This window comes from Streptomyces sp. NPDC033136 (genome assembly GCF_055578235.1).
In genome coordinates this window covers 189,811-247,481 of sequence record NZ_JBVIPD010000010.1, presented here as the reverse complement: position 1 = coordinate 247,481, position 57,671 = coordinate 189,811, and the positions used below count along the sequence as shown (strand labels likewise).

The 57,671-nt window shown below is 71.0% G+C and carries 42 protein-coding genes and 3 pseudogenes (2 of these 45 only partly in view); 19 read left to right on the top strand and 26 right to left on the bottom strand.

Annotated elements, in window-relative coordinates; translation table 11 throughout:
* From ACZ5TL_RS20955 to ACZ5TL_RS20940, 4 genes and pseudogenes are all read right to left on the bottom strand, one after another.
* Window positions 1–3,169, bottom strand: the 5' portion of a protein-coding gene (locus tag ACZ5TL_RS20955) for a family 43 glycosylhydrolase (protein WP_468591520.1). It extends 2,057 nt beyond the left edge of the window; 3,169 of the gene's 5,226 nt are visible here — the first part of the coding sequence; its start codon is at window positions 3,167–3,169; its stop codon lies off the left edge, out of view.
* A 386-nt stretch (window positions 3,170–3,555) separates the two neighbouring features.
* Window positions 3,556–3,860, bottom strand: a pseudogene (locus tag ACZ5TL_RS20950) (potassium-transporting ATPase subunit B); the annotation flags it as partial.
* Window positions 3,861–3,914: 54 nt separating this feature from the next.
* The gene (locus ACZ5TL_RS20945) at window positions 3,915–4,637 is read right to left on the bottom strand and encodes a potassium channel family protein (protein WP_468591519.1); all 723 of its coding nucleotides are present in this window, start codon (window positions 4,635–4,637) and stop codon (window positions 3,915–3,917) included.
* Window positions 4,630–6,003, bottom strand: coding sequence for a TrkH family potassium uptake protein (locus ACZ5TL_RS20940; protein WP_468591518.1), 1,374 nt, complete (start codon window positions 6,001–6,003; stop codon window positions 4,630–4,632). The genes ACZ5TL_RS20945 and ACZ5TL_RS20940 overlap by 8 nt, the downstream gene beginning before the upstream one ends.
* 193 nt (window positions 6,004–6,196) lie before the next feature.
* Here ACZ5TL_RS20940 and ACZ5TL_RS20935 point away from each other — a divergent pair, with 193 nt between their 5' ends.
* From ACZ5TL_RS20935 to mshA, 10 genes and pseudogenes are all read left to right on the top strand, one after another.
* The gene (locus ACZ5TL_RS20935) at window positions 6,197–6,421 is read left to right on the top strand and encodes a hypothetical protein (protein WP_468591517.1); all 225 of its coding nucleotides are present in this window, start codon (window positions 6,197–6,199) and stop codon (window positions 6,419–6,421) included.
* Window positions 6,422–6,758: 337 nt separating this feature from the next.
* Window positions 6,759–7,085 (top strand): ANTAR domain-containing protein, encoded by a 327-nt coding sequence (locus ACZ5TL_RS20930; protein ID WP_468591516.1) that lies wholly within the window; start codon window positions 6,759–6,761, stop codon window positions 7,083–7,085.
* 383 nt (window positions 7,086–7,468) lie between these two features.
* Window positions 7,469–8,575, top strand: a pseudogene (locus ACZ5TL_RS20925) (ABC transporter ATP-binding protein); the annotation flags it as partial.
* A 323-nt stretch (window positions 8,576–8,898) separates the two neighbouring features.
* Window positions 8,899–9,354: a DUF6153 family protein gene (locus tag ACZ5TL_RS20920; RefSeq protein WP_468591515.1), complete on the top strand. Its 456-nt coding sequence runs from the start codon at window positions 8,899–8,901 to the stop codon at window positions 9,352–9,354.
* A 95-nt stretch (window positions 9,355–9,449) separates the two neighbouring features.
* Window positions 9,450–10,097, top strand: a complete 648-nt coding sequence (locus tag ACZ5TL_RS20915) for a DUF305 domain-containing protein (RefSeq protein ID WP_468591513.1) — start codon at window positions 9,450–9,452, stop codon at window positions 10,095–10,097.
* Between the two features lie 153 nt (window positions 10,098–10,250).
* Entirely contained in the window at window positions 10,251–11,129 is an 879-nt protein-coding gene (locus ACZ5TL_RS20910) for a F510_1955 family glycosylhydrolase (RefSeq protein ID WP_468591512.1), read from the top strand.
* Between the two features lie 221 nt (window positions 11,130–11,350).
* Window positions 11,351–11,857 (top strand): DUF6584 family protein, encoded by a 507-nt coding sequence (locus ACZ5TL_RS20905; protein WP_468591511.1) that lies wholly within the window; start codon window positions 11,351–11,353, stop codon window positions 11,855–11,857.
* Between the two features lie 263 nt (window positions 11,858–12,120).
* Complete coding sequence (locus ACZ5TL_RS20900; RefSeq protein ID WP_468591509.1) at window positions 12,121–13,503, top strand: L-serine ammonia-lyase; 1,383 nt, start codon at window positions 12,121–12,123, stop codon at window positions 13,501–13,503.
* A gap of 31 nt (window positions 13,504–13,534) precedes the next feature.
* Entirely contained in the window at window positions 13,535–14,386 is an 852-nt protein-coding gene (fdhD, locus tag ACZ5TL_RS20895; RefSeq protein ID WP_468591508.1) for a formate dehydrogenase accessory sulfurtransferase FdhD, read from the top strand.
* Between the two features lie 26 nt (window positions 14,387–14,412).
* Window positions 14,413–15,654 (top strand): D-inositol-3-phosphate glycosyltransferase, encoded by a 1,242-nt coding sequence (mshA, locus tag ACZ5TL_RS20890; RefSeq protein ID WP_468591578.1) that lies wholly within the window; start codon window positions 14,413–14,415, stop codon window positions 15,652–15,654.
* Between the two features lie 214 nt (window positions 15,655–15,868).
* Here the strand turns inward: mshA and ACZ5TL_RS20885 are convergent, their stop codons facing one another.
* Both ACZ5TL_RS20885 and ACZ5TL_RS20880 read right to left on the bottom strand, forming a co-directional pair.
* Complete coding sequence (locus ACZ5TL_RS20885; RefSeq protein ID WP_468591507.1) at window positions 15,869–18,163, bottom strand: FdhF/YdeP family oxidoreductase; 2,295 nt, start codon at window positions 18,161–18,163, stop codon at window positions 15,869–15,871.
* 3 nt (window positions 18,164–18,166) lie between these two features.
* Window positions 18,167–19,309, bottom strand: coding sequence for an aromatic ring-hydroxylating oxygenase subunit alpha (locus ACZ5TL_RS20880; protein ID WP_468591505.1), 1,143 nt, complete (start codon window positions 19,307–19,309; stop codon window positions 18,167–18,169).
* A 190-nt stretch (window positions 19,310–19,499) separates the two neighbouring features.
* On the opposite strand from ACZ5TL_RS20880, the gene purU reads away from it, so the two are divergent.
* Together purU and ACZ5TL_RS20870 are read left to right on the top strand one after the other, a co-directional pair.
* Window positions 19,500–20,372: a formyltetrahydrofolate deformylase gene (purU, locus tag ACZ5TL_RS20875; RefSeq protein WP_468591503.1), complete on the top strand. Its 873-nt coding sequence runs from the start codon at window positions 19,500–19,502 to the stop codon at window positions 20,370–20,372.
* A gap of 55 nt (window positions 20,373–20,427) precedes the next feature.
* Entirely contained in the window at window positions 20,428–21,219 is a 792-nt protein-coding gene (locus ACZ5TL_RS20870; RefSeq protein WP_468591501.1) for an IclR family transcriptional regulator, read from the top strand.
* Between the two features lie 117 nt (window positions 21,220–21,336).
* Here the strand turns inward: ACZ5TL_RS20870 and ACZ5TL_RS20865 are convergent, their stop codons facing one another.
* The 11 genes from ACZ5TL_RS20865 to betA form a co-directional block, all read right to left on the bottom strand.
* Complete coding sequence (locus tag ACZ5TL_RS20865) at window positions 21,337–21,945, bottom strand: sarcosine oxidase subunit gamma (RefSeq protein WP_468591500.1); 609 nt, start codon at window positions 21,943–21,945, stop codon at window positions 21,337–21,339.
* Window positions 21,938–25,174 (bottom strand): sarcosine oxidase subunit alpha family protein, encoded by a 3,237-nt coding sequence (locus ACZ5TL_RS20860; protein ID WP_468591499.1) that lies wholly within the window; start codon window positions 25,172–25,174, stop codon window positions 21,938–21,940. Before ACZ5TL_RS20860 ends, ACZ5TL_RS20865 begins: the two co-directional genes overlap by 8 nt.
* A gap of 20 nt (window positions 25,175–25,194) precedes the next feature.
* The gene (locus tag ACZ5TL_RS20855; RefSeq protein ID WP_468591498.1) at window positions 25,195–26,427 is read right to left on the bottom strand and encodes a sarcosine oxidase subunit beta family protein; all 1,233 of its coding nucleotides are present in this window, start codon (window positions 26,425–26,427) and stop codon (window positions 25,195–25,197) included.
* Complete coding sequence (gene glyA, locus ACZ5TL_RS20850; protein WP_468591497.1) at window positions 26,424–27,707, bottom strand: serine hydroxymethyltransferase; 1,284 nt, start codon at window positions 27,705–27,707, stop codon at window positions 26,424–26,426. Before glyA ends, ACZ5TL_RS20855 begins: the two co-directional genes overlap by 4 nt.
* Window positions 27,704–28,564, bottom strand: coding sequence for a bifunctional methylenetetrahydrofolate dehydrogenase/methenyltetrahydrofolate cyclohydrolase (locus tag ACZ5TL_RS20845; RefSeq protein ID WP_468591496.1), 861 nt, complete (start codon window positions 28,562–28,564; stop codon window positions 27,704–27,706). Before ACZ5TL_RS20845 ends, glyA begins: the two co-directional genes overlap by 4 nt.
* A 116-nt stretch (window positions 28,565–28,680) precedes the next feature.
* The gene (locus tag ACZ5TL_RS20840; RefSeq protein ID WP_468591495.1) at window positions 28,681–31,119 is read right to left on the bottom strand and encodes a GcvT family protein; all 2,439 of its coding nucleotides are present in this window, start codon (window positions 31,117–31,119) and stop codon (window positions 28,681–28,683) included.
* A 226-nt stretch (window positions 31,120–31,345) separates the two neighbouring features.
* The gene (locus ACZ5TL_RS20835; RefSeq protein ID WP_468591494.1) at window positions 31,346–32,308 is read right to left on the bottom strand and encodes an ABC transporter substrate-binding protein; all 963 of its coding nucleotides are present in this window, start codon (window positions 32,306–32,308) and stop codon (window positions 31,346–31,348) included.
* A 13-nt stretch (window positions 32,309–32,321) separates the two neighbouring features.
* On the bottom strand, window positions 32,322–34,322 hold the full coding sequence (locus ACZ5TL_RS20830; RefSeq protein ID WP_468591493.1) for an ABC transporter permease: 2,001 nt from the start codon (window positions 34,320–34,322) through the stop codon (window positions 32,322–32,324).
* Window positions 34,322–35,410 (bottom strand): quaternary amine ABC transporter ATP-binding protein, encoded by a 1,089-nt coding sequence (locus ACZ5TL_RS20825; protein WP_468591492.1) that lies wholly within the window; start codon window positions 35,408–35,410, stop codon window positions 34,322–34,324. Before ACZ5TL_RS20825 ends, ACZ5TL_RS20830 begins: the two co-directional genes overlap by 1 nt.
* Before the next feature lie 19 nt (window positions 35,411–35,429).
* On the bottom strand, window positions 35,430–36,899 hold the full coding sequence (locus tag ACZ5TL_RS20820) for an aldehyde dehydrogenase family protein (protein ID WP_468591490.1): 1,470 nt from the start codon (window positions 36,897–36,899) through the stop codon (window positions 35,430–35,432).
* Window positions 36,900–37,093: 194 nt separating this feature from the next.
* Entirely contained in the window at window positions 37,094–38,752 is a 1,659-nt protein-coding gene (gene betA, locus ACZ5TL_RS20815; RefSeq protein ID WP_468591489.1) for a choline dehydrogenase, read from the bottom strand.
* A 209-nt stretch (window positions 38,753–38,961) separates the two neighbouring features.
* Here betA and ACZ5TL_RS20810 point away from each other — a divergent pair, with 209 nt between their 5' ends.
* Window positions 38,962–39,708 carry an IclR family transcriptional regulator gene (locus ACZ5TL_RS20810; RefSeq protein WP_468591577.1) on the top strand — a complete coding sequence of 249 codons (747 nt, stop codon included), beginning with the start codon at window positions 38,962–38,964 and terminating at the stop codon, window positions 39,706–39,708.
* A gap of 61 nt (window positions 39,709–39,769) precedes the next feature.
* Here the strand turns inward: ACZ5TL_RS20810 and ACZ5TL_RS20805 are convergent, their stop codons facing one another.
* The 7 genes and pseudogenes from ACZ5TL_RS20805 to ACZ5TL_RS20775 all read right to left on the bottom strand — a co-directional run bounded on the left by ACZ5TL_RS20805 (window position 39,770) and on the right by ACZ5TL_RS20775 (window position 46,700).
* Window positions 39,770–40,900, bottom strand: a complete 1,131-nt coding sequence (locus ACZ5TL_RS20805) for an aromatic ring-hydroxylating oxygenase subunit alpha (protein WP_468591487.1) — start codon at window positions 40,898–40,900, stop codon at window positions 39,770–39,772.
* Between the two features lie 132 nt (window positions 40,901–41,032).
* A complete protein-coding gene (locus ACZ5TL_RS20800) occupies window positions 41,033–42,196 on the bottom strand; it encodes an NAD(P)/FAD-dependent oxidoreductase (RefSeq protein WP_468591486.1) in 1,164 nt (387 codons plus the stop codon).
* Window positions 42,193–42,555 (bottom strand): bifunctional 3-phenylpropionate/cinnamic acid dioxygenase ferredoxin subunit, encoded by a 363-nt coding sequence (locus ACZ5TL_RS20795; protein ID WP_468591484.1) that lies wholly within the window; start codon window positions 42,553–42,555, stop codon window positions 42,193–42,195. The genes ACZ5TL_RS20800 and ACZ5TL_RS20795 overlap by 4 nt, the downstream gene beginning before the upstream one ends.
* 169 nt (window positions 42,556–42,724) lie before the next feature.
* Complete coding sequence (gene folP, locus ACZ5TL_RS20790; protein WP_468591482.1) at window positions 42,725–43,636, bottom strand: dihydropteroate synthase; 912 nt, start codon at window positions 43,634–43,636, stop codon at window positions 42,725–42,727.
* A gap of 123 nt (window positions 43,637–43,759) precedes the next feature.
* Window positions 43,760–44,573: pseudogene (locus tag ACZ5TL_RS20785) on the bottom strand (chorismate-binding protein); the annotation flags it as partial.
* A 406-nt stretch (window positions 44,574–44,979) separates the two neighbouring features.
* Entirely contained in the window at window positions 44,980–45,615 is a 636-nt protein-coding gene (locus ACZ5TL_RS20780) for an MBL fold metallo-hydrolase (RefSeq protein WP_468591481.1), read from the bottom strand.
* Complete coding sequence (locus tag ACZ5TL_RS20775; protein WP_468591480.1) at window positions 45,615–46,700, bottom strand: S-(hydroxymethyl)mycothiol dehydrogenase; 1,086 nt, start codon at window positions 46,698–46,700, stop codon at window positions 45,615–45,617. Before ACZ5TL_RS20775 ends, ACZ5TL_RS20780 begins: the two co-directional genes overlap by 1 nt.
* 443 nt (window positions 46,701–47,143) lie before the next feature.
* Here ACZ5TL_RS20775 and ACZ5TL_RS20770 point away from each other — a divergent pair, with 443 nt between their 5' ends.
* Window positions 47,144–48,247: a winged helix DNA-binding domain-containing protein gene (locus ACZ5TL_RS20770; protein WP_468591479.1), complete on the top strand. Its 1,104-nt coding sequence runs from the start codon at window positions 47,144–47,146 to the stop codon at window positions 48,245–48,247.
* A gap of 271 nt (window positions 48,248–48,518) precedes the next feature.
* Here the strand turns inward: ACZ5TL_RS20770 and ACZ5TL_RS20765 are convergent, their stop codons facing one another.
* Both ACZ5TL_RS20765 and ACZ5TL_RS20760 read right to left on the bottom strand, forming a co-directional pair.
* On the bottom strand, window positions 48,519–49,175 hold the full coding sequence (locus ACZ5TL_RS20765; RefSeq protein WP_468591478.1) for a DUF5701 family protein: 657 nt from the start codon (window positions 49,173–49,175) through the stop codon (window positions 48,519–48,521).
* A gap of 350 nt (window positions 49,176–49,525) precedes the next feature.
* Entirely contained in the window at window positions 49,526–49,978 is a 453-nt protein-coding gene (locus ACZ5TL_RS20760) for an Lrp/AsnC family transcriptional regulator (RefSeq protein WP_468591477.1), read from the bottom strand.
* Window positions 49,979–50,220: 242 nt separating this feature from the next.
* Between ACZ5TL_RS20760 and ACZ5TL_RS20755 the strand changes: the two genes are divergently transcribed.
* The 5 genes from ACZ5TL_RS20755 to ACZ5TL_RS20735 form a co-directional block, all read left to right on the top strand.
* Window positions 50,221–52,629 carry a SpoIIE family protein phosphatase gene (locus ACZ5TL_RS20755; protein ID WP_468591475.1) on the top strand — a complete coding sequence of 803 codons (2,409 nt, stop codon included), beginning with the start codon at window positions 50,221–50,223 and terminating at the stop codon, window positions 52,627–52,629.
* A gap of 245 nt (window positions 52,630–52,874) precedes the next feature.
* The gene (locus ACZ5TL_RS20750; protein ID WP_468591473.1) at window positions 52,875–54,188 is read left to right on the top strand and encodes an ATP-grasp domain-containing protein; all 1,314 of its coding nucleotides are present in this window, start codon (window positions 52,875–52,877) and stop codon (window positions 54,186–54,188) included.
* A gap of 16 nt (window positions 54,189–54,204) precedes the next feature.
* Window positions 54,205–56,244 (top strand): CocE/NonD family hydrolase, encoded by a 2,040-nt coding sequence (locus ACZ5TL_RS20745; RefSeq protein ID WP_468591472.1) that lies wholly within the window; start codon window positions 54,205–54,207, stop codon window positions 56,242–56,244.
* A 465-nt stretch (window positions 56,245–56,709) separates the two neighbouring features.
* Window positions 56,710–57,114 carry a DUF779 domain-containing protein gene (locus tag ACZ5TL_RS20740; protein WP_468591470.1) on the top strand — a complete coding sequence of 135 codons (405 nt, stop codon included), beginning with the start codon at window positions 56,710–56,712 and terminating at the stop codon, window positions 57,112–57,114.
* Window positions 57,115–57,332: 218 nt separating this feature from the next.
* Window positions 57,333–57,671 carry the 5' portion of an SRPBCC domain-containing protein gene (locus tag ACZ5TL_RS20735; RefSeq protein ID WP_468591468.1) on the top strand. The gene runs 135 nt beyond the window's last position, so the window shows 339 of its 474 coding nt (coding positions 1–339); the start codon lies at window positions 57,333–57,335; its stop codon lies beyond the right edge, outside the window.

Below are 57,671 nucleotides of genomic sequence, written 5' to 3'. Positions count from 1 at the left end.
CCTCCGCGGAGGACAGGGCCCGGTCGTAGACGCGGAAGTCGTCGACCTCGCCGCCGAAGTAGGGGTCCGCCCCGTACAGCGACCTGCCGATGTAGCCGCTGTGGTCCTTGTCCGCGTCGTACAGGTCGGACGGCTTGATGCCGACACCGGTCGCGCGGGCCGCCTCGAAGCCTTCGACGTACAGGACCATCGTGCCGGTCGTGCCGTCGAGGGTCACGGTGACGTGCCGCCACTGCCCCGGCGTGAGCTGTGAACCGGCCGTCACCTTGGACTCCGCCTGCCAACTGGCCTTCGTGATCGCCGAGTACAGCTTGGAACCGCCGTTGGACGGAGTGGCGAAGAGGTACTTGTCGCTGTCGGGACCCAGCCCGAACAGCCACTGGAAGGCGTCGCCGCCCTTCCACTTGGCGTACGTCGAAACCGTCACGCTGGCGGCGTCCTTCAGCACGCCGTTCGGGATCTTCACGTACGGAGAGGTGGTGGAGTTGCTGGAACCGCCGGACATCCTGAACGAGCCGCCGTGTACGCCGCTGCCGAAGTCGGGGGTGCGGACGTAGGTGCCGTGGTGGCCGTGCCCGCTCGCGTCACGGGCGATGCTGCCGCCCGTCTCGTCGAAGTCGTAGTGCAGGAGCAGGTCCGCCGGGACGTCGGAGCCCTCCGCCGACACGGTGACCTCGGCCCGGACCGGAATCGCGGCGCCGCTCGGCAGGCTGCCGGTCACGGTGAAGGTGCCCGCCCGTGCGTACGACGACGCCGGCACGTCCGCCCAGTCGACGGAGACCGGACGCCTGACGCCGTCGGCGTACTCGGCGACGACCGTGGCCGGCAGGACCGGGGCTTCGCCGACCCGCGTCTTCACCGACACGTCCTCGACGCTCTTGACCAGCTGGTCGGGCTGGTAGGCGCGCAGCAGCCGGTCGTACTCGGCCTGGGTGACCGGCAGCACGGTGCCGTGCCTGGGCTTGGCGGGCAGGTCGTAGCCGGTGGAGGGGGTCCAGGTGCCGGAGTCGAGGTCGGTCGTCTCGAACGGGATGTAGCCGCGGCCGCCGAACTCGTCGAGGAACGCGTACCACTTCTGCTCGGTGTTGGACTTGAACACCAGTGGTCCCTCGGCGGCGTTCATCGCGCCCTTGCCGATGCCCTCGGCGACCGCGGTCCAGGACGGGTTCCGGATCGAGTCGCTCTTCTCCTGGAAGATGAACTTGCTGTTGGGGGTGGAGGATGAGTTGTTCCGCTCGTCCTTGGACAGGCGGTAGTACGTGCCGTCGTGCCGGATCATCGTGGAGTCGATGACCGAGTAGCCGCGGTCGATCCAGACCTTGGGCTCGCTGAAGGTGTGGAAGTCGCGGGTGGTGGCGTACATCATGCGGTTGTACGTGTTGCCGGAGTGGTCGGCGTTGTCGTAGAGCTTCGACGCCCAGAAGACGACGTACTCGCCGCGCTCGGCGTCGTAGAACGCCTCCGGCGCCCAGGTGTTGCCGGCGCTGTCGGGTGACACCCTGACCAGGCGCTGGTTCGTCCAGTGCACCAGGTCGGTGGACTCCCAGACCATGATGGACTTGCTGCCGGTGCGCTGGGAGGCGTCCCAGTCGCCGTTGCCGTAGATCCTGAGGTCGGTGGCGATCTGGTAGAACTTGTCGCCCTCCGGGGAGCGGATGATGAACGGGTCGCGCAGGCCCTTCTCGCCGAGGGTGGAGGTGAGGACCGGTTTGCCGTCGTTCAGTTCACGCCAGTGCAGCGGGTCGTTGCCCTTGCTGAGGGCTGCGTAGAGCTGTTCGCCGTCCGAGGTGCCCTCGCCGGTGAAGTAGCTGAACATGTAGCCCTTGAGGGCGGCCTCGGCGGGCAGTTCGGGCACCTTGGCCGTCATGACGCGTCTGGCCTCGGCCTCGCCCTTGGTGACGGTGGCGGTCAGCTCGACGGTGGTGGCGCCGTCGCCGTGCGTGGGGCGGTGCACCTCGCCGTCGGCGGATACGACGTCCGGTTTCGCGGAGGACCAGGTCACGGCCGTGCCGAAGGCGCCCCTCCTGGGCAGGGTGAGGTTGCCGCGTGCGTCGTCGAGGTTGTGCACCGTGAGCGCCTCGGCCGCCTGCCGGGTGGCGGCGGCGTCGTCGAGCGCGGGCCGGACCGTGACGTCGAAGGTCCTGGTGCCGGTCACGGTGCCCTTCCTCAGGGTCGCCGTGAGCGTGGCACGGCCGTCCGGTGAGCCGGCCTCGGGGCGGGTCACCTTGCCGCTGTCGGACACCACGGACGGGTTGTCGCTGCTCCAGCTGATGGCGGAGCCACCGGCCGTGCCGGTCCTGGGCAGGTCCAGGTCGGAGGTGATGCCGCTGGTGTCGCCGAGGCTCAGGGCTTCCTCGTCGTCGGCGACACCTTGCGTGGCGACGGGGAGGGAGAGCTGCTCGACCTCCGCACCGTCCAGTGCCCGGTCGTAGACACGGAAGTCGCGTATCCGGCCCTTGAAGAGCTTGTCGCCGTCGTAGACGGACTTGCCGATGTGGTTGGCCTTGGTGGTGCCGGAGCCGATGGCGCCGGGCGTGGTGGTCACCGAGGTGTTGCGGCCGACCTCGACACCGTCCTCGTAGAGGACACCCGTGGAGCCGGTCTGGGCGTAGGTGACCTGCTTCCACACGCCACGGGTCAGATGGTGGGAGTCGGACGGCTTGGTGGTCTGCTCGGTCGACCAGTTGCCCGTCGCGACGGAGGTGCGGAAGGAGTTCCCGGTGGTGAACAGGTAGCCGTTGCCGCTGCCCGCGCTGCTGTTGCCGAAACCGTAGAGGAAGTAGGGCGTGCTCTGAGTGGAGTCGATCATCACGTCCATGGAGACGGTGATCGAGTCCATGCCCTTCATGATGTCGTCCGGCACCTTGATGTAGGTGTCGGATCCGTTGAAGGCGAGCCCCTGACCGGATGCCGACCAGTCGGCGGTGCCGCTGACCGTGCCGTCCCGGCCGTTGCCGGAGGCGTCGGTGACGGTACTGCCGGAGCCTGCGTCGAGCTTGTACCACAGGGCCAGGCCGTCGGTGATGTCCGCGGCCGCCGGTGCCGCCTCTGCCGCCTGTGCGGGAGCGGTGGGTCCGGCGAGGGTGAGCAGCATCGACGCGGCGGTCAGTCCGGCGAGTTGGCCCGCCCGACGTCTCGCGCGGCTGCGAAGTCGTGCGACGTGCGTCATATCGAGGTTCCCTGCTGAGGCATGGTTGATGACGGGCAAGGCGGAACGCAGAACGATGAGCGGCAGAGGCGACGGCAAGTCCCTTCCGTGAACGTGCCGTTACACGCGGGGAATGTGTGTTGCGAGAGTCTCAGTCGACTCCCGGGGCAGCGTCAATAGGTTCCGAACAATGTCCGACAGGTCGAACACTTCTGTCCGACTCGCGGTGATCCACGGCGGCGAGCCGGGCCGTACGTGGTCGGCCCCCTGTCCCTGGAAGGCCATCAGTTCCCGGCCCGGTTCCCTGAGCGCGGACGGTCAGGGCCGTTTCACCCCAGTCACGCGCTTGACCTGGATCCGCGCGTACGCCGGGGAGATGTCCGGGTCAAGGCGGAGGCGGAGCCGGTGACCGCGTTTTTGAGATGGATGACACCCAGGATCCGGGCGCCGTCGGTGACCTCGACGGGCGTCCAGCAGCGGCGTACCGCAGCCTTCGGAGATCCGGTCGCGACGCACTCGGCGTCCTCGGCGGCCGTGCCGCCCTGTTCGCACACCCACGCCACGACCGAACCGGCCGCGCCTTTGCGGACCTTACGGGTGATGCCGCCTTCGGTGAGGTCGGCACCCACATCCGCGTCCGGGCGGTGAAAGTGATCCACTCGGCGTGCGCCGGCTGTCTCCAGTGGCGCTCGCGCAGCCCGTACTGCGGCCGTCCTTGGCGGCTCCCTTTCGGCAGCCCGTACGCCCTTGACGCGCTCCATACGCCTCAGCTGAGCTCGGCGAAGGCCTCCACCGCGTGGGTCTTGCCGGTGACCACGAGGACGTCGCCCTTCTGCACGACCGTTTCGGCGGTGGCGTACGTGAAGTCCTCGCCGGGGCGTTTGATGCCGACGACCGTGATGCCGTATCTGGTGCGGACCTGGCTCCGGGCGAGGGGGACGCCGGTGATGAGGTCCGGGGCGACGGTCTTGACCAGCGCGTAGTCGTCGTCGAACTCGATGAAGTCGAGCATGCGGCCGGTGACCAGGTGGGCGACGCGTTCGCCCATCTCGTGCTCGGGCAGGACGACGTGGTGGATGCCGAGGCGTTCGAGGATCTGGCCGTGCTGGCGGCTGATGGCCTTGGCCCAGATGTTGGGGACCTCGGCCTCCAGCAGGTTGGAGCTGACCAGGATGCTGGCCTCGATATCGGTGCCGATACCGACGACGGCGCTGGTGAACTCGTGGACGCCGAGCTGGTGCAGCACCTCGGGGTCGGTGCAGTCGGCGACCGCCGAGTGGGTCAGGCCGTCGCTGTACTTCTGCACCAGGCGGGGGTCGGTGTCGATGCCGAGCACGTCCCAGCCACGGTGCATCAGCTCGTTGGCCAGCGAGCTGCCGAAGCGGCCGAGGCCGATGACCGCGACCCGCTGGTCTCCGGTGGAGGGGACGTGCTGGTCGGCCGGGCGCTTGCGGCGGCGCCGGCGCAGGGAGTGCAGGAAGTTAACCAATGACGGGTCGCTCCTCGGGCAGTTCGTAGCGGCGTTTGCGCTCACGCAGGGCAAGCGCCGAGACCAGGGTGACCGGGCCCAGCCGCCCGATGAACATCAGCAGGACGAGGATCAGCCGGCCGGCGTCCGGGAAGTCGGCGGTGATGCCGGTGGACAGGCCGACGGTGGCGAAAGCGGAGACGGCCTCGAAGAGCACACCCTCGAAGGGCAGCGTGGTCATGCCCAGCAGGGCGAGTGTGGCGGTCATGACCAGTCCGACGCCGAGCAGCGCGACGGTGAGGGCCTGGCGCAGGACGTGCGGGGCGAGCCTGCGGCCGAGGACCGAGGAGGTGGGTTCGCCCCGTACCTCGGCGATGATCGCGACGGCCAGCACCGCGAACGTGGTGACCTTGATGCCGCCGGCGGTGCCCGCGCTGCCGCCGCCGATGAACATGAGCATGCAGGTCATGAGGAGCGTGGAGGCGTGCATCGCCCCGATGTCGACGGAGTTGAAGCCCGCGGTGCGGGTCATCGTGGAGTGGAAGAACCCGTTCAGTAGCTTCTCGGGCCAGTCGAGGGGGCCCAGGGTGCCGGAGTTGGTCCACTCCAGCAGACAGGTCAGCCCGGTGCCCACGGCGAGCAGGACGACGGTGGTGGCGAGGGTCAGTCTGGTGTGCAGGGTCCAGTTGCGGCGGCCGGTGGTGCGGCGTCGGTGCCGGTGGCGCAGCAGTTCCAGGAGCACCGGGAAGCCGAGGCCGCCGAGGATCACGGCCACGGCGATCGGCAGCGTGACCCACGGGTCCCGGGCGTAGCGGGTGAGGCTGTCGGTGTGCAGGCCGAAACCGGCGTTGTTGAAGGCCGACACGGCGTGGAAGTAGCCCAGGTACGCGGCGTCGCCGATGGAGTAGCCGTAGCCGAAGCGGAACCGCAGGGAGAGGGCCGCGCCGACCGCGAGTTCCACGATCAGGGTGGTGCCGGCCACGCCGAGCAGCACCCGGCGCACGTCGCCGATGCCGAGGCTCTTGGTCTCCGCCTGCGCGGTGAGCTGCATCCGCAGGCCCAGCTTTCCGGAGACCAGCAGGGCGAGCAGGGACGCCATCGTCATGATGCCGAAGCCGCCGACCTGGATCAGCGCGAGGATCACGCCCTCGCCGAATCCGCTCCAGTACGTGCCGGTGTCCACGACCGCCAGGCCCGTCACGCAGACGGCCGAGGTGGCGGTGAACAGCGCGGTGACCAGCCCGGTGGCCGTGCCGTCCTCGGTGGCGGCCGGCAGCGCGAGCAGCCCGGTCGCGAGCACGGTCACGGCGGCGAAGGCCAGCACCACCGTACGGGCCGGGTGCGCCGCGAACAGCGATCGGCGTACCCGCGCGGAACGTCCGGCCACCACTGCCTTCCTCTGTACGTCCAGTCCGTCATGGACTGGTTTGGGCTTCGTACGGAGCCCGTCACACCCCGCGCGGCCGTCACCCTACCCCGCGCCGGCTCACACGGCCGTCCGGCCGCGACACGGTCCCGCCGGCTCTCGGTTCCCGGCAGCTGACTCGCCAAGCGGGCCGGCCCGGGGCACGCTGGGAAGTGTGAGCAGCGCGCCGATCGTCGTACACCCGCTCTCCCCCACAGGTGGCCGGAGCGTCACCGCGCACTCCCGGGGCCGGGACGAGATCCTCGGCACCGCCTACAGCGATCACGATCTGGTGGTGTTCCTCGAGGGCGCGGGCATCCACGATCCCGACAGCATCCTGGACGACGACCAGTGGATCGAGTGGCGCGGCGGCCGCGCGCACCAGTGGAGTGCCGCCTGAGCTGTTCTCCGCGGCCCGGCGCGTGCGGTGCGTGGCCGGCTCGGTGGTCGCGCTCGGCCTTCCCAGGTGGCCGGTTCGCGAGGGCGGTGCCTTCTTCGCCGGCTCCGGGGCGACGCGTGAGGGAGGGGCTGGGCTGACGGCCTCTCGGGCTCGTCGCCGTTCATGGTCGGCGACGAGCACCCTCGGCTGCCGTGTGGTCTTCGCGTCGTGTTGAGGGTGTCTGGCTGTTTCCGTCCGGGGCAGGCGCAGGGAGAGAAGACCTTGCCCCTGCGTACGGAGACTGGTGATGACGACTTCCCGGGTTCCGCGGCCCGCCCCCGACGCCACGAGGAACACCATGGCTCGCCTTGAGCAGGAGAACGCCCAGCTGCAGCGGGCTGTCCATTCGCACGCGAGGGTCGACCAGGCCCTCGGCATCCTCATCGCGACCCACCGGATGCCGCCGGCCGCCGGGTTCGAGGTGCTGCGCGAGGTCTCCCAGCAGACCAACACCAAGCTGCACACGGTCGCGGAGACGGTGATCGACTGGGCACTGGGGCAGCCCCTGCCCGAGTCGGTGGATCAGGAGCTGGAGGCGGCCGTGCGGCGGCGTTTCCACGAGCAGGACGCCCCGGACGTGGAGGCAGGAGGGCCAGAGCCGGAGTGGCTTCGCCGGGGCCGCTGACGGCCGCGCAGGGCGTGCGCGACTCTCCGCAGGCGTTTGAAGCCCTTGGCAAGCCCGTCCTCACGTGAGGTGAGGGGCGGGACGTCTTGGCGGTGTCACTGATCCGGCGGGGCGTCCTGTCGGTGGCCGGTGCAGCGGGCCGTGGTCTCCCATGGTGTTCTCGCTCCCACGGGCCACGGTGTGCACCGTCTCGCGTGCACACAGCCTGCCCAGGGCCGGGACGGTGCGCATCACGACCCGTGCCGCGTGCCTGGCCGGTCTCCGGTCTGCCTGGACGCGTGTTGCTCCGCAGCCGCCCTGACCGCTCGGAGTGCCCCGCGCAGGACTACGCCGATGCCGGGCGAGACGAGCGTCCAGTAACGGGCGAAGCGGGCGGTGGACGCCGGGTCCGTGAGCTCGCCTCGGTCATGAGCCCCGCTGTCGAACTGGCCGTTCAGGGCTCCTTCCTCATCGTCCTGGTCGTCGGTGGTCTGCGCGTCAACGGCCACGCCGGCTCCCTCGGCGACCTCGTCGCCTTCCTGCTGTACGCCTCGTACCTCGTCCTGCCGCTGTCCTCCGTCTTCCACGCCGTTGGTCTCATCCAGCGCGGGATGGGCGCCTACCAGCGCATCGAGGAGGCGCTCCGCCTGCCGGTGGAGCCGACCGCGCCGCTGACGCCGACAGCCCCCGCATCCGCACTCGCACGGCGGCCGGCCGGGCCGTCCACCTCCCCCGGACAACCCGCCCTCGCCCTGCACGACGTCCACTTCGGCTACGACCCGGAACGGCCGGTCCTGCGCGGCGTTTCGTTCACCGTGGCGCACCGGCAGCACGTCGCTCTGGTGGGCCGCTCGGGAGCCGGCAAGAGCACGGCGTTCGCCCTGGTGGCGAGGTTCTACGAGCCGGACGCCGGCTGCGTCCTCTTCGACGGGCGACCCGCCACCGAACTCACCCTTGACGCCTGCCGCCGACGCATCGCCGTGGTCGACCAGAACGCCCACGTCGTCCACGGCACCCTGCGCGACAACATCGCCTACGCCGTGCCCGGCGCCACGGATGCAGAGATCCGGCGCGTCATGGAACTGGCCCGGCTCGAAGAAGTCGTCGACCGTCTGCCCGGTGGCCTTGCCGCCGTGATCGGCGAACGCGGCAGCACCCTCTCCGGTGGCGAACGGCAACGCGTCGCCATCGCCCGCGCGTTGCTGGCCCGCCCCTCGCTGCTCCTGCTGGACGAGCCCACCTCCCACCTCGACGCGATCAACGAATCGGCCCTCACCACCGTCATGAAGGACATCGCCCAGGAGTGCGCCCTGCTGGTCATCGCGCACCGCCTGTCCACCGTGCAGCACGCCGACCACATCGTCGTGCTGCAGGACGGCCGCACCGCCGCCGGCGGACGCCACGAGGAGTTGCTGGCCGGCAGCGCTCTCTACCGCGAGCTGGCCGCGAGCCAGATGCTCCGGCCGGGCCGGGGCCCCGGTATCCCCGGCCGAGCGGGGACATCGGGTTGAAGCCCTGCCCGTGGGCGGGACGTGATCGGAGCCGGGCGCGCGACGACCGGCTCCCCGGCCGCAGGCGGGGACGCACCCGGCGCTCTCACCGTCGGCTCGCCGGTCGGCAGCCCTCGGTCGGGCCCGCTCCCAGGCCAGGGAGGAGAGCGCGGGCCCGGTCGGGGTCGGGTGCGGCGAAGACGCCGTCCGCTGTGACGAGGCGGCGGTGGTGGCCTGCAGTCAGGCGGGTGGAGCAGCGCACATCGCCCCTCTTGCGGCACGGCCCGCGTTCCTTGGGTACTGTCGGAACCGCAGATCAAGAACGGCCAGTGACGGAGTCCGGTGTGAAGGTGAGCCGATACGTACGCGCGGGAGGCGCCCTCGGGCACCTGCTGCTCGTCGTCGTGCTCGCCCTGGGCGTCTTCGCGATGCACAGCATGGGGCACCCCGGCGAGACGGCCCACGCCACCATGAGCACCGCGTCCCACTCGGCCGTGCCGGATGCGGCTGCCTCGGGGCACGACCCGATGAGGGCTTCCGCCGACACGGTCATGGGCGGCCACGCCACCGGTACGCCGGGCTCGTCGTCCTCCCACGAGCCCGCCATGGCCATGGACATGCTGTCGCTGTGTGTGGCCGTTCTGTTCGGCGCATGGGTGCTCGCCGCCCTCGTCAGGTCGGCACTCGCCCGTCACCGGGAGTGGCTGGCGGAGCTGCTCGCCCAAGTCGCCGCCGTCGCGCGGCCCAACCCCCCGCCTCGCGGACCCGATCTCACTCGTTTGTCAGTTCTGCGGCTGTAGGCCGAACCATGCCGTCGGGCGCACTCCCTGTGCGGACCCGCGGCTTCGCCTGCCCCCGAACAGTCAATGAACCAGCAACACGAGGTGAATCGACCATGACTTCCTGCATGCGTGCCCCGCGCCGCAAGCCCCTCCGCCGCGCCGCCGCCGTGGGCGTCGTCGCCGCCGGAGCTCTGCTCCTCTCCGCCTGCGGCGACAACGGCGACGACGACATGGCCGGCATGGACCACGGCGCCGGCAACAGCCCCGCGTCCGCGTCGGCGACCGCCGGCTCCAAGGACTTCAACGACGCGGACGTCGCGTTCGCGCAGATGATGATCCCGCACCACGAGCAGGCCCTGGCGATGGCCGGGCTCGCCGACGGCCGAGCCTCGGACTCCGAGGTCAAGGACATCGCGGCGAAGATCGAGAAAGCCCAGGACCCCGAGATCAGGACGATGAAGGCCTGGCTGAAGTCCTGGAACAAGCCGACCGCCATGGAGTCCATGCCGGGCATGCACCACGGCAGCGGCGACGGCATGATGTCCGACGCGGACATGGGGCACCTCAAGGACATCAAGGGCGCCGAGTTCGACAAGATGTTCGCCGACATGATGATCGAGCACCACAACGGCGCGATCAGCATGGCCGAGGACGAGCAGAAGAACGGCGGGAACGCCGACGCCGTGAAGATGGCGGGCGACATCGTCGAAGGCCAGTCCGCCGAGGTCAAGCAGCTGCAGAGCATCCTCGACCGGCTCTGAGTACCGCGGGCGCGGGCCGGGCGACCGGTCCGCGCCCCCAGCCCGGTTGTCCGGGCTCCCCCGCGTTCGCGGTGGGGGTCCCGGACAGCCGCCGCCCGCTTTCCCGGGCCGCCGCCACCCCAGTGCGCCCGCACGCCTTCTCTCCGAGGAACCATGAACCAGCGCCTTGCCGCCGCGGCAGTCACCGCGGCCGCCCTCAGCCTCACCCTGACCGCCTGCTCCGGCAACAGCGACGGCAATGACACCTCCGCAGCGGACTCCGCGGCAGGCGTCACCGTGAGCCACATCCACGGGCTGGGCCTGGACCCGTCCGACCAGCGCCTGTACGTCGCCACGCACGAGGGTGTCTACACCCCGGACGCCCAGGGACGCCCCTCACTGGTGGGCGGCAACCGGGACGACTTCATGGGCTTCACCGTGGCGGGGAACAAGACCTTCCTCGCCAGTGGGCATCCCGGCGCGGGCAGCGGCGGTCCCCACAACAAAGGGCTGATCAAGAGCACGGACGCAGGCCGCAGCTGGGAGTCACTGTCTCTCTCCGGCCAGTCCGACTTCCACGCCCTCGAGTATGTACACGACACCGTCTACGGGTACGACGCCACCAACGGGCTCCTGCGCACCAGCGAGGACGGCACCGTCTGGAAGGACGGCGCGGAGCTCGAGGCACTCGACATCGCGGTCAGCCCCGAGGACCCCGGCCTCGTCCTCGCCACCACGGCCGGCGGAGTGGCCCGCAGCACCGACGGCGGCAAGACCTTCGCAGCGGGCGAGCAGCCCATGATGGCCTTCCTCTCCTGGCCGGCGCCGGAAGCGCTCTACGGCATCGACTCCACGGGCGCGCTGCACCGCAGCGCCGACGGCGGGGCAGCGTGGAAGAAGCGGGTCACCGTGCCCGGCGGCCGGCCGCAGGCGCTCACGGCCGTCAGCGCCGAGCACGTCCTCGCCGCCACCGGGACCGGCGTGTACGAGTCGAAGGACGGCGGCCGGTCCTTCACCAAGCGCCTTGACGTCGAGGCGAGCGGCAGGCACTGAAGCGACCAGCGCGACCTTCCCGCGGGGCCCCCGAGCCTTCGGTTCCCCGTCGGGGCAGGGCTCAGCGGTCCCGCCCCGGCCTGCGCGGATCAGCCCGTTGCGGACCGGGCTGCTGTTCCTGCCCGTGGCGCTGGCGACCGACCTCGGCGCCCATCTCGGCCGCCGGCGTTGAGCGGGAAACCAGTTCGACGCCGGTCACCGCGGCAGCCGATCATGCGCTCATGCCGCTGAGAGGGACTCTTGCCCGAGCCGACGCGGACCTGGCCGCCGGCCGGGTCCCCGTCGCGCGCCAGCGCCTGCGCGGGCTGGCGTCGTCCTTTCCGAACGACGTGATGCTGCGCCGCCGCTTGGCCGAGGTGTACCGACTGTACGGAGACTCCGCGGAAGCCGGCCGATGGATGTACCTCGAGCAGGAACGCGACGCAGCCGAGACCGCCGCCTTCGAGGCGAGATACCGCACAGCTCCGCAGCGCATGCAGGCACTTGCCTGGCGTGGCCCCGAGACGCTCGCCCCATCGGCGTTCGCGAGAGAACAACTGGCGTCCGTACGAGCAGCCTGCTCCGATGCTTCGGGGCACCCCGCCGACTGGGACACGGTGCCATCCGGCCGGAGTGCGGACAGCCAGGGAAGCACCCTCGGCACCTCCCTGGCCGGGGCCGGATGCCTGGTGGCGGTCCTGGTGTTCCTCGCGATCTGGGTGAACGGCCTCGTCGCTCTCTTCGGCTGACTCGGGCTGGAAGCAGGCGTACACCAAGCCCCACAGGGGGCATCGCATCCGCGTCGAGCATCTCTCCGCCCGAGCGGAGGGGCGGAGGGGGATCCCCGATGCGCTGGTCCGCGCGGCAGGCGTCTTGACAACCTGGAACACAGAAGAAAAGCTGTTGCGCATAGAGATGCTGGTTGCTTCATCAGAAACCCCACGGCATCCGCGGTCGAGAGGTTCCGCTCGCACCTCCCGCCACACCCACGCGCAGACAAGGGAGCCCGCTCGTGGCCATCTCCGTCTTCGACCTCTTCTCCATCGGCATAGGCCCGTCCAGTTCGCACACGGTCGGTCCCATGCGGGCCGCCCGTATGTTCGCCGGCCGGCTGGAGAAGGAGGATCTGCTCGCGCGTACGGCGTCGGTACGGGCCGAGCTCTTCGGGTCGCTGGGCGCCACCGGCCACGGTCACGGCACGCCCAAGGCCGTCCTGCTCGGTCTGGAGGGCAACGAGCCGCACACGGTGGACGTCCGCGTGGCCGAAGGCGACGTCGAGCGGATCAGGGCGACGGGAAGGCTGCGTCTGCTGGGCCGCGCGCTGGGAGACTCGCACGAGATCCGCTTCGACGCGGAACGGCAGTTGGTCCTGCACCGCCGCCGTTCCCTGCCGTACCACGCCAACGGCATGACGCTGTTCGCGTACGACGCCGAGGGGCGGTCCTTGCTGGAGGCCACCTACTACTCGGTCGGCGGCGGGTTCGTCGTCGACGAGGAGGCCGCCGGTGCGGACCGGGTCAAGGTCGACGACACGGTGGTGAAGTACCCGTTCGGCAGCGGCGACGAACTGCTGCGCCTGACCCGGGAGACGGGTCTGTCGATCTCGGCGCTGATGCTGGAGAACGAGCGGGCCTGGCGGACCGAGGAGGAGATCCGCGCGGGTCTGCTGGAGATCTGGCGGGTGATGCGGGAATGCGTGGCACGCGGCCTGTCCTGTGAGGGGATCCTGCCGGGCGGGCTCAGGGTCCGCCGCCGGGCCACCGCCGTGGCCAAGGCGCTGCGGGCTGACGGCGACCCGGCGGGGCGGGCGCTGGAGTGGGTGACCCTCTACGCCATGGCGGTCAACGAGGAGAACGCGGCCGGCGGCCGGGTGGTCACCGCCCCGACGAACGGCGCGGCCGGCATCATCCCGGCGGTCCTGCACTACTACGTCAACTTCGTGCACGGAGCCGACGACGACGCCGTGGTCCGGTTCCTGCTGGCGGCCGGCGCCATCGGCCTGCTGTTCAAGGAGAACGCCTCGATCTCGGGCGCCGAGGTCGGCTGCCAGGGCGAGGTCGGCTCCGCCTGTTCCATGGCCGCGGGCGGCCTCGCGGAGGTGCTCGGCGGCTCGCCCGAACAAGTGGAGAACGCCGCCGAGATCGGCATGGAACACAACCTGGGCCTGACCTGCGACCCGGTCGGCGGCCTGGTGCAGATCCCGTGCATCGAGCGCAACGGCATGGCCGCGGTCAAGGCCGTCACGGCGGCCCGGATGGCCCTGCGGGGCGACGGCCGCCACCACGTCTCCCTGGACAAGGTCATCAAGACCATGAAGGAGACGGGCGCCGACATGAAGGTCAAGTACAAGGAGACGGCCCGCGGCGGGCTCGCGGTCAACGTCATCGAGTGCTGACGGCGCGGCAGCCGGGATCTGGGGAGTGGGCGTGGGACGGGTCACCGAACGACGGCGCGTACTGCGCATCCGGGACGGGGCGGTGGGCACCCGGCCGGACACCCTGGTGGCGGAGGAGCCGCTGGAGATCCGGCTGAACGGCAGACCTCTCGCGATCACCATGCGCACGCCCGGCGACGACTTCGCGCTGGCCGCCGGGTTCCTGGTGAGCGAGGGCGTCCTCGGCCGGGCCGAGGAACTGGCGAACATCGTGTACTGCGCGGGCGCGACAGCGGACGGCTCGAACACGTACAACGTCGTCGACGTGCGGCTCGCGCCCGGCGTGGCGGTGCCGGACATCTCGCTCGAACGGAACGTGTACACCACCTCCTCGTGCGGTCTGTGCGGCAAGGCGAGCCTCGACGCCGTGCGGACCACCGCCCGTTGGCCGATCGCCGACACTCCCCCGGTCCGGGTCGCTCCCGACCTGCTGGCGGCCCTTCCCGACCGGCTGCGGGCCGCGCAGCGGGTGTTCGACCGCACCGGGGGTCTGCACGCCGCGGGGCTGTTCTCGGCGGAGGGGGAACTGCTGGACCTGCGGGAGGACGTGGGCCGTCACAACGCGGTCGACAAGCTGATCGGGCGCGCGCTGCGGTCCGGCGCGCTGCCGCTGTCCCGGACCGTCCTGCTGGTCTCCGGCCGCGCGTCCTTCGAACTGGCGCAGAAGGCGGTCATGGCCGGCATCCCGGTGCTGGCCGCGGTCTCCGCGCCCTCCTCCCTGGCGGTGGACCTGGCGGCGGAGACCGGCCTCACGCTGGTCGGTTTCCTGCGCGGCAGCTCCATGAACGTGTACGCCGGCGAGCAGCGCATCTCCCTGGGGCCGCGAGGGGGGCGCCAGGAGTGAGCCGTCGCCGCCCCCGCCGCGTCGCGATGTTCAGCGTGCACACCTCGCCCCTGCACCAGCCGGGCACCGGCGACGCGGGCGGCATGAACGTGTACATCGTCGAACTCGCCAAGTGCCTCGCCACGCTCGGCATCGAGGTGGAGATCTTCACCCGGGCGACCTCGGCGGCGCTGCCGCCCACCGTCGAGCTCGCGCCCGGCGTGCTGGCGCGGCATGTGGTCGCCGGCCCCTACGAGGGCCTGGCCAAGGAGGAGTTGCCGGCGCGGCTGTGCGACTTCACGCACGGAGTGACGCGGATCTGGGCTGGGCAGCGCCCCGGGTACTACGACGTCGTGCACTCGCACTACTGGCTGTCCGGGCAGGCCGGCCGGCTCACCGCCGAACGCTGGCGCGTACCGCTCGTGCACGCCATGCACACCATGGCTCTGGTCAAGAACGCGTCCCTCGCCGAAGGCGACGCACCCGAGCCCGAGTCCCGTGTGCTCGGGGAGACCCGGGTCGTCCGGGGCGCTCACCGGCTCATCGCCAACACGGCGAAGGAAGCGGACGAGTTGTGCCGCCACTACGACGCCGAACCCGGCAGGGTCGCCGTCGTGCATCCCGGCGTGAACCTGAACCGCTTCCGGCCCGATCCTCGCGGGATCGAGGCCGGCCGGACCGCCGCCCGGGCCAGGCTCGGGCTGCCGCCGGGGGCGCTGATCCCGCTCTTCGCCGGCCGCATCCAGCCCCTCAAGGCTCCGGACATCCTGCTGCGTGCGGTGGCCCGGCTGCTGGTGGAGCGGCCGCGGCTGCGCGAGCGGATCGTCGTGCCGATCGTGGGCGGGCCGAGCGGCAGCGGCCTGGCCAGGCCGGAGGAGTTGCACAAGCTCGCCGCCCAGCTCGGTATCGGGGACGTGGTGTTGTTCCGTCCGCCAGTGGGTCAGGCGGAGCTCGCGGACTGGTATCGGGCGGCGACCGTGCTGGTCATGCCCTCCTACAGCGAGTCCTTCGGCCTGGTGGCCGCCGAGGCGCAGGCATGCGGCACGCCGGTGATCGCGGCCGCGGTCGGCGGCCTGCCGGTGGCCGTTCGGGACGGAGTGAGCGGCGTCCTGGTGCCGGGGCACAGGCCCGCGGACTACGCGCGGGCGCTGCGCCGCTTCGCCGACGACCCGGCGCTCTCGGCCCGGATGGGCACGGCCGCCGCCCGGCACGCCGGGTCGTTCGGCTGGGACACGGCCGCCGCGGCCTCGGCGGACGTGTACGCGGCGGCGATGCGCGAGCGTGCCTGACCCGGCCGAGTCCCGTCAGCCGCCAGCGTGCCTGACCATCCCAGCCCGTCAGCGTCGGCATGCCGCACCATCCGGGTCCGGTCATGCGTGGACGTGCCTCACCATCCCAGCCCGTCAGCGTCGGCATACCGCACCATCCGGGTCCGGTCATGCGTGGACATGCCTGACCGGACCCGGCCTGCTGGATCCTGAGCGGCACTGACCGGCCGTCCGGTCAGTGCGCCGGTTCCAGCCGGACCACGATGGACTTGGACGTCGGCGTGTTGCTGACCTCCGCGGTGGAGTCCAGCGGTACGAGGACGTTGGTCTCGGGGAAGTAGGCGGCGCAGCAGCCGCGCGGGGTGGGGTAGGCGACCGTTCGGAAGGCCGGTGCCCGGCGCTCGGCCCCGTCGGAGAACTCGCTGACGATGTCGACCGGGTCGCCCTCGGTCAGGCCGTGTGCGGCGAGGTCGTCGGGGTGGACGAAGAGCACCCTGCGGCCCTGGTGGATGCCCCGGTAGCGGTCGTCCAGACCGTAGATGGTGGTGTTGTACTGGTCGTGCGAACGGAGGGTCTGCAGGAGCAGCCGCCCCTGCGGGACGCGCAGTACGTCCAGGGGGTTGACGGTGAAGTTGGCCAGTCCGGTCCGGGTGGGGAAGCGCCTCTCGTCGCGGGGCGGGTGGGGTAGGGCGAAGCCGCCCGGCCGGCGCACCCGGGCGTTGAAGTCCTCGAAGCCGGGGATCACTTGGGCGATCCTGTCCCGGATGCGGTCGTAGTCCGCCTCGAAGTCGGTCCAGGGCACCTGCGGACCACCGCTCCCGAGCGCCGCGTTCGCCATCCGGCAGATGATCGCGACCTCGCTCAGCAGGGTGTCGGAGGCGGGCGCCAGCCGGCCACGCGAGAGGTGCACCATGCCCATGGAGTCCTCCACCGTCACCCGTTGCTCCCCGGCCGGCCGCAGGTCGGCCTCGGTGCGGCCCAGGCAGGGCAGGATGAGGGCCTGACGGCCGGTCACCGCGTGGGACCGGTTGAGCTTGGTGGAGATCTGCACGGTGAGCTCGCAGTTGCGCAGAGCCCGCTCGGTGAGTTCGGTGTCCGGGGCGGCGGAGACGAAGTTGCCGCCGAGCGCGACGAAGACCCGTACCTGTCCGTCCCGCATGGCCCGGATGGCCTCCACCGCGTCGTGGCCGTGGTGGCGCGGCGGCGCGAAGCCGAACTCCGCGCCGAGCGCGTCGAGGAAGGCGGCGTCCGGCTTCTCGTGGATGCCCATGGTCCGGTCGCCCTGGACGTTGGAGTGTCCGCGCACGGGGCACAGGCCGGCGCCGGGGCGGCCGATGTTGCCGCGCAGCAGCAGGAAGTTGACGACCTCGCGGATGGTCGGCACCGAGTGGCGGTGCTGGGTGAGGCCCATGGCCCAGCACACGACGATCTTCCGGGCGGACAGGACCTCCTGGAACGCCTCCCGGATCTCCCGCTCCGGCAGGCCGGTCGCCTCCAGGACGTCGTCCCAGGACGTCTTGCGGGCCCGCTCGGCGAACTCCCCGAAGCCGTGGGTGTGCGCGGTGATGAAGTCATGGTCGAGGACCGTGCCGGGAGCGTCGTCCTCCGCCTCCAGGAGCATGCGGTTGAAGGCCTGGAAGAGCGCCTGGTCGCCGCCCAGCCTGATCTGCAGGAACAGGTCGGAGAGTTGGGTTCCCGCCCCCAGGACGCCGGAGGGCCGCTGGGGGTTCTTGAAGCGCAGCAGGCCCGCTTCGGGCAGGGGGTTGACCGAGATGACGCGGGCCCCCTTGCCCTTGGCGGTCTCGAGCGCCGAGAGCATCCGGGGGTGGTTGGTGCCCGGGTTCTGCCCGACGACGAGGATCAGGTCGGCCTCGTACAGGTCCTCCAGCCGGACGCTGCCCTTGCCGATGCCGATGGTCTCGGTCAGGGCGGAGCCGCTCGACTCGTGGCACATGTTGGAGCAGTCCGGCAGGTTGTTGGTGCCGAGGAGCCGGACGAACAGCTGGTAGAGGAAGGCGGCCTCGTTGCTCGCCCGGCCCGAGGTGTAGAAAGCGGCCTGGTCCGGTGAGTCGAGAGCGCCCAGTTCCCGGGCGATGACGGCGAACGCCTCGTCCCAGGAGATCGGCCGGTAGCGGTCGCTGCCCGCGGGACGGTACACGGGGTGGGTGAGGCGACCCTGCTGGCCGAGCCAGTAGTCGCTGCGTCCGGCCAGCTCCGCCAGCGTGTGCTCGGCGAAGAAGCCGGGGCCGACCCGGCGCAGGGTCGCCTCCTCGGCCACCGCTTTGGCGCCGTTCTCGCAGAACTCGGCACGGTGCCGGTGCTCGGGCTCGGGCCAGGCGCAGCCCGGGCAGTCGAATCCCGTCTTCTGGTTGACGCTCAGCAGGGTCAGCAGACTGCGGCGGACGCCCATCTGCGCGTGGGCGTGGCGCAGCGAGGACGTGACCGCGGGGAGGCCCGCGGCGTGGTCCTTCGGCGGGCCCACCCGCAGACGGGAGTCACCGGGGTCCTCGGCAGGTGCCTTGCGGGTCATCGCCTAGCTCTCCGCGAGGTTCGAGCGGGTGCCGAGGCGGTCTTGGACCCAGTCGTGGAACTCTCCGATGTGGTGCTCGCTGGGCACCAGGACGCCGCCCTTGGCGTACAGCCGGGAGCTCATCGCGGGCTGGCAGCGCTCACAGGCGTCGAAGTCCTGCCGGTTGACGCGGTCGAACAGCTCGACCGACCGGCTGACGTCCCGTCCGCTGGCCACCACGTCCTTCAGGTACAGCCAGTCGCACTCCACGATCGTGCGGTCGACCGCCACCGGGAACATCCGGTGGAAGATCACGTGGTCGGGGACCAGGTTGATGAACACCTGGGGGCGTACCGTGATCGCGTAGTACCGGCGGTCCTGCTCCTCGGAGACCGTGGGGATGCGGTCCAGGCCCTCCGAGCCGTCCACGGTGAAGCCCTGGACGTCCGAGCCGAACTCGGCGCCGTGCCCCACGTAGTACTGCGCGGCGAACCCGTCGGCGAACTCCGGGAGGACCTCGGTCAGCTCGGGGTGGATGGTCGCGCAGTGGTAGCACTCCATGAAGTTCTCGATGATGAGCTTCCAGTTGGCCTTGACGTCGTAGACGATCCGCCGGCCGACCTCCAGGCTCTCGACGTCGTACCGCTCGATGGACTCCGCGTCGCCCAGGCGCGAGACCACGTCCGCGATCACCGACTGTTCGAACGGGGGCGGGTTCTCGGCCAGGCACACCCACACATAGCCCAGCCACTCGCGTACCGCCACGCTCGCCAGACCGTACTCGGTGCGGCCGATGTCCGGCATCTTCGTGAGGTTGGGCGCCGCGACGAGTTTGCCGTCGAGGTCGTACGTCCAGGCGTGGTACGGGCACTGGAAGGCCCGCTTCACCTCGCCGGACTCCTGCGTGCACAGCTTCGCGCCCCGGTGCCGGCACACGTTGAAGAAGGCCCGGACAGAGCCGCTGCGCGACCGGGTCAGCAGGACGCTCTCCCGCCCGACGTCCACGGTCCGGAAGGCGCCCGGCTTCGACAGCTCCGACGAGCGTGCCGCGCAGAACCACATCGATTCAAAAATGTGTTCCTGCTCCAGGCGGAAGATCTCCGGGTCCGTGTAGTGGTCACCGGGGAGGGTCGCGATCAGGCTCTCCGGCAGGCCGGTCGTAGTCATGGTTCACCTCGGAGTGAAGCGCCTCGGGCGGGCGAGTGGTTGCCTCATGTGCAACGAGCTTCTTGCTACGCAACTCACGGTGCAGTTCGTCCGAACCACTGTCAAGCCCTTGACCTCAGACTGTCACAGCCAGGACCATGTTGCGTATCAGTCAGGCTGTTGCGTAATACGCACCTCTTGGGAGGGCTCCGTGTCACTTGGACCCACAACCGGCCGCGAGTTCGTCCTCACCCTGTCGTGTCCCGACCGCTCTGGCCTCGTCCACGCCGTCACCGGCTTCCTGGTCCGGCACTCCGGGAACATCCAGGAGAGCCAGCAGTTCGACGACCGGCTGCAGGACCGCTTCTTCATGCGGGTGCACTTCGACGTCTCGGACCCGGGCATGTCGCTGGAGGACCTGAAGTCCGGCTTCGCCCAGGTCGCGGAGGCGTACCGGATCTCCTGGCAGATGTACGAGGCATCGACTCCGACGCGCACGCTGATCATGGTGTCGAAGTTCGGGCACTGCCTGAACGACCTGCTCTTCCGCTGGCGCACCGGCGCGCTGAACATCGAGGTGCCGGCGATCGTCTCCAACCACCGGGACTTCGAGCCGCTCGCCGAGAGCTACGGGATCCCCTTCCACCACGTGCCCGTCACCCGGGAGACGAAGCCCGAGGCCGAAGCAAGGCTGCTGGAGCTCGTCGACGAGCTGGACATCGACCTGGTGGTCCTCGCCCGCTACATGCAGATCCTGTCGAACGACCTGTGCAAGCAGCTCGAGGGCCGGGCGATCAACATCCACCACTCGTTCCTGCCGAGCTTCAAGGGCGCCCGCCCCTATGTCCAGGCGCACGACCGCGGCGTCAAGCTCGTCGGAGCCACGGCCCACTACGTCACCCCGGACCTCGACGAGGGACCCATCATCGAGCAGGACGTCATCCGTGTGAACCACTCCCAGGGGCCCGACAGCATGGTCGCCCTGGGGCGTGACGTCGAGGCGCAGGTCCTGGCGCGTGCGGTGGAATGGCACAGCCAGAGCCGCGTCATGGTCAACGGCAACCGTACGGTCGTCTTCCGCTGAGGAAAATGACCCCCGCCCCCTCACGCCTGTTGTCCCTTTCACTTAGGGTTTCGCCATGAGCAACCACGGCGCTGAGCCCGCAGGCGCTCCCAGTGGCGGAGTGCAATCCGTTGACCGTGCTGTCGCCGTGCTGGAGATCCTCGCCCAGCACGGCGAGGCGGGCGTGAGTGAGGTGGCCGCGGCGATCGACGTCCACAAGTCCACCGCTTTCCGTCTGCTCGGCGCGCTGGAAGCGCACGGGATGGTCGAGCAGGAGAGCGAGCGCGGCAAGTACCGTCTCGGCTTCGGCGTCGTGCGCCTGGCCGGCGCGGTGACGGGCCGCATCGCCGTCACCAGACACGGCCGGGGGATCTGTGAGCGTCTCGTCGACGATGTGGGCGAGACGCTGAACATCGCCGTGCTCGAGTCCCACCACGCGATCAACCTCTACCAGGTGCGCGGCTCGTCGGCCATCGCCGCGCAGAACTGGGTGGGACGCCAGACGCCGCTGCACTGCACGTCGAGCGGCAAGATCCTCCTGGCCCACCTCGACCGCAAGGCCCGCGACGAGCTCCTCGCCGAAACCGGCCTGCCCCGTCTGACGCCGCGCACGGTGACCTCCAGGAAGAAACTGGAGGCGGACCTGTCCGAAGCCCGTGAGCAGGGTTATGCCCGCACGCTGGAGGAGTACGAGGAGGGCCTCAACGCCCTGTCCGCTCCCGTGCGTTCGGGTGACGGCGAGGTCGTCGCGGCGCTCAGTGCGTCGGGGCCGGCCTTCCGGCTGACCGAAGAGCGCATACGCGAACTCGCGCCGCTGATGGTCGCGGGAGCGGACGAGCTCAGCCGGCGTCTCGGCTACACGGGCTGAGGGGTCCTTTCACTTTGCCCGCCCGGCTCGGTCGCTGACCGGGACAGGCTCCTCATGACGAGCGGCGGTCGGTGATCCGGTGTCCGGATCACCGGCCGCCGCTCGCTTGCGCCCGCGTCAGCCCGTCCACTCCACAGCCGCGTCCAGCAGCCAGTCCGTCAGATAGCCGGCGAAGGACGAACGGACCAGCACCCAGAACCCGGCCCTGGGGTCCTCACGGGCGACCAGGACGACCTGGGTTCGGCCCAGGTTCGTCTGGGCGCAGCGCCCCGGACCGAAGACCCTCGGGTGAAGGTCCAGGGAGCAGCCGTGGGCCAGGAGGTCGCGGGCCCGGGGGCCCGCGACGAGGAGCGTGGTGCGCTGAGCCGAGACGTCGATGACCGATACGGGCTCGTCGCCCGCGGCCGCACGGATCCGGCTCTCCAGGTCCCGCTGACCGCCCGGCGGGCCCACCACGAGCCACTCGTCGGGGCCGAGCCACAGCACGGTCAGCTCCCCGGCGCGGGCGGCGGTGCCGGGTTCGACGGGAAGGGGGAGGCCCAGTGCCAGCCCCACGGCGTCCGCCGCCGCCCCCTTCGGGTCGAGACGCACGGTGACCTGGGTCAGGAAGGGAAGTTCCGCCAGCCGGACCGCGCCCCCGGAGGTGCGGGTCGCGGCGGCCAGCCGGTCGGCGGCAGGCGACAAGGGGCTGCGGAGCGGTGTGGTGGTAACGGCGGTGTCAGCCATCGCGGCGGGCTCCCTCGGGGTCGTAGAGGACGGGGCTCGCGACGGTCACCGGGACCAGCCGGTCGCCCACGGGGGCGTAGAGTCGCTCACCGATGCGGTCCCGGCCACCCTTGACCAGCGCGAGGGCGAAGGTCCGGCCGAGGGCCGCGCTGCGGTAGCTGGACGTGACGTGGCCGAGCATCGGCACGGGCGGCGCGGGCAGCACACCGCCGGCGACCAGGTGCGTGCCCTCGGGGAGGAACGTGCCCGGGTCCTCCGGGAGCAGCCCGACCAGGTGCTTGCGGTCGGGGCGTACCGTGTCGGCACGGGCGTAAGACCGCTTGCCGATGAAGTCCGGCTTCTTCTTCGACACCACCCAGCTCATGCCGAGGTCCTGCGGCGTCACGGTGCCGTCGGTGTCCTGGCCGACGATCGGATAGCCCTTCTCCGCACGCAGGACGTGCATGGTCTCCGTGCCGTACGGGGTGATGCCGTACGGGGCGCCGGCCTCGTACAGCGCCTCCCACAGGGCGAGGGCCTCCCACGGCGACACATTGATCTCGTAGGCCAGTTCGCCGGAGAAGCTGATCCGGCACACTCGCGCGTCGATGCCGGCGACGGTCGTCTCGCGCCACGCCATGAACGGGAAGTCCTCGTTGGCGACGGCGAGTCGGGGTGCGAGCGAGCCGAGGACCTCGCGGGAGCGCGGGCCGACCAGGGCGACGGTGGCCCACTGCTCGGTCACCGACGTGCAGTGGACGCGCAGTTCGGGCCACTCCGTCTGGAGCCACTCCTCCATCCAGTCCAGCACGGCGGCGGCGTTGCCCGTCGTGGTGGTGACCAGGTAGCGGTCCTGGTCGAGGCGGATCACCGTGCCATCGTCGAAGACCATCCCGTCCGGGCGGCACATCACGCCGTAGCGGATCATGCCGACCTTCAGGGTGCTCATCATGTTGGTGTAGAGCAGGTCGAGGAAGACTCCGGCATCCGGGCCCTGGACGTCGATCTTGCCGAGGGTGGAGGCGTCCATGAAGGCGACGCCCTCACGGGCGGCGGCGCACTCGCGCAGCACGGCCGTCTCCATGTCCTCGCCGTCCTGCGGGTAGTACCAGGGCCGCTTCCACTGGCCGACGTTCTCGAACAGGGCGCCGTGCGCGACATGCCACTCGTGCAGGGCGGTGGTGCGGATCGGGTCGAGCAGGGCGCCGCGGTCGCGGCCGGCGAGGGCGGCGAAGGAGACCGGGGTGTACGGCGGGCGGAACGTGGTCGTGCCGAGCGCGGAGATGTCCACGCCGAGCAGTTCCGCGACGACGCCACTGGCCAGGACACCGGAGGTCTTGCCCTGGTCGTTCGCCGTACCGGCCGTGGTGTAGCGCTTGGTGTGCTCGACGGAGCGCATGCCGGCACCGGTCGCCCGGGCCAGGTCGTCGACGGTGACGTCGCGTTGCAGGTCGACGAAGCGCGGGGCGCCTTCCCGGCCCGGGACGGTGAACACCCGCATGGGCGGCGTCTGCGGCGGCGTGGCCACCTGGGGCAGCTGGACCTCCTCCGGGGTGTAGCCCTCGGCCTCGATGGCCCGGGCACCGGCGGCGGCCCCCTGGGCGAGAACGCGCGCCAGGCCGAGGGCGCCGCTCGCGCCGCCCGCGACCTCGACGGCCTGACGGGAGGCGTCGGGGACGAAGGTGCCGAGCTCCTCGTCGTAGCGGAGCTTGCCTCCCGCCTGGCTGAACAGGTGCGCCACCGGGTTCCAGCCGCCGGAGACCAGGAGCAGGTCGGCGGCGAACTCCCGCTGTCCCTCTGACTGTCCGTACGGGGCGACGGTCACGGAGGTGAGCCGGGGGGCGCCTTCCGTGGCGGTGACGGCGTGGCCCGTCAGCACCTCGATGCCGGCCTGCCGGGCGCGGTTCGCCCACTCCCCCGGCTCGCTGCGGGTGTCGACGACGGCCTCGACGGCCACGCCCGCCGCCGCGAGGTCCAGGGCCGCCGCGTAGGCGCTGTCGTTGGTGGTGAACACGACCGCGTGACGGCCGGGCAGGGCCGCGTACTTGTTGACGTAGGCGCGGGCCGAGGCGGCCAGCATCACGCCGGGACGGTCGTTGTCCGCGAAGGCCAGCGAGCGTTCGTGCGCACCGGTGGCGAGGACGACGCGGCGGGCGCGGATGCGCCAGACACGTTCACGGGAGACGTTCTCGGGGGCCTGGGCGCCGAGGTGGTTCGTACGGCGCTCCACGGCGAGCAGGTGGTTGTCGTCGTAGTAGCCGAAGACGGTGGTGCGGCGCAGGACCTGTACGTCGGGGGCGGCGTCGAGCCGGGCGGTCGTCCCGGTGACCCAGTCGAGGTGTTCGCCGGTGCCGAGCAGGCTGCCGCCGGGTTGCGGCTGGTCGTCGGCGAGGATGACGCGGGCACCCGAGCGGGCGGCGGCTGCCGCCGCGGCGAGTCCGGCCGGGCCCGCGCCCACGACCAGGAGGTCGCAGTGGGTGTGTACGGCGTCGTATCGGGCCGGGTCCGGGTCGGTGGCGAGGCGGCCCTGGCCGGGGAGGCTGCTCGCGACGAGGCCGTCGTAGAGCTCGACGGTGGTGGCCGGGAGCATGGGCTCGGGGAACGGGGCCTCGATCTGGACGACCGCGTTGGGTTCCTCGGCGCCGGCCGAGAAGATGCCGCGTGGGCGGCCCAGCTTGATGCTGGTGCCGGTCTGGATGACGCCGTTGGCGAGGAGGGCGGAGGCGAGGGTGTCGCCCTGGTAGCCCTGGTACTCGGTGCCGTCGAAGGTGAAGGTGACGGGGGTGTCGCGGTGGATTCGGCCGCGGGTGGGGTGGCGGAAGGGCTGGGTTGATTCGCCCCCGCCCTTACCCGTCCCATCCTGAAGGGGCTCCGTCCCTCCGACCCCGCCGGGGACTGCGCCCCTGGACCCCGCTTCGGCCTGGACGGCCTCGTCCTCAAGCGCCGGACGGGCTGAACGCACCGAACGTGACGCGAGGGTGGCAGGGCGCTCCTCCCCGGCCCGGTACACCGTCAGGATCTCGTTCGTCGATGTGTCCCGCACCGCGTTGAACCAGCGGCGGCAGCCCGCCGCGTGGCTCCAGCGCTCGGCGAAGGGGCCCCGCGGGTTGTCGCGGAAGAAGAGGTAGCGGGCCCACTCCTCGTCGGTGAGGGAGGAGGGGTCCTGCGGGTACGGCACGTGGGCCTGGCCGCCGTAGTGGAACTCGGCCTCGTCGCGGGGCCCGCACCACGGGCAGGGGATGAGCAGCATGGGTCGGCTCCCTGATGGTCCTAGTGGGCCACCGCGGCCGCGCCGTGCTCGTCGACGAGCGCGCCGGTGGTGAAACGGTCGAGCGAGAAGGGTGCGTTCAGCGGGTGGGGTGTGTCGTGGGCGATGGTGTGGGCGTAGACCCAGCCGACGCCCGGGGTGGCCTTGAAACCCCCGGTTCCCCAGCCGCAGTTGAGGTAGAGGTTGTCGACCGGGCTGAGGCCGATGATCGGTGAGGCGTCGGGGCTGACGTCGACGATGCCGCCCCAGGTGCGCAGGACGTGGGCGCGGGCGAAGACCGGGAAGAGTTCCAGGGCCGCCGACATCTGTTCCTCGATGATGTGGAAGGCACCGCGCTGGGTGTAGGAGTTGTACGCGTCGATGCCGGCGCCCATCACCAGCTCGCCCTTGTGCGCCTGGCTGACGTAGACGTGGACGGCGTTGGACATGACGACCGTCGGGTGCACCGGCTCCAGCAGCTCCGACACCAGGGCCTGCAGGGGGTGGCTCTGGACGGGCAGTTCGACGCCCGCCATGGCAGCCAGGACCGAGGTGTGGCCCGCCGAGCAGAGCGCGACCTTGCCCGCCGCGATCGGGCCGCGGGTGGTCCGGACTCCCAGCACCCGGTTGCCGACCACGTCGAGGCCGGTCACCTCGCAGTTCTGGATGATGTCGATCCCGGCGGCGTCGGCGGAGCGGGCCAGGCCCCACGCCACGTGGTCGTGCTTGGCGATGCCCGCGCGCGGCTGGTAGGTCGCGCCCAGGACCGGGTAGCGAACGTCCGGGGAGATGTTGACGATCGGGCAGACGTCCTTGACGCCGTCCGCGTCGAGCCACTCGGCGTCCACGCCGTTGAGGCGGTTGGCCTCGACGCGGCGCACGCTGTCGCGGACGTCCTGGAGGCTGTGAGCGAGGTTCAGCACGCCGCGCTGGGAGAACAGGATCGGGTAGTCGAGCTCGTCCGCCAGTCCCTCCCACAGCTTGAGTGCGTGCTCGTAGATGCCGGCGCTCTCGTCCCACAGGTAGTTGGAGCGGATGATCGTGGTGTTGCGGGCCATGTTGCCGCCCGCCAGCCAGCCCTTCTCCAGGACGGCGACGTTGGTGATGCCGTGGTTCTTCGCCAGGTAGTGGGCGGTGGCCAGACCGTGGCCGCCGCCGCCCACGACGACGACGTCGTACGAGCGCTTCGGCTCGGGGTTGCGCCACAGCCAGTCGGGGTGTTCGGGGAGCTCGGCGCCGGGGGTGCGGGGGCTCATCGGGCGTCTCCGTCTTCGGACAGGTGAGGGTAGAGCGGGTGCTTGGCGGCCAGGGCCTCCGTACGGGCGCGCAGGGCGGCCACGTCCGGCTCCGGCTGGAGGGCGAGGGCGATCACGTCCGCCACCTCGGCGAAGTCCGCCTCGGTGAAGCCGCGGGTGGCCAGCGCCGGGGTGCCGATGCGCAGGCCCGAGGTGACCATGGGCGGGCGCGGGTCGAAGGGCACGGCGTTGCGGTTGACGGTGATGCCGATCTCGTGGAGCAGGTCCTCGGCCTGCCGGCCGTCGAGCTCCGAGTCGCGCAGGTCGACCAGGACCAGGTGGACGTCCGTGCCTCCGGTCAGGACCTTCACCCCGGCCGCCGCCGCGTCCGCCCGGGTGAGGCGTTCGGCGAGGACGCGGGAGCCGGCGAGCGTTCGGGCCTGGCGTTCGGCGAACTCCGGCGACGCGGCGACCTTGAACGACACCGCCTTCGCGGCGATGACGTGCTCCAGGGGGCCGCCCTGCATACCGGGGAACACCGCCGAGTTGATCTTCTTGGCGAGGTCCGCCTCGTTGGTGAGGATGACGCCGCCGCGCGGGCCGCCGAGTGTCTTGTGGGTCGTGGTGGTCGTGACGTGGGCGTGCGGTACGGGGTTGGGGTGCAGGCCCGCCGCCACCAGTCCCGCGAAGTGCGCCATGTCGACCATCAGCAGGGCGCCCACGTCGTCGGCGATCCTGCGGAACTCCGCGAAGTCCAGCTGCCTCGGGTACGCCGACCAGCCCGCGATGATCATCTTGGGGCGGTGTTCCTTGGCGAGCCGCTCCACCTCGTCCATGTCGACGAGGTTGTCCGCCTCGGACACGTGGTACGGCACGACGTTGAGCATCTTGCCGCTGTAGTTGATGCGCATGCCGTGGGTGAGGTGCCCGCCGTGCGCGAGGTCGAGTCCGAGGACGGTGTCGCCGGGCTGGAGCAGGGCGAAGAAGACGGCGGTGTTGGCCTGGGCGCCCGAATGCGGCTGCACGTTGGCGAAGCCCGCGCCGAAGAGGGACTTGATCCGCTCGATCGCCAGCCGCTCGGTGACGTCGACGTGTTCGCAGCCGCCGTAGTAGCGGCGGCCCGGGTAGCCCTCGGCGTACTTGTTGGTCGCGACCGAGCCCTGGGCCTCCATCACGGCGGAGGGCGCGAAGTTCTCGGAGGCGATCATCTCCAGGGTGGACTGCTGGCGGTGCAGTTCGGCGCGGAGCGCGGCGTGGACCTCGGGGTCCAGCTCCGCCAGGGGGGTGTTCAGCGCGTTCATACGGTGTTCGCGTTCCTCTCGGCGGCCTCGACGACATTGGCGAGCAGCATGGCCCGGGTCATGGGGCCCACACCCCCGGGCATGGGAGCCAGCCATCCGGCGACCTGGGCGGCGTCCGGGTGGATGTCACCGACCAGCCCCTGGTCGGTGCGGGTGATACCGACATCGAGGACGGCCGCGCCGGGGCGCAGCATGTCCTTGGTGATCAAGCCGGGCGAGCCGGCGGCCGCGACGACGACGTCCGCCTCGCGTACGTGCCAGGCCAGGCCCTTGGTGCCGGTGTGGCAGAGGGTGACGGTGGCGTTCTCGGACCTGCGGGTGAGGAGGAGTCCGATGGGCCGTCCGACGGTGATGCCCCGGCCGATCACGCACACCCGTGCTCCGGCGAGCGGCACGTCGTGGCGGCGGAGCAGTTCGACGATGCCGCGCGGGGTGCACGGCAGCGGGGCCTCGACGCCGAGGACGAGCCGGCCGAGGTTGACGGGGTGCAGTCCGTCGGCGTCCTTGGCGGGGTCCATGCGCTCCAGCACGGCGTTGGCGTCGAGGTGACGCGGCAACGGCAGCTGGACGATGTAGCCGGTGCAGGCGGGGTCGGCGTTGAGTTCGTCGATCGTCTCCTCGACCTGCTCCTGCGAGGCGTCGGCGGGCAGTTCCCGGCGGATGGAGGCGATGCCCACCTGGGCACAGTCGCGGTGCTTGCCGCCGACATAGGCGTGGCTGCCGGGGTCGTCGCCGACCAGGACGGTACCCAGGCCCGGCGCACGGCCCGTGGTGGCGGCCAACTTGGCCACACGCTCGGCGAGTTCGCAGCGGATGGTGGCGGCAGTGGCCTTGCCGTCAAGGAGTTGTGCAGTCACCTGGAGTTCCTTCCAACGAGCGGTGGCTGAACGCCCTCTCAAAGGGCGCTGGGCTGTGTCGGTCAGCAGCTCCGCCGCGGGGCGCGAGCAGTCGCGACGAAGCGGCGAACGAAAGCTCAGCCACGGAGTCGGGACATCGTCGGGTCGAACAGAGGCTCCTCGGCGACCACGGCCTCGACGGACTGGTCGAAGTACCCGATATGCACAACCGTCCCCGGAGCGGCCAGCTCCACAGGCAGCCACGCATAGGCGATCCCCTTGCCGATCGTGTAGCCGTACGCGGCACTGGTGACGTACCCGACCGCGCAGTCGCCGTCGTACACCGGCTCCTTGCCCATGACGACCGCCTTCGGGTCGTCGATCGTGAGGCAGGTGAGCTTGCGCCGTACATCCGCCTTACGCCGCTCCAGCGCCGCCTTGCCGATGAAGTCGTCCTTGTCGAGCTTGACGGCGAAGCCGACTCCGGCCTCGTAGGGGTCGTGCTCGTAGGTCATGTCCGTGCCGAAGGAGCGGTAGCCCTTCTCCAGGCGGAGGCTGTTGAAGGCGCCGCGGCCGGCCGCGATGCCGCCGAGCGGCTCGGCCGCCTGCCAGAGGGTGTCCCACAGCTTCCCGCCGAGATCGGCGGTGGTGTACAGCTCCCAGCCGAGTTCACCGACATAGCTCAGCCGCATCGCGGTGACGGGGACGGAGCCGATGTGGGCGCGCTTGGCCCGGAAGTACTTCAGGCCACTCGCGGAGAAGTCGGCGTCGGTGAGCGGCTGGAGGACGTCGCGGGCCCGCGGGCCCCACAGGCCGATGCAGCAGGTGCCGGGGGTGATGTCGCGGACCTGGACCGTGCCGTCGGCCGGGAGGTGACGGGTGAACCAGTCGAGGTCCAGGTTGCCGTTGGCGCCCACCTGGAAGAGGTCGGGGGCCAGCCGGGCGACGGTGACGTCGCTGCGGATGCCGCCGTCGTGGTCGAGGAGCAGGGTGTACGTCACCGAGCCGACGGACTTGGCGACCTTGCCGGTGCACAGCCGCTCCAGGAACTCGCCGGCACCGCGCCCGCTGACCTCGAGCCGCTTGAGGGCCGTCATGTCGTACATCGCGACGGTCTCACGGGTGGTCTGGGCCTCGGCCGCGACGATGGGCGACCAGAACCGCGCGGCCCAGTCGTTGGGGGTGACGATGGAGCGGCCTTCGACCAGGCCCGCGTTGGCCTCGTACCACTGGGGGCGCTCCCAGCCGTTCGCCTCCAGGAAGAAGGCGCCCAGCTCCTGCTGGCGGGCGTGGAAGGGGCTGGTGCGGATCGGCCGGGGGTCTCCCGACGGCTGGAGGGGGTGGAGGATGTCGTAGACCTCGACGAAGTTCTGGCAGTCGCGGGCCAGCACGTACTCCGGCGCGAGCTGGTGCGGCTCGAAGCGGTTGACATCGCACTCGTGCAGGTCGAACGAGGAGCAGTAGCCGTCGACCAGCCATTCGGCCATGGCCCGTCCGACGCCCGCGGAGTGGGTGACCCAGACGGCCTCGGCGACCCAGAAGCCCTTGACGTCCGGGGATTCCCCGAGCAGCGGCAGGCCGTCGGTGGTGAAGGAGAACAGGCCGTTGATGCCCTCCTCGACCTTGGCGTCCTTCGTCGCGGGGAGCAGCGACTGGGTCTCGCTCCAGGCCTCCTCGAAGTCCTCCTCGGTGAACTTCAGGACGGACGGCATCTCCTCGGCCTCGTCCACGGAGAGGATGTCGTCGGCCGAGATCGGCATCGGGCGGTGGCCGTAGTAGCCGATGCCCAGGCCGTCGAAGCGGTCCCGGTAGTAGAGGTCGGCGTCCTGGTGGCGCAGGATCGGGCGGACCGCCTCCTGCGTCTGACCCGCCAGCGCAGGCACCGGGCCCGTCCAGGCGAGCTGGTGGCCGAGCGGCGTGAGCGGGAGGTCCATGCCGACCATGCGGGCGATCCTCGGGCCCCAGATGCCGGCGCAGCACACGACGATGTCGGCGGGGATCTCGCCCTGGTCGGTGAGGACGCCGGTCACCTCCCCGTCGGCCCTTGGGACGTCGAGGACTTCGTGGCGGGCGAGGAAGCGCACGCCGCGCTCGGTGGCCCGGCGGATCTGCGCCTCGACGGCGAGGACCGCCTTCGCGAGGCCGTCCGTCGGCACGAGGAGACCGGCGAGGACCTTGTCCGGGTTGACGAGCGGGTGCTGTTCGACGCACTCCTCGGTGTTCAGCAGCCGGGACTCGATGCCCCAGGAGGCGAGCCAGCCGTGGCGCCGCTGCAGTTCCGTGACGCGCTCCGGGCTGGTCGCCACCTCCAGGCCGCCGACCTGCAGGAAGCAGGGCTGGCCGTCCACATCGAGCGAGCAGAACTTCTCGACGGTGTAACGGGCCATCTCGGTCATGGCCTTGGAGGGGTTGGTCTGGAAGACCAGGCCCGGGGCGTGCGACGACGATCCCCCGGTGGCGGGCAGCGGGCCCTGGTCGACCACGGTCACTTCGGTCCAGCCTCGCGCGGAGATCTCATCGGCGAGCGCTGCTCCCACGACGCCCGCTCCGATGATGACCACACGGGGTCCCGCCATCGCCGCACCTCCGACGTTGAAAGCGATCCAGTTGCTTTGTGCGCAACAGGGTTCAGGTTGCGCAACTCAATGTGCCCGCCGTGGACAGGCGTGTCAAGGGGTCCGAGACGCCGGAAAAACCCCGGAGGCGGCGGGGAGGAATCATCGGAAAACGACGAGGCCCGGCAGGCTGCGGACACAGCCTGCCGGGCCTCTCCGGCGGGGTTCACCAGGGCGGTCGTGCGACCTACTTGATCCAGGCGTCGACCTTGTCGCGGTTGGCCTCGACCCACTTCTTCGCCGCCGCCTCGGGCGACATCTTGTCCACCGCGATGTACTTGGCGACGGTGTTCTGGTCCTCGTTCGTCCAGGTGAAGTTCTTCACCAGGTCATAGGCCGGGCTGCCCGACTTGGCGAACTTCGCGCTGACTATCTTGTCGAGTTCGTACACCGGGTAGTCGCACGCGACCTTCTCGGGGTCGGCGTCGCAGCCGTCCTTGTACTCGGGAAGGCTGACCTTCTTCAGCGGCACCTCGGACAGGAACCACTGCGGCTCGTAGAAGTAGCCGATCACCCATTCCTTGTTCTTCTCGGCGTTGCGGAACGCCTGGATGAGCGCGGTCTCGCTGCCCGCGTACACCACCTTGAAGTCGAGCTTGAGGTTCTTCACCAGCGCCCCGTCGTTGGTGACGAACGAGGGGTCCCCGTCGAGGAGCTGCCCCTTGCCGCCCGACTCCGAGGTTCTGAACTTCGACGCGTACTTGTTCAGGTTCTTCCAGTCGGTGATGTCCGGGTGCGCCTTCGCCAGCCACGGCGGCACGTACCAGCCGATGAGGCCCTTGTTGCCGGTCGGCCCCGCGTTGACGGCGGTCTTCTGCTCGTCGATGTACTTCTTCTTCAGATCGTCGTGGCCCCAGTTCTCGACGACGGCGTCGACCTCGCCCGTCCCGAAGCCCTGCCAGGCGATCTCCTCCTTCAGGTTCTTCTTCTCGACCTTGCAGCCGAGGTCTTGTTCGGCGACGTACGCGAGGACCGCAGCGTTCGCCTCGTAGCCCACCCACGGGTTGATCGCGAGATTGAAGGTGCTGCACTTGCCCGAGCTGCTGGAACCGCCCGTGCTGTCGTCGCCGACCTTCGCGCCGCCGCAGGCCGTGAGGGTGAGGCCGAGGACGGCCAGGCCGGCCGCGCCGGCTCTCCAGTGTCGTGCCATGGTGTGGTGCTCCTTATGTGCCGGCGCGGCGAGCCGCTGCCTGAGTGATCCGGTCGAACATGACTCCGAGCAGGACGATGGCGAGTCCGGCCGCGAGTCCCTTGCCGTACAGCTGGCCCTGCGAGAACCCGGCCACGACGTCGTAGCCGAGGGCACCCGCGCCCACCAGGCCGCCCACGACGACCATGGACAGCACGTAGATGAGGCCCTGGTTGGTCGCGAGCGTCAGCGCGCCGCGCGACATGGGCAGCTGGACCTTGGTGATGATCTGCCAGGTGTTGCACCCGGTGGACATCGCCGCCTCGACGGTGGTCCCGGGCACGGCCCGCACCCCGTCGGCGATGATCTTGATGGCGACCGGCGCCGCGTAGACGACGGCGGCGACGATGGCCGTGAACCGTGTCGCGCCGAACAGCGCGAGGAACGGCACGAGATAGACGAACGGCGGCATGACCTGGGCCGCGTCCAGGGTGGGCCGGACCAGCCGGTCCACCAGCGCGCTGCGTCCCATCCACACCCCGAGGACGACACCGAGCAGCATCACCAGCACCGTCGCCACGGCGGTGGACGCCAGTGTCGTCATGGCGTCCGACCAGACCCCGGTGGCGACCAGCAGACCCACGCACACGACGGTGGTGGCCCCGGCACGCCGGCCGCCGAGTACCGTGCCGAGAGCGACGAGAGCCGCGCCGACGAGCCACCACGGGGAATCGGTCAGCAGGGTCTGGAACGGATTGAGCAGGCCGTTGGTGAGCGCGTCACGGAAGGCGTTGGTCAGGCCCGACAGGTTGTCCTGTGCCCAGGAGGTCACATCGGCCGCCGCCCTGGCGATGCCGCTGCCGATGCGGCCCTCGCCGGGGAACTCGGCCGCCCATATATAGGTGTGCGACAGATACACCAGCACCGCCGTCACCACCGCGCCCGCCGCGAGCAGTTGCCGCCGCCACTTGAGGAACGGGCTGTCCGAGCCCCGGGCCGTCTCCGCCCGGCTGCTCGCCGCGGTGGTGACCCGGTCCAGCACGATGGCCAGGACGACGATGGCCAGGCCGGCGTTGAAGGCCGTGCCGACATCCAGCGACTGCAGGGCCTGGATGACGGTCGCGCCGAGGCCGGGCGCGTTGATCAGGGCCGCGATGGTCACCATGGCCAGGGCGGCCATGATGGTCTGGTTGATGCCCATCACCACCGTCCGCTTGGACATCGGCAGCAGGACCTTCAGCAGCGCCTGCCGCCGCGTCGCGCCCATCGAGTCCGCCGCCTCGACCGTGGCCTGTGGTACGGAGCGGATGGCGTGCGCGGTGATGCGGATCGCCGGCGGTGCCGCGTAGATCGTGGTGGCGATCGTGGCGGAGGCGGGACCGATCAGGAAGAACAGCGTCAGCGGCGCCAGATACACGAAGGTCGGCATCGTCTGCATGAAGTCCAGGAAGGGCGTCACGATCCGGTTGACCCGGTCCGACAACCCGGCCCACACGCCCAGGGGAATGGCGAACAGCAGCGCCACGCAGACCGCCGAGAGCGTCAGCGCCAGGGTGTCCATGCTCTCCTGCCAGAGCCCTTGCAGGCCGAGAAAGGTGAAGCCGGCCACGGCCAGCAGCGCCACCCGCCAGTTGCCCACGGCCCAGGAGACGTAGCCGGCGACACCGACGACACCGAGCCAGCCGACTTGCGGAACCGGGCGGCCCGGGGTCGGCTGCGAGATCAGATCCTGCACGAAGGTCACCAGGGTGTCGATGACCAGGCGGATCTCGTTGAAGAAGTAGAGGAAGAGCGGGTTGGAGTTGCGGTTGGCTCCGATCGAGTCGTTGACGTCGTTGAACCACCGGTGCAGATCGGTCAGGTCGGCCGCGGCGAGGGACAGGGTCTGCTTGCCGCGCAGCACGGCGAAGAGCACCAGCCAGAGGAGCAAAATCGCGGCCACCACCACGCCGCGGTTGACGGTGCGCACGCGCCGGCCGGGAGCGGGCTGCTCCGCGGTCCCGGTCTTCTCCGGCTTCTCGATCGCGACGGTCATCACGCGTCGCCTTCCTGCCCGGCGACCACCGCGAGGATCTCCTCGTCGCCGACGATGCCGAGCAGCTTGCCGTCCTCCACCACCTTGACCGGCTTCTCGGCCACGAGCACCGCCCGGGTGGCCTCCTTCACCACCACGTCCGGGCCGAGCTCGGGACCGTCCAGGGGGTCGTCGGACTCCACCGGGCGCATGATCCACCGCAGGGTCAGGACGTCACCGCGGGGCACGTCCCTGACGAAGTCGCGTACGTAGTCGTCGGCGGGGGCGCCGACCAGTTCGTCGCCGGTGCCGCACTGGACCATCCTGCCGTCGCGCATGATGAGGATGCGGTCTCCCAGCCGCAGCGCCTCCGACAGGTCGTGGGTGATGAACACCATCGTCTTGCCGACCTCGTGGTGCAGCCGGACGACCTCGTTCTGCATGTCACGGCGGATCAGCGGGTCGAGCGCGGAGAACGGCTCGTCGAAGAGGAGTACGTCCGGGTCGCCGGCCAGTGCGCGGGCGAGACCCACGCGTTGCTGCATACCGCCGGAGAGCTGGTCGGGGTAGGACTTCTCGTACCCGGAGAGGCCGACGAGTTCGACGACCTCCATCGCCCTCCTGGTGCGCTCGGCCCGGCCCATGCCGCGGATCTCCAGCCCGAACGCCACATTGTCGACGACCCGGCGGTGCGGCAGCAGCCCGAAGTGCTGGAAGACCATGGAGAACTTGCTGCGGCGCAGTTCGCGCAGGCGGCCCGCGTCCGCGTCACGGATGTTCTCGCCCTCGAAGAGGATCTCCCCGGCGGTGGGTTCGATGAGCCGGGTCAGACAGCGCACCAGGGTGGACTTGCCGGAGCCGGACAGACCCATGACGACGAACACCTCGCCGGGCGAGACCTCGAAGTCCACGTCGCGCACGGCGGCGGTGCATCCGGTGCGGTCCATCAGTTCGCGGCGGGTGAGCCCGCGCAGTTCCTCGGAACCCGGTACCTGGTCCGCCTTCGGCCCGAAGACCTTCCATAGCTCGCGTACGGATATGACCGGGTCGGGTGCCGAGTCCTGGGGCATGCCGCGCCGCTGCGGCACCTCGGTCGTTGCTGGGGTCATGTTCGACCTCTTTTCGGCGTCAGCCGCTGAACCAGTGCTGCGGCCGGGGTTGGATGTTCTGCCAGATGTGTTTGGGTTCCCGGTACTCGTCCAGGCCGGTCGGGCCCAGCTCGCGGCCCACGCCGGAGTGCCCGAACCCACCCCATTCCGCCTGCGGCACATAGGGGTGGTAGTCGTTGATCCACACCGTCCCGTGGCGCAGCCTGCGGGCGACCCGCTGGGCCTTCCCCGCGTCCTGCGTCCAGACGGCGCCCGCGAGTCCGTACTCGGTGTCGTTGGCGATGCGCACGGCGTCGTCCTCGTCGGTGAAGCGCTCCACGGTGAGCACGGGCCCGAAGGACTCCTCGTGCACCACCCGCATGTCCTGACCGCACTCGTCGAGCACGGTAGGCGGGTAGTAGTGGCCGTCGGCCAGCGCCGGGTCGTCGGGGCGTTCGCCACCGCAACGCAGCACGGCACCCTCGGCGAGTCCGGCCGCGACATACGCCTCGACCTTCGCCAGGTGCTGTGCGGAGATCAGCGGGCCGGTCTCGGCCCGCTGATCGAAGGGGCCGCCGAGCCGGATCCGCCGGGCACGGCGGACCACCTCGTCGACGAACCGGTCGTGCAGCGCGTCCTCGACGATCAGCCGGGCGCCGGCCGAGCAGACCTGGCCCGAATGCAGGAAGACGGCCGTGAGAGCGAAGTCCACGGCCGTCTCGAAGTCGGCGTCGGCGAAGACGACATTGGGGTTCTTGCCGCCGAGTTCCAGCGCGACCTTCTTCACGGTCGCGGCGGCGGTGGCCATGATGCGTCTGCCGGTGTCCAGGCCGCCGGTGAAGGAGACCATGTCGACGGCGGGGTCCTCGGCCAGGGGCGCGCCCGCCTCGGGCCCGGCCCCCAGGACCAGGTTGGCGGCACCGGCCGGGAGCCCGGCCTCCTCGAGGGCCCGCATCAGCAGGATCGAGGTGGAGGGGGTGAGCTCACTGGGCTTGAGGACGATGGTGTTGCCCGCGAGAAGAGCGGGCGCGACCTTCCAGCTCGCCTGGAGCAGCGGATAGTTCCACGGGGTGATCAGTCCGCACACGCCGATCGGCTCGTACACGACACGGCTGACGGCGTCCTCACGGCCGGTGTCGATCACCCGGCCCGCGTCGGTGCCGCCGAGCCCTCCGTAGTAGCGGAAGCAGGAAACGACATCGGCGATGTCGTACTCACTCTCCACCAGCCGTTTGCCGGTGTCCAGCGATTCGGCGCGGGCGAACGCGTCGGCGTCGCGTTCGAGGAGGTCGGCCGTGCGCAGGAGGAGCGCGCCGCGCTCACGCTCGGAGGTGCGCGGCCAGGGCCCTTCGTCGAAAGCCCGGCGGGCCGCGGCGATGGCCGCCTCCGTGTCGGGACGTGTACCTTCGGACACGGTCGCGGAGAGTGCGCCGTCGGCGGGGCAGCGGATGTCCCGGTGGCCGCCGGCCACCGGATCCCGCCATTTTCCATCCACGTACAGGTCTGCCACGTCGAGGGCCCTTCACGGTCGCGTTGCGCATTGTGCACCGTATTGCTTGTGGTGGAACACTCTGTAGCGGGCTGCACCCCACGTCAAGGGGGGCACTGATGACGGTTTCGCCAAGGAGACGGTCACGGGGAGGCTACGCCGACCGGCCCGGAACGCCTCGCGTCCGGGCCGGTCGACTGTCTGAAAACTGCTGGTTACGACGGGGAGCTGTGCCGGTAATACGCGGCATCGGACGGCGGCAGCGGGTCCTTCCCGAGGATGAGGTCGGCCGCCTTTTCCGCGATCATCATGACGGGCGCGTAGATGTTGCCGTTGGTGATGCAGGGCATCACCGACGCGTCGACGACGCGCAGCCCCTCCACCCCGTGCACCCGCATGCTGGCCGGGTCCACGACCGCCATCTCGTCGGTGCCCATCTTGCAGGTACAGGACGGATGCAGCGCGGTCTCGCCGTCCTTGGCGACCCAGGCGAGGATCTCCTCGTCGGTCTCGACCGACGGCCCCGGCGAGACCTCCCCCGCATTGAACGGGGCCATGGCGGGCTGGTTGAGCAGCTCGCGGGCGACCCTGACGGCCTCGACCCACTCGCGGCGGTCCTGCTCGGTGGACAGGTAGTTGAAGCGCAGCGCAGGGTGCTCGGCCGGGTCCTTGCTCTTGATCTTCACCGAGCCGATGGCGTCGGAGTACATGGGTCCGACGTGCACCTGGTAGCCGTGTCCGCCGGCGGGCACGGAGCCGTCGTAGCGGACCGCGATGGGCAGGAAGTGGAACATCAGGTTGGGGTAGGGCACGTCCTCGTTGCCGCGGACGAAGCCGCCCGCCTCGAAGTGGTTGGTCGCGGCGGGGCCCGTGCGGAAGAGCCACTGCAGGCCGATGAAGGGGGCGCGCCACTTCGCGAGGTACGGCTGCATGGAGACGGGCTGCTTGCAGGCGTACTGGATGTACACCTCCAGGTGGTCCTGGAGGTTCTCGCCGACACCCGGCAGATCGTGTACGACGTCGATACCGAGCGCGCGCAGCTCCTCGGCGTTGCCGACGCCCGAGAGCTGGAGCAGCTGCGGGGAGTTGATGGCGCCTCCGCAGAGGATGACTTCGCGCGCACGCACCTGCTGGGGTCTGCCGCGACCGCGCCGGTACTCGACACCGACGGCCCGCTTGCCTTCGAAGAGGACACGGGTGACCAGACTGCGCGTCCTGACCGTGAGGTTGGGGCGCTTTCGCACGGGTTTGAGATAGGCCTTGGAGGCCGACAGGCGGCGGCCGCGGTGGACGTTGCGGTCGAACTTGGCGAAACCTTCCTGCCGGTAGCCGTTCACGTCGTCGGTGGGAGCGTGACCTGCCTCCTCGGTGGCCTTGAGGAAGGCTTCGAAGAGCGGGTTGGCCGCCGGGCCGCGCTCCAGGACGAGAGGGCCGTCGTGACCGCGGAACTCGTCGTCCGGGTCGGCGGCGAGACAGTTCTCCATGCGCCGGAAATACGGCAGGCAGTGCGCGTAGTCCCAGGTCTTCATGCCCGGTTCGGCCGCCCAGCGCTCGTAGTCCATGGGGTTGCCGCGCTGGAAGATCATGCCGTTGATGCTGCTGGAACCGCCCAGCACCTTGCCTCGCGCGTGGTAGACGCGCCGGCCGCCCATGTGGGGCTCCGGTTCGGACTCGTACTTCCAGTCGTAGAACCGGCTGCCGATCGGGTAGGTCAGTGCCGCGGGCATGTGGATGAAGACATCCCAGGGGTAGTCGGGCCTGCCCGCCTCCAGGACCAGCACCCGGTTACCGGGGTCCGCGGAGAGCCGGTTGGCCAGCGCACTGCCGGCCGATCCGCCACCGACGATGACGAAGTCGTACTGCAAGTGAGCCATGGTGTCTCGTCTCGCTCGCGCCGTTGAGAATGCGCGGCATGCTAGTACTCGCATCTCTATGCGCACCAGGTTGCGAACGACGCAACCTCCGCGGGGTAGGTGTCAAGCCCGTGACCTGCGCCGCTGTCGCCTATGTTTAACGGCCGTATAGTTGCGTTGTGAGCAACTACCATCCAGATACCGAAACGACGACTGCGCCGACCGGTGGGGTGCAGTCCGTCGACCGCGCCATCACCGTGCTGGAGATCCTGGCCCGGCGCGGCGAGGCCGGCGTCAGTGAGGTGGCCGCCGAGATCGATGTCCACAAGTCCACCGCGTTCCGGCTGCTCGGCGCTCTGGAGGTGCGCGGCCTGGTGGAACAGGCGGGCGAGCGCGGCAAGTACCGCCTCGGTTTCGGCCTCGTCCGCCTCGCCGGCTCGGTCACCGGCCGCATCGACATCACCCAGCAGAGCCGCCCGGTCTGCGAGCGTCTCGCCGAGGAGATCGGCGAGACCGTGAACCTCGCCGTGATGCAGGAGCAGTTCGCGATCAACCTGTACCAGGTGCGCGGCCCGGGTGCTGTCACGGCGTTCAACTGGGTCGGCCAGCTGACGCCGTTGCACGCCACCTCCAGCGGCAAGATCCTGCTGGCCCACATGCCGGCGAAGGAGCGTGCCGCGCTGCTGTCGGCGGCCGGTCTGAAGAAGGTGACCCCCCGCACCCTGTCCGCGAGGACCAAGCTCGAGAAGAACCTCGCCGAGGCGCTGGAGCGCGGCTACTCCTGGACCCTGGAGGAGTTCGAGATCGGGCTGCACGCCATGGCAGCCCCGATCCGCAACAGGGACGGGGACGTCGTCGCGGCGATCAGCGCCTCAGGGCCGGCCTACCGGCTCACCGAGGACCGTATGCACGACCTCGCTCCGGTGCTGGTCAAGGGCGCGGACGAGATCAGCCACCGGATGGGCTATCTGGGCTGATCCCGCCGCGCCCTTCGACGGGCGCCCCGCACTCCGGGTGCCGGCCTGCCGTGAACCGCCGCTACCGCGGCCGCCCCGCGCCCAGCCGCTGCTGGACGAACGCGTGGAACTCAGCTATGTGATGCTCGCTGGGCACGAGGACTCCGCCCTTGGCGTACAGCCGGGAACTCATCGCGGGCTGACAGCGCTCGCACGCGTCGAAGTCCTGCCGGTTGACCCGGTCGAAGAGCTCCACCGAGCGGCTGACGTCCTTGCCGCTCTCGACGACGTGCTTGAGGTAGAGCCAGTCGCACTCCACGATCGTGCGGTCGACCGCCACCGGGTACATCCGGTGGAAGATCACATGGTCGGGCACGAGGTTGATGAACACCTGCGGCCGGACGGTGATCGCGTAGTAACGGCGATCCTGGTCCTCGGTGACGCCTGGGATGCGGTCGAGGCCTTCGGAGCCGTCGACGGTGAAGCCCTTGACCTCGGAACCGAACTCCGCGCCGTGCCCCACGTAGTACTGCGCGGCGAACCCGTCGGCGAACTCGGGGAGCACCTCGGTCAGTTCGGGGTGAATCGTCGCGCAGTGATAGCACTCCATGAAGTTCTCGACGATGAGTTTCCAGTTCGCCTTCACGTCGTAGACGATGCGTTCACCGACTTCGAGGTGGTCGATGTCGTAGTGCTCGATCGACTCCGCGTCGCCCAGGCGCGCGACCACGTCCGCCACGACCTCGTCGAAGGGGGGCGGGTTCTCCGCGAGGCACACCCACACGTAACCGAGCCATTCCCGCGTGGCCACCGCCGCCAGGCCGTACTCGGTGCGGCTGACGTCCGGCATCTTGGTGAGGTTGGGTGCCGCGACGAGTTTGCCCGTCAGGTCGTACGTCCAGGCGTGATAGGGGCACTGGAAGGCACGTTTGACCTCGCCGGACTCCGCCGTGCAGAGCTTGGCCCCGCGGTGCCGGCAGACGTTGAGGAAGGCGCGTAGGGAGTTGTCCCGTGCGCGGGTGATCAGGATGCTCTCGCGGCCCACCTCGACGGTCCGGAAGGCACCGGGCGCGGCGAGGTCGGCGGAGCGAACGGCGCAGAACCACATCGCCTCGAAGATGTGTTCCTGCTCCTGGGCGAAGATCTCGGGATCCGTGTAGGAGGACCCGGGGAGGGTGGCGATGAGGCTTTCCGGCAGGCCGGTCGAGGTCACAGTGCACTCCTCGGGGAAACGTCGTGGATCGGGCATACACACGCCGGGACGAGCGACACCGGACGTCGTCGGGTAAGGAGCAGCGCCGCTGCGTGCGCAGCGGCGGCTGTGAGAGGGAGGTCTGCGACCCTGTCAGTGCGTCGCGGCCGCGAGGTGCTTGCGCCAGCGCATGAACAGCTTCGGCTGGTTCATCCCGAGGACGGCGACCGGGTGTCCGGCACGCCGGTAGACGGCCAGGACGTTGCGCTCGTCCGCGGTGCCTTCCTCGATCGTCACGCTGTCGGCGCGGGCCGCGTTGCCGACGAACTGGATCTTCACGCCGTACTGGTCGGACCAGAAGTACGCAGGCCGGGGCAGGCCGGGTTCGGACTCGCCCCAGGACAGTAGGGCGGCCACGGCCGCATCCGGGCGCTCCCGGGCGCCGGTCCAGTGCTCGACGCGGCGGTGGGTGCCCGCGCGCGGGTCGTACCAGGAGGCGCAGTCGCCGACGGCGACCACCCCGGCCAGGCTGGTACGCCCGTCCGCCCCGCACTTGACGCCGTCGTCGAGGTCGACGCCGGATCCGGCCAGCCACTCGACGCAGGGGCGGGCCCCGACACCAACGACCACGATGTCGGCGGGGATGCTCCGGCCGTCCTCCATCAGGACCGCGTCGACGCGGTTCTCGCCACTCAACCCCTTGACGCCCACGCCGCACAACAGGCGTACGCCGTGGTCCGCGTGGAGGGCGGAGACGATGCGCCCCATGGTCGCGCCGAGCGGCCCGGCCAGCGCTGTGGGCGCCGCCTCGACGATGGTCACGTCGAGGCCGAGAGCGTAGGCGGTGGAAGCGACCTCGGCACCGATGAAGCCACCACCGATCACGACCAGACGTCCGCCTTGGGCCAGTTCGTCCCGCAGGGCGCGGGCGTCGTCCAGGGTGCGCAGGGTGTGCACACCGGCCAGTCCGTCCATGCCGGGCAGGGCCCGGGCGGCGGCGCCGGTGGCGATGACGATGCCGTCGGCCCGCACCTCCCGGCCGTCGGTGAGCCGCACCGCGCGGGGCGTGGCGTCGAGTCCGGCGGCGCGGGCTCCGAGCAGCCACTCCGCTTGCAGGTCCTCGCCGTCCGGCTCCAGCGCGAGATCGGCCTCGCCGATACCGCCGGCCAGGAACTCCTTGGACAGGGGCGGCCTGTCGTACGGGCGATGGATTTCGTCGCCGATGACGACCAGCCGTCCGTCGTATCCCTGTTTGCGCAACGAGCGCGCCGCCGACAGACCGGCCAGCGACGCGCCCACCACGGCCACGGTCCTCACGCGACGCCCCCGGCGAGCCGGGCGGCGATGCAGGGGGGCAGGTTCGGGGCTGCCGTGGACAGCCGGACGTAGATCATGCCGTCCTCGACGAAGACCTCGTGCGTGCGCACCGGGAGCTTGGCCGGCGGGGCGTCGACCGCTCCCGTCTTGAGGTTGAACTTCGAGGCGTGCAGCGGGCATTCGACCTCGCAGCCCTCCAGCCAGCCATCGGCGAGCGAGGCGTCCTGGTGGGTGCATGTGTCGTCGATGGCGAAGAGTTCGCCGTCGTCGGTGTGGAACACCGAGACCGGCGGGTCGATCTCGAGCCTGTGGGCCTCGCCTCGGGGCAGATCCACGAGACGGCACGCGGCAATCATCATGACACCTCGGTGCGTATAGCGAAACGGATTGCGGTGAACGCAACGCCAGTTTGAGGGCGCCCTCAAACCGTTGTCAAGGAGTTCGCGGGGCGGCTGACGGCCATATTTTGTGTTGCACATCACGCAACCCCCCGCACGATAAGAAACGCAGGTCAGCGCGGAGCGCCTCTCAGAACTGCGGCAGCGGCAGCGGCGTCGCCGCGGGTTCGAGGGCCCACCGAGCGGTCACGCGCACCGCGTCGGCCGTCGAGGCGACGTCGTGGACGCGCACACACCAGGCGCCCTGCGCGGCGGCCAGGACCGATACCGCGGAGGTGGCCGCGTCCCGCAGGTGCGCCGGGCGGGGCCGCCCCGTCTCCGGGTCCGCGAGCAGATGGCCCAGAAAGGACTTCCGCGCCGCACCCACCAGGACCGGCCGGCCGAGCGCGGCGACCTCCCGGAGACGGCCGAGCAGCCGCCAGTTGTGCTCGGCGTGCTTGGCGAACCCGAGCCCCGGGTCGACGATGAGACAGTCCGCCGGGACCCCGGCGTGCAGAGCCGCGTCGACTCTCGCCCGCAACTCGTCGACCACGTCGGTGACGACGTCGTCGTACACGGCGCGCGTCTGCATCCCCGCCGAGTGCCCGCGCCAGTGCATGAGCACATAGGGCGTACCGGACCGCGCCATCAGCGGGAGCATCGCCGGGTCGGCGAGTCCACCGGACACGTCGTTGACCAGGGCGGCGCCGGCCTCGATGGCATGGGCGGCGACCTCGGCCCGCATGGTGTCGACGCTGACCGTCGCGCCCGCCGCGGCGAGTTCGCGGACGACCGGCAGCACGCGCCGCAACTCCTCCTCGACGGCCGGGCGCGCGGCGCCGGGGCGGGTCGACTCGCCACCCACGTCCAGGATGTCCGCGCCCTCGTCGAGCAGCGCCAGGCCGTGCGCTACTGCCCGTTCCGGGTCGAACCACCGCCCACCGTCGGAGAACGAGTCGGGCGTGACGTTCACGATGCCCATCACCAGGGTCCGGCCCGGGCCGGGAAGACCTCGCGGGTGGAGCACGGGAGCGGCCCGGTCGGGCCGGGCGGCGCTACTCATGCGACTCGGGGCGGGTCGGCGAAGGGGCGTACGGACATCATCATGGGACCTGGCGACCTCGTTGCGCATAGAGGAACAATGTGCGATTTGAGCAACGAGTCTGAGGACGGCCGTGCGGCACTGTCAAGGCAGGTGGAGGGCCCTGGCCTCCTCATGGGGCCCGGACGCCGGTGTGAGCAGCCGGGAGGCCTTTAGTTCGGTCTCGTCCCACTCCCGCCAAGGGGCCGGACCCCCAGGTGATGCCGGCGCCCGTACCGAAGCCCGGCACCGGCCCCGCCGGGGCGGCACGACCGATCCGGAAGGTGCGCATGCCCACGGCCAGTTCACCGGTCCCCCGGTCGGCGTCAGCCCAGCCGACGGCGCCGCAGTACGGGCCGCGGGGTGCGGTCTCCAGGGCGTCGATGACGCGCAGTGCGCTGGACTTCGGCGCGCCGGTCACGGAGCCCGGCGGGGAGGTCCCGGCCATCAGCTCGGGCCGGCCCGCGCCCCGCGCCAGTTCCCCGCGCACGGTGGAGACGAGATGCACCAGGCCGGGGTGCCACTCGACGGCGCAGAGAGAGGGGACGGTGACGGATCCGGTGGCGCAGACCCGCCTCAGGTCAATGCGGACCAGGTCCACGATCATCACGTACTCGGCGTGGTCCATCTCCAGCAGGTCGCCCGCGGTACGGCCCGTGCCCTTGATCGGCCCGGACTCCAGCGTCCGGCCGGTGCGGCGGAGGAGGAGTCCGGGCGAGGCGGTGGCCACTTCGACGCCGTGCGCGGGAAGCCGGACCGTACCGGCGTGGCGCGGGGTTGCCACGGGCGAGCTGCGCGGTCAGCGCGTCGATGTCGGCGGCGTCCGGGTCGGGCAGGGGTGCGGAGAGCACGCGGCACAGATTGGCCTGCCAGACGTCGCCCGCCGCGATGTGCCGCGGATGCGGCGCACGCCCAGATCAGTGGCGACGAGGCCGCCGAAGCGGGCCATCGGGTCGGGAGCGTGTACGGCGGTTCGTCCAGGGGCCGACGGGGTGGATGGTCCTCGGTCATGACGGTCGTACCGGGCAACGACGGCCCGGGTCACGGCCACCACGGCCGGGGGAACGGCCACCACGGCCGGTCGCGGCCATGACGGCCGAGCGAACGGCCACCACGGCCGGGGTCACGGGCATGCCGGCCAGGTACGCGGGCGTGCCGACCGACCCATGAATGGGTTCGCGGGCAGGCCGACGGGCCCGCGGAAGGGCTCGCGGGCAGGCCGACGGGCTCGCGGGCAGGCCGGCCGGGGCGGGCTCTCGTACGCGGGTCTCACCCGAGGAGACGCGCGGGCACTCGATCGCCCCGGCCGGCCTGGCGGCGCCCTGTCACCAGCCGCGGGCGGCCCACTCCTCCAGGTGCGGTGCCTCCGCCTCGACGGTCGTCGTCTGACCGTGTCCGGTGTGGACGACCGTCTCGCCCGGGAGGGTCAGCAGCCGGTCACCGATGGAGCCGATGATCGTGCCGAAGTCGCTGTACGAGCGCCCGGTCGCACCGGGTCCTCCGGCGAACAGCGTGTCACCGCTGAACAGTGCGCCCAGTTCGGGTGCGTACAGGCACACGGCACCCGGAGCGTGTCCGGGCGTGTGGAGGACACGCAGGCCGATGCCCGCCACCCTGAGTTCCTCACCGTCGGCGAGCGGCCTGTCGGGCCGCCGGCCGGGGTGCACCATCTTCCACAGCACCTGGTCGTCGGGGTGCAGGAGGATGGGGGCGCCCGTGGCCAGGGCGAGGTCCGGTGCGGCGCGCACATGGTCGTCGTGGGCGTGGGTGCACACGACGGCCGACAGGCGTCGGTCACCGACGGCTTCCAGGACGGCGTCGGAGTCGTGCGCCGCGTCGATGACGATCACCTCGTCGTCGTCACCGATGATCCAGACGTTGTTGTCGACGTCCCAGGTCCCGCCGTCGAGGCTGAAGGTGCCGCTGGTGACGAGGTGTTCGATGCGCGGTGCGCCGGCCATCACAGCACCACCACCGAGCGCAGCACGTCACCGCGGTGCATCTTCTCGAACGCCTCCTCCACGTCACCGAGGCCGATGGTCTCGGAGACGAACGCGTCCAGGTCGAAACGGCCTCCCAGATACAGGTCGATGAGGGCCGGGAAGTCGCGTGAGGGCAGGCAGTCGCCGTACCAGCTGGACTTCAGGGAGCCGCCCCGCCCGAAGACGTCGAGCAGGGGCAGCTCCACCTTCATCTCCGGGGTGGGCACGCCGACCAGCACGACGGTGCCGGCCAGGTCGCGGGCGTAGAAGGCCTGGCGGTACGTCTCGGGGCGGCCGACCGCCTCCACGACGACGTCCGCGCCGAAGCCGCCCGTCAGCTCGCGCACCGCTTCCACGACGTCGCCCTTGGATCCGTCGACCGTGTGGGTGGCCCCCATGGTCACGGCCCGGTCCAGCTTGCGCTGGTCGATGTCGACGGCGATGACCTTGCTCGCTCCGGCCAGCCTCGCCCCCGCGACGGCGGCCATGCCGACGCCGCCGCAGCCGATGACGGCGACGGAGTCGCCCCGGCCGACGGCGCCGGTGTTCACGGCCGCGCCGAAGCCCGCCATGACGCCGCACCCGAGCAGACCGGCTGCCGCCGCCGAGGCCGCGGGGTCCACCTTGGTGCACTGTCCGGCGGCGACCAGCGTCTTCTCCGCGAAGGCGCCGATGCCGAGTGCCGGCGAGAGCGGGGTGCCGTCGAGCAGCGTCATCGGCTGGGTCGCGTTGTGGGTGGCGAAGCAGTACCAGGGCTTGCCCTTGCTGCAGGCCCGGCACTGGCCGCACACCGCACGCCAGTTGAGAATGACGAAGTCGCCGGGCTCGACGCCGGTGACTCCCTCTCCGACGGCCTCGACGCGACCCGCCGCCTCGTGCCCCAGGAGGAAGGGGAAGTCGTCGTTGATCCCGCCCTCGCGGTAGTGGAGATCGGTATGACAGACGCCGCACGCCTCGACCTTGACCAGCGCCTCACCCGGGCCCGGGTCGGGGACGACGATCGTTTCGACGGAGACCGGTGCGCCCTTCTTACGGGCGACGACGGCACGAACCTCGTGGGCCATGAGCTGCTCCTCAAGCGGGAAACCCTCGCGAGTGCGTTGCCTCATTAGATACACGCACCGCTATACGCAACCGAGCATCGCGGAGGAGCACGCCGAGGGTCAAGGGCTTGGTTCCAACCGGGTCGACTCGGCGCGAGAGCGCCGCACGGGCGGGCGGTGCGCCGTGCGCGACTCAAAGGCCCGATGTCTCCGCCGGGGGCGGTGCCGGCCGGCTTCCGCCGACACGGCTCGGCGCGCTGAGGTCCACGACGATGCCCAGGGCCTCGCTCCGGACCCAGGACGCGTCCAGGCGGGTGACCGATCGCGGTCAGTGGCTGACCGCGATCGGGGCTAGGTTCACGGGGCGGGAACCGGCTCCCCGCCGCCGTGGGCGGCGTACAAGTCGGCGCACAAGGCGCACAAGGCGCACAAGGCGCACAAGGCGCACAAGACGAAAGGACGCCATGGCAGAACGTCTCACCCGCCGGGCCCTCAACCGGGCGACGCTGGAACGCCAGTTGCTGACGCGGCGCACGGATCTGCCGGCCCCCGCGGTGATCGAGCGGCTCACCGGACTGCAGGCGCAGGATCCCGCCCCGCCGTACATCGGGCTGTGGAGCAGGATCGAGGGCTTCCGGCTGGAGGAGCTGACGAAACTGCTCGAGGAGCGTGCGGTGGTGCGCGCGACCCTGTTCCGGGGAACCCAGCACCTGGTCACGACGGAGGACTACCTGTGGCTGCGCCCGCTGCTGCAGCCGATGCTGGACCGCTGGCAGAAGGCCGCCTTCGGCAAGCACGCGGCGGGCCTGGACCTGGCCGAGATCGCCGGCGTGGCCCGCTCGGCCCTCGCCGGCCACGCGCTCACGCGGCCCGAGCTGGGCGGGCTGCTGACGGAGCGCTGGCCGGGACGCGACCCGGTCGCCCTGGCCCGCTCGGTCCAGGGGATGCTGGCGATCGTGCATCCGCCGCCGGACGGCACCTGGGGGCGCCGGGGCACGACTCCGTTCGCCCTGGCCGAGGAGTGGCTGGGCAGGCCCCTCGCCCGGGACGCCTCCCCGCGGCAGCTCGTCCTGCGCCACCTCGCCGGGTTCGGTCCCGCCACAGTGAAGGACGTCCAGGCCTGGAGCGGTACGACGCGGCTGCGTGAGGTGGTCGAGGAGCTGCGGCCGGAGCTGCGGGCGTACCGGGGCGAGGACGGGGAGGAGATCTTCGACCTTCCCGGGGCGCCGCTGCCGGACCCGGACACGGAGGTGCCGGTGCGGTTCCTGGCCGCGCTGGACAACGTGGTGCTCGGGCACGCGGACCGCTCGCGGCTGATGACCGACGAGCAGCGCCCGTACGTCATCGTCGATGCGGCGGTGCTCGTGGACGGCACCGTCCGCGCCCTGTGGGCGATCAAGCGGGAGGGACGCGACAAGGCGACGGCGGTCCTGACCGTGAAGTGCTTCTCCCCGCTGACCCCGGGCGAGGAAGCGGAGGTCGGGGACGAGGCCGCACGCCTGCTGCGGTTCGCGGCCGCGGACGCCGAGCGGCACGACATCCGCTTCGCCCCGGTCACCGGCGGCTGACGAGGCGGGCACGCGCCTGCTCCGGGGTGAAGGCTCCGGAGGGGGGCCGGGGGCGGCGCCTCGGGTTGCCGCCGGTTCAGTCCCGATGGCCCGCACGTGCGCCCCGTACTCCGAGGGCCCGGTCCGCACGCCCAGCCGGTAGCAGTCGTGCCACGACAACGCCGTGATCGACGTCGAGCGCGATCTGAGGCCCTCCGAGCACCGCGAAAGGCACGTGGGCCGGTGCCGCGCCCGGTGGACGTGGAGGACGAGGCCCGAGGCGGACAGGCGTCTACGACCTGCGGCCCGTGGTGGAGGCGAAGCCCAGCCAGGTGTGGCGGTTGTTCCACCAGCACCAGCCGACCTTCGGCGCGTTACGGCGCTCGCGGCCGTCACGCCCGGTGCCGTTGCTGATCCAGATCGCCGGGGTGCGGGCGTCCAGGGTGCCGTTGGGCTTGCGCAGCCGGGAGCCGATGGTCATGAAGCAGAGGTTGCGCTCCAGGGCGTCCGGCTGCTGGAGCACCCAGTGGATGCCCTCCGTCAGCACCATCGGACTGCGGTCCTCCTGGGCGAGGGCAGGAAGGGCCTCGTCGGGGCTCCAGTTGGACATGTGGTCTCCGCGGTCGACGCCGGTGACGACGTAGAGCGGGGCGTCGGGCAGCTCGACGGCGCAGGGCGTGAAGTCGTCGACGTCGGGCATGTCGACGACGACGAAGCCCGGCTTGCCGTCGCGGCGCAGCAGCGGCGCGAGAGCGGAGGCGGGGGCCCTGTCCGGGCGCACGGCCAGCAGGGCGCCGTCGCCGCCGGACCGGGCCGCGAAGTCGCGGATCTCCTCGGCGGACAGCCCGGCGATCTCGTGCACCCCCAGCTCGATCAGCCGCTCGGCCTGCGCGCTCAGGGGCGGGAGTGCGGGGAGGACGGTGGACGGGTCGGGCGTGGTGTCGGGCACGCTGCTCCTCTGGCCGGCGAGATCGGTGAACTCCCTTGCAACGAGCCGGTCTGCGGAGGCGTTCCCTCCCTTTCCCCTCCGCGCTGCCCGCCACCGGACAGGCCGTGCCGCTGCCACTCGCTGGGCGCGGGGCGCGGGGCCCGCGCCGGCTGGACGAGGACGTGCTCCGTGTCGTCAACGCGGTGGGCATGTCCCGGGCGGTGGCGTGCCTGGCGCTCGGCCCGCGGCTGCCCCTGCTGGTGGACGCGCTGCGGCCGGCCGTCGAACAGTGGCCGTCCACGCCGTTCGCCGGGGGCTGGGAGCCTGGCTCCGGAGGGGCCCGAGTGCGGGGTTCGCCGTGGGTGTGCCGCTCACTCGGGCAGCGGCCGGTCGTCCACGACGTGCTTCATGACGAGGGTGGAGTTCAGGCGTTGCACTCCGGGCAGCCGGGCCAGCTGCCGGTCGTAGAGCTGCTGGAAGGCGGCCAGGTCGGTGGTGGCGACGCGGAGGAGGTAGTCGGGGTCGCCGAACAGGCGCTGGGCCTGGAGCACGTGCGGGACGGCGGCCACGCCCTCTTCGAACGCGGAGACGGTGTCGGCGTCCTCCAGGCGCAGAGTGACGAAGACCAGGGCCTCGAAGGTGAGACCCACGGCGGCCGGGTCCACGACCGCGCGATATCCACGGATCGCCCCTTCGCGTTCGAGGTCGCGCAGCCGGCGGTGGCAGGGCGAGACGCTCAGCTTCACCCGCGCGGCGAGCTCGGTGACCGTGAGGCGGCCGTCCAGCTGCAGCTCGGTGAGAATTTTCCGGTCCAGGGCATCCATGGAGAAGATTCTGCCCCAGATCACGCGATCAAGGGGTAAAGAAGGGAACACCTCCCGGCCCTCAGGATGCCGCAGGGTCTCCCGGGCTGGGGTCAGGCCGGGGTGAGCGGGCACCCGCGTCTCCATCTGCCATTTCCGCTGGTCACCCGAGCGCCCCTCGGCAGACGCGCCTCAGCGGGGCGGTAGCGGGACAATCAGTGCAGGAAAACGTGAGCAGGCGGGGCGTCACATCCGGAGGCACCGTGAAGGGACGCGTACCGGAGGACCTGGCGGTCGTCGTCGACGCCGGCGGGGTGGTCGTGGTGTGGAGCGACGGCGCTCGCCGCCTGCTCGGATTCGAGTCCGCCGATGTCGTGGGCAGACCCGTCACCGACCTGCTCGCCGCCCGCCTCCCGGAGTCCACCCGGCGGCACGCGGCCGACGGACAGCGGTGGGCCGGTGAGGTGGCACTGTGGCACCGGAACGGCGACCGCGTCCTGGTCCGGCTGCAGGGAACGCCGATGCTGGACGCGGAGGGCAGGCGGCTCTGGCTCGTGACCGGCACCGCGCCGCTGTACACGACCCCGCGCGCCGAGCACCAGGCCCTGCCCCTGTGGGACCTCACGCTCGCCCAGCTCCCCGTCCCGGTGGCCGTCTACGACCGGGAGGCCCGGCTGGTGGCCGCCAACGGGGCCATGACCGCGATGATGGGCAGGTCCGAGGCGGAGATGAAGGGCCTGACCCTGTGGGAGATCGAGCCGAACCCGCCGTTCGACGAGTACGACCGCCTCCAGCGGGAGGTCCTGCGCACCGGCGAGACGATCTTCCACGATGGGTACGACACGGCCCCGGGCGAGACCCGGCGGCGCGCCTGGTCGATGTTCATCTCGCCGCTGAAGGACGAGACCGGCGCGGTCCAAGGCCTGTCCGCGACCGTGTTCGACACGACGGAGCAGTACCGGGCCCGCCGTCGGCTGGCAGTGCTCAACGAGGCCAGTCTGCGCATCGGCAGCACCCTGGACGTGACCCGGACGGCCGAGGAGCTGGCCGAGGTCGCCGTCGCAGGGGGGTTCGCGGACTTCGTCACCGTGGACCTGCTGGAGTCCGTCGTCCTCGGCGACGAGCCGGGACCGCTGCCGCCGGACACGCCGGTCACCGTGCGGCGCACCGCGCAGCGGTCGGTGCTGGCGGGCTGCCCGGAGTCGGTGGTCGCCCCGGGCGGCACGACCCGCTACCCGGTGGGGACGCTGCCGCTGCGGACCCTGTCCGCCGGCCGGGGCGTCCGGCACCGGGCGGGGGATCCGGAGCTGCGGGAGTGGCTCAGGTCCTCCCCTCGCCGCGCCGAGTCCCTGGCCAGGCACATGATCCACTCGGTGATGATGGTGCCGCTGCGCGCCCGGGGCGTGAACCTGGGCCTGGTGCACTTCCTGCGGCACCGGACCCCCGAGTCGTTCAGCGAGGACGATCTGCTGCTCGCGGAGGAGATCGCCGCCCGGGCGGCGGTCAGCCTGGACAACGCGCGCCACTACACCCGTGAACGCCGTACGGCGCTGGCGCTCCAGCGCAGCCTGCTTCCCGAGCGACCACCGCGGCTGGCGGCCATGGACATCGCCTACCGGTACCTGCCGACCGGGGCCGGAGCGGACATCGGGGGCGATTGGTTCGACGTGATCCCGCTGTCCGGCGCCCGGGTCGCCCTGGTCGTGGGCGACGTGGTGGGCCACGGCATCCAGGCGTCGGCCACGATGGGCCGGCTGCGGACGGCCGTACGGACCCTCGCGGACGTCGATCTCGCGCCCGACGAGCTGCTCACCCAGCTGGACGACCTCGTCATCCGGCTCGACCGGGAGGAGGGCCCGGAGGCGCGCGGGGCGGAGGAGGCGTCGGGACAGGTCGGCGCCACCTGCCTGTACGCGGTGTACGACCCGGTGTCCCGGCACTGCACCATGGCCCGCGCCGGGCATCCGTCGCCGGCGCTGGTCACGCCCGACGGCGGCGTACGCTTCCTGGACCTGCCGGCCGGGCCGCCGCTGGGCCTGGGCGGCCTGCCGTTCGAGGCCGCCGAGGTGCAGTTGGAGGAGAACAGCCTGCTCGCCCTCTACACCGACGGCCTGATCGAGGCGCCCGACCACGACATCGAGGTCGGGATCGGCCTGCTGCACCAGGCGCTGAGCAGCGCCGCGGGCACGCTCGACGAGACCTGTGACCAGGTGCTGCGCACCGTGCTGACCGGCCGGCCCGCCGACGACATCGTGCTGATGCTGGCGCGGACGGCCGTGCTCGACGCCGCCAAGGTACGCACCTGGCAGCTGCCGCCGGACCCCGCGGCCGTGGCCCGGGCCCGCAAGATGGCGGGCGAGCAACTGGCCGAATGGGGGCTGGCGGAGGCGGAGTTCGCCACCGAACTGATCGTCAGTGAGCTGGTCACCAACGCGCTGCGGTACGGCGGCGCTCCCATCGAACTGCGGCTGATCCGCGACTCGACCCTCATCTGCGAGGTGTCCGACGGCAGCAACACCGCACCGCATCTGCGCCGGGCCCGTGTCTTCGACGAGGGCGGGCGGGGGCTGCTGCTCGTCGCCCAGCTCGCCGAGCGATGGGGCAGTCGTCAGACGGCCACGGGCAAGACCATCTGGGCGGAGCAGCCCCTGCCGGCCGGGACGCCCGGATGAATCCGGATCACTGCGGGGAACCCCTTCCCCGGTGCCGGTGAACCGGTTCCGGTGTCGTCCACGGCGCGGCCCGCTTCGCCGGCCACGCCGTCCTGTCCCGCCCCGCGTTCCCAGAACGACGGCAGGCATGTTCCCGGTCGTCCGGAACGGGCGAGGTGCCCGAACCGGCATGCCGACGGGTACGAGGGGTACTCCGACGATCTTGCAAGACGGCCCTCGGGCCGTAAGTCGTCGGAAGGAGAGCCGTGTCTGACGAGACGGTGAAGAACGTCTTCGTGATCGGGCTCGACGAGGCCAATCTGCCCACGCTCCAGCAGGTCCCGGGGTCCGACCGGCTGCGTTTTCACCAGCTGCTGACGATCGAGGAACTCCAGGTCGGCGAGGTGCACATGCCCACGCTGCTCGACAAGGCGCGGGGCGTGCTGGACGCCTTCGACGGCAGCATCGACGCGATCGTCGGCTACTGGGACTTCCCGGTCAGCACCCTCGTCCCGCTGCTGAGCGAGCACTACGGCACCCGCAGCACGACCCTGGAGTCGGTCGTCAAGTGCGAGCACAAGTACTGGAGCCGGCTGGAGCAGCAGAAGGCCACCGACCGGCACCCGCGCTTCGGCCGGGTGGACCTGTCGGCCGACCCGCCCCGTCCGCCCGACGGCGTGGGGTTCCCCCTGTGGGTCAAGCCCGCGCTCTCCTACTCGTCCGAACTCGCCTTCGGAGTCGGTGACGAAGAGGAGTTCCGCAAGGCCGTCACCGAGATCCGCGAGGGCATCTCCCGGATCGGCCGCCCCTTCGAGCACATCCTGGAACGCATCGACCTGCCACCGGAGATGGACGGGGTCGGCGGCCGGGTCTGCCTCGCGGAGGAGGCGATGTCCGGCGTCCAGGTCGCCGTGGAGGGCTACGTCCACCAGGGCGAGGTGACGGTCTACGGGGTTCTGGACTCCATCCAGTACCCCGGCTCCCCCTGCTTCCTGCGCCACCAGTACCCCTCGACGCTGCCGCCCCCGGTCATCGCCGAACTGCACGACGTCAGCGAGCGCGTCATGCGGCAGATCGGCATGGACTCGGCCACCTTCAGCATCGAGTACTTCTACGACCCGCACACGCAGGAGATCAACCTGCTGGAGATCAACCCCCGGCACTCCCAGTCGCACGCGGAGCTGTTCCAGTACGTCGACGGCGTGCCCAACCACCACTGCATGGTCAGCCTCGCGCTCGGCGAGGACCCGCGCATGCCGCACCGCGAGGGACCGTACGCGATGGCGGCGAAGTGGTACCACCGCTGGTTCACCGACGGTGTGGTGCGCCGGGTGCCCGGCCCCGAGGAGATCGCCCGCATCGAGCGGGAGACCCCGGGCGTCCGCATCGAGGTGATCCCCGAGGCTGGCGACAGGCTCTCGGAACTCCCCGGGCAGGACAGCTACAGCTACGAGCTGGCGCACATCTACACCGGCGGGGCGGACGAGGAGGAGCTGCGGGAGAAGTTCGACCACTGCGTGGCCGCCCTGGGCCTCGCCTTCGAGGACGCCCTGCCCGAGGCCGACGCCGCGCGAGAGTGAGGAGCACGTGGGTTCCATGCGTTACGTGACCAACCTGCCGTACGCGACGAAGGAGGAGGAGCACGTCACGATCCCGATGTCCGACGGGGTCCGGCTCTCGGCGCACGTGTGGCGCCCCACCTGCTCCGACCAGGAGCCGGTGCCGGCGGTGCTGGAGTACATCCCGTACCGCAAGCGCGACCTGACGGCCGTGCGCGACTCGGTCCACCACCCCTACCTCGCCGGGCACGGCTACGCCTGCGTCCGCGTCGATCTGCGCGGCACCGGTGACTCCGAGGGCGTGCTGCGCGACGAGTACCTGGAGCGGGAGCAGGCGGACGCGGAGGAGGTCCTGGCCTGGCTGACGGAGCAGCCCTGGTGCGACGGCGGTACGGGCATGATGGGCATCTCCTGGGGCGCGTTCGCCGCGCTGCAGGTGGCGGCCCGCCGGCCGCCGGGCCTGAAGGCCATCGCCATCGCCTCCTTCACCGACGACCGGCACGCCGACGACATGCACTACATGGGCGGCGCCCTGCTGTCGGACAACCTGGCCGAGGCGGGCACCATGTTCGCCTACGGCACCTGCCCGCCCGACCCGGCCGTGGTCGGGGACCGCTGGCGCGGGATGTGGCACGAGCGGCTGGAGAACACCGAGCCGTGGGTCCTCGAGTGGCTGCGCCACCAGCGCAGGGACGACTACTGGCGGCACGCCTCGGTGTGCGAGGACTATTCAGGCGTGCGCTGCCCGGTCCTGGCCTCCAGCGGCTGGGCGGACGGCTACTCCAACGCCGTCACGCGGCTGCTCGGCAACCTGGACGTGCCCCGCAAGGGGCTGATCGGCCCCTGGTCGCACAAGTTCCCCCACCTCGGGGAGCCGGGCCCGGCGATCGGCTACCTGCAGGAGCTGGTGCGGTGGTGGGACCACTGGCTCAAGGGCGTCGACAACGGCGTCATGGACGGCCCCATGCTCCAGACGTGGATGCAGGACAGCGTGCCGCCCTCCACCTCCTACGAGGAGCGGCCGGGCCGCTGGGTCGGCGAGCCGGACTGGCCCTCCCCGCACATCCGCCCGGTGACGCGTCCGCTCACCCGGCACACCATCGGGCCCGCCCAGGACCTGGCCGGCCCGGGCGACACCGACGGCGAGGCGATGACCGTGCGGTCACCGCTGTCCGTCGGCCAGTTCGCGGGCAAGTGGGCGTCCTACAACGCCCCGCCGGATCTGCCGTACGACCAGCGGGAGGAGGACGGCGGTTCCCTCGTCTTCGACAGCGAGCCGCTCACCGAGCAGTTGGAGATCCTCGGCTCGCCGAGCGTGGAACTCGACCTGTCGGTCAGCGAGCCGGTCGCCCTGGTGGCCGCGCGGCTGTCCGACGTGAGCCCCGACGGCGCCGCGACGCGCGTCTCGTACGGCATCCTCAACCTGACCCGCCGGGACAGCACCGAGTCCCCCGAGCCGCTGGAGCCGGGCCGGCGCTACCGGGCCACCATCCCGCTGAACGGTGTGGCGCAGGCGTTCCCGCCGGGTCACCGCATCCGGCTCTCCCTGTCCACGTCCTACTGGCCGCTGGCCTGGCCGCCGCCGAAGCCGGTCCTGCTCAGCGTCCACGAGCACTCCAGCTCCCTCACCCTGCCGGTGCGGCCGGTGGACGAACCCGACGATGTGCCGTCGTCCCCCTTCGGCGAACCCGAGGGCACTCCCCCGCTCGCCACCAGTCAGGTGACGCCCCCGGAGGAGCGCTGGGAGGTCAAGCGGGACCTGATCGGCTACCGGTCCGAGCTGGACATCGTGAAGGACCGGGGCACGGTCCGCTTCGAGGACATCGGCCTGGAGGCCGGCCGCCGCGCCCACGAGCGCTACTCCGCGGTCGCCGACGACTTCACCTCGGCAGGCGGCGAGTCCACCTGGACCATGCGCTTCCAGCGCGACGACTGGGACGTGCGCGTGGAGACCCACACCCGGCTCACGTGCGACGAGACGGACTTCTTCGTCGACGCGACCCTCGACGCGTACGAGGCCGAGCGCCGCGTCTTCTCCCGCACCTGGAACGAGCGGATCCCGCGCGACCTGCTGTAGAGCGGGCGTTCAGACGGCGTCGCCCCGGTTCAGCAGGACGGCACACCAGCGGAAGCGCCCGTCGTCCGGGTCCCGGCCGAAGCGGTCGTACGTGATGAGCGTGCCTGAAGGTCCCGGCGTACGGCTGTCTGCGCTGCCTCGACGAAGTCGCCGTCGTGGACGGGCCCCGGGCGGGCGCCGGTTCATCGCCACCTGCCGCATGGGGGAACACCTGTCCGGCGCCCTGGCGGTCGGCGTGCCGCCCGGCCGTGCGCCCCTGGTGCCAAGCCGTCGTGAGCGGGACGACCTGGTCTGAAGCGGTGGCGGACACCGGCACTGCGGCGGCCTGGCGCGAGGCGGGGCAGGCCAGTCCGCTCCCGCCTCGCCCGACGCTTCCGCGGACCCGTGGTCCAAGGGTTTGCCCCTCCCCTCGTCCGGCGGCGGATACTGGAGCACTCGCCATCCGGCCGGTTCCGGGAGGGACGCATGACCGTGCGCACTGGACGTGTCGAACTGACGCCCGCCGCCGAGGAGTTGTTGCGGCGGCTGACCGGGATGCACGGGCCGGTGATGTTCCACCAGTCCGGCGGCTGCTGCGACGGGAGCGCGCCGATGTGCTACCCGCGCGGCGAGTTCCGGGTCGGCGCCTCGGACGTCCTGCTGGGACACGTGGCCGGGGACACGCCGTTCTGGATGAGCGGCGACCAGTTCGGGTACTGGTCGCACACCCACCTCACCGTGGACGTGGTCCCCGGCCGCGGCGGCGGCTTCTCCCTGGAGGCCCCGGAGGGCGTCCGCTTCCTGCTCCGCTCCCGCCTCCTCACCGACGAGGAACTGCGCCGCATCGAGTCGGAACCGCCGCTGCCGACCGGGGCGGACCAGGTCGCCTAAGCAGTCCTTTCACTATGAGCGTCCGGTCAGGTCGCGTGGTCTGGTGCCGTGCCTCGCAAGGCGCCGGAGAGCCCTCGATGGGGGTGCCCCCTTGCTCGAGCGCAGGCGAGAGCTTGGGGGAGGAGCTACTAGCCAGGGCTTTTCGGCAACGCGGCGTGGCGCGTTGCCAGGCCGCGCGACCCGGGCGGGCATGGTGAAAGGACCCCTAAGGTGGGCCCATGTACACGACGCGGGTCTCCGGTCACGTCGACGCTCCCCGCTCGGCCGTCTACCGGGCGCTGGTGAGCGCGGAGGCGATCGCGCGCTGGCGAGTGCCGACCGGGATGAGCAGTGAGGTGCACGAGTTCGACGCCCGTGAGGGCGGCGGGTTCCGGGTCTCGCTCACCTACGACGCGCCGGACGCCACCGGCAAGTCCGCCGCGCACACGGACACCTACCACGGCCGTTTCACGCGGCTCGTTCCGGACGAACAGGTGGTGGAGGTGCTCGAGTTCGAGGCCGTCGACCCCGCGCTGGGCGGCACGATGACCATGACGACGACGCTCACCGACGCCGAG

Excerpts from the sequence above, each read along its gene's own strand:
- glyA (WP_468591497.1), bottom strand. The coding sequence starts at position 27,707 with ATGAACGCGCTGAACACCCCCCTGGCGGAGCTGGACCCCGAGGTCCAC.
- ACZ5TL_RS20780 (WP_468591481.1), bottom strand. The coding sequence starts at position 45,615 with ATGGCCGGCGCACCGCGCATCGAACACCTCGTCACCAGCGGCACCTTC.
- ACZ5TL_RS20830 (WP_468591493.1), bottom strand. The coding sequence starts at position 34,322 with ATGACCGTCGCGATCGAGAAGCCGGAGAAGACCGGGACCGCGGAGCAG.
- ACZ5TL_RS20910 (WP_468591512.1), top strand. The coding sequence starts at position 10,251 with ATGAACCAGCGCCTTGCCGCCGCGGCAGTCACCGCGGCCGCCCTCAGC.
- ACZ5TL_RS20885 (WP_468591507.1), bottom strand. The coding sequence starts at position 18,163 with ATGACCCGCAAGGCACCTGCCGAGGACCCCGGTGACTCCCGTCTGCGG.
- ACZ5TL_RS20840 (WP_468591495.1), bottom strand. The coding sequence starts at position 31,119 with ATGGCGGGACCCCGTGTGGTCATCATCGGAGCGGGCGTCGTGGGAGCA.
- ACZ5TL_RS20770 (WP_468591479.1), top strand. The coding sequence starts at position 47,144 with ATGGCAGAACGTCTCACCCGCCGGGCCCTCAACCGGGCGACGCTGGAA.
- ACZ5TL_RS20865 (WP_468591500.1), bottom strand. The coding sequence starts at position 21,945 with ATGGCTGACACCGCCGTTACCACCACACCGCTCCGCAGCCCCTTGTCG.
- ACZ5TL_RS20745 (WP_468591472.1), top strand. The coding sequence starts at position 54,205 with ATGCGTTACGTGACCAACCTGCCGTACGCGACGAAGGAGGAGGAGCAC.
- ACZ5TL_RS20915 (WP_468591513.1), top strand. The coding sequence starts at position 9,450 with ATGACTTCCTGCATGCGTGCCCCGCGCCGCAAGCCCCTCCGCCGCGCC.
- ACZ5TL_RS20855 (WP_468591498.1), bottom strand. The coding sequence starts at position 26,427 with ATGAGCCCCCGCACCCCCGGCGCCGAGCTCCCCGAACACCCCGACTGG.
- folP (WP_468591482.1), bottom strand. The coding sequence starts at position 43,636 with ATGAGTAGCGCCGCCCGGCCCGACCGGGCCGCTCCCGTGCTCCACCCG.
- ACZ5TL_RS20860 (WP_468591499.1), bottom strand. The coding sequence starts at position 25,174 with ATGCTGCTCATCCCCTGCCCGTGGTGCGGGCCCCGCGACGAGGCCGAG.
- ACZ5TL_RS20825 (WP_468591492.1), bottom strand. The coding sequence starts at position 35,410 with ATGACCCCAGCAACGACCGAGGTGCCGCAGCGGCGCGGCATGCCCCAG.
- betA (WP_468591489.1), bottom strand. The coding sequence starts at position 38,752 with ATGGCTCACTTGCAGTACGACTTCGTCATCGTCGGTGGCGGATCGGCC.
- ACZ5TL_RS20835 (WP_468591494.1), bottom strand. The coding sequence starts at position 32,308 with ATGGCACGACACTGGAGAGCCGGCGCGGCCGGCCTGGCCGTCCTCGGC.
- ACZ5TL_RS20930 (WP_468591516.1), top strand. The coding sequence starts at position 6,759 with ATGGCTCGCCTTGAGCAGGAGAACGCCCAGCTGCAGCGGGCTGTCCAT.
- ACZ5TL_RS20905 (WP_468591511.1), top strand. The coding sequence starts at position 11,351 with ATGCCGCTGAGAGGGACTCTTGCCCGAGCCGACGCGGACCTGGCCGCC.
- ACZ5TL_RS20870 (WP_468591501.1), top strand. The coding sequence starts at position 20,428 with ATGAGCAACCACGGCGCTGAGCCCGCAGGCGCTCCCAGTGGCGGAGTG.
- mshA (WP_468591578.1), top strand. The coding sequence starts at position 14,413 with ATGTTCAGCGTGCACACCTCGCCCCTGCACCAGCCGGGCACCGGCGAC.
- ACZ5TL_RS20775 (WP_468591480.1), bottom strand. The coding sequence starts at position 46,700 with ATGGCCCACGAGGTTCGTGCCGTCGTCGCCCGTAAGAAGGGCGCACCG.
- ACZ5TL_RS20760 (WP_468591477.1), bottom strand. The coding sequence starts at position 49,978 with ATGGATGCCCTGGACCGGAAAATTCTCACCGAGCTGCAGCTGGACGGC.
- ACZ5TL_RS20795 (WP_468591484.1), bottom strand. The coding sequence starts at position 42,555 with ATGATGATTGCCGCGTGCCGTCTCGTGGATCTGCCCCGAGGCGAGGCC.
- ACZ5TL_RS20880 (WP_468591505.1), bottom strand. The coding sequence starts at position 19,309 with ATGACTACGACCGGCCTGCCGGAGAGCCTGATCGCGACCCTCCCCGGT.
- ACZ5TL_RS20740 (WP_468591470.1), top strand. The coding sequence starts at position 56,710 with ATGACCGTGCGCACTGGACGTGTCGAACTGACGCCCGCCGCCGAGGAG.